Below are 56360 nucleotides of genomic sequence, written 5' to 3' on the forward strand. Positions count from 1 at the left end.
GCGCACATGACAGGCCGGTGACCACGACGGCCGCAGCGTGGCCGGTCTCGTAAACAAACACGGGTGCCGCACCGCCCGACCCGCGGTTGTGCGATCGCGTTCGCGCCTGCTGAGACCGGCGCTGGCTAGATTCCGCAGGGTTCGCCCTTGCCACGTCCCGGATCGGAGCCGCGCCATGTCTTGCCGTCGCATCCTGCTGCTCCCCTGGCCGCGCTGGCGCAGCCCGCTCAGCCCCGTGGCGATGCTCGCGTGCACCCTGGTCGGCGCCTGCGTGGCGCTGGCGATTGGCGCGGCAACGCCGTAGCGCACGCCGCGACTGGGTATCGTCGATCGCGGTCACGCCGTTGCGCCGGATGCGGCCACCGCGGTCGTGTCGCGCGCGGTGCGATCGCCGTGATGGGCCGACGTGCATGTGGAGTTGCATGCATGGCGTCGCTCGGGGGCGGCGCAGGGTGCCTTGCAGGCGCGGTGCGAGCAAGCGCTGGGAGCGAACTTCGCATCGGGACCGCGGTGTGGCGCTGGACGCGGCGTTAGCGCGGCAGCCGCGCGGCCAGTTTGCCCAGCCGCCGCATCGCATCTTCCAGCGTCTCGCTCCACGGCTGCCCGCAGCTCAGCCGCAGGTGGTCGGCATAGTCGCCGCGGCTGGAGAACAGGTGCCCGGGCGAGGTGCCGATGCCGGCGGCGAGAGCGGCCTCGAACAGCGCCTGGCCGCTGCCGGCGTCGGCCAGTTGCAGCCACAGCGACAGGCCGCCGGCCGGGTCGCCGATGCGGGTGCCGGCCGGCCAGTGCCGCAGCACCGCCTCGCGCAGGCGCTGGCCGTTGTCGGCCAGGGTGCGGCGCAGCTTGCGCAGGTGGCGTTCCAGGTCGTGCCGCTGCAGGTAGTCGGCCAGGGCCAGTTGCGGCAGGCTGGCGCCGCCGATGGTGGAGAAGTACTTGGCGCGCACCAGCGCGTCGGTCCAGGCGCCACCGAGCAGCCAGCCCACGCGCAGGCCGGGCGCCAGCACCTTGGAGAAGGCGCCGCAGGTGATCACGTTGCCGTGCGTGTCGAAATGGCGCAGCGGCCGCGGGCGCTGCCCCGACCAGTCGAGTTCGCCGTAGATGTCGTCCTCGATCACCACCGTGCCGTGGCGCGCGCAACTGTCCAGCAGGGCGCGCTTGGCGGCATCTGGGGTGAGGCTGCCCAGCGGGTTGTTGAAGTTCGGCACCAGCACCGCGGCGCGCGCCGGGGTGCGCTGCAGCAGCGCGTCCAGGCGTGCGGCGTCGATGCCCTGGCCGGGCCGGTTCGGGACCTCCAGCACCTTCAGGCGCAGCGCCGCCACCGCCTGCAGGATGCCGTGGTAGGTCGGCGTCTCGACCAGCACCACGTCGCCGGGTGCGGTGAGCGTGCGCAGCGCCAGGCTGATCGCCTCCATCGCGCCGGCGGTCACCACCACCTCGTCGGCGGCAACGACCGTGGCGCAGTGCGCGTAGCGCTGCGCGATCTGCCGGCGCAGCGCGGCGTGGCCCTGCGGCGGTGCGTAGTCGAGCGCGGCGCTGCGCTGGCGGCGCAACTGCCGCGCCAGCGCGCTGGCCAGGTGCGCGCCGGGCAGCAGCACCGCCGCCGGCGTGGCGGTGTGCAGCGGCACCAGATCCGAGCGCGCGAGCATGTCCAGCACGCCCTGCAGCGCCGGATTGGCGACCGCGCCCGGCGCGCGCCGCCGGGTAGCGGCGCCTGCGCCGGCCGGTTGCGGTGTGGCCGCGGCGCGCACGAAGTAGCCCGAGCGCGGGCGTGCCTGCACCCGGCCTTCGCGTTCCAGTTGCAGGCAGGCCTGCACCGCGGTGGCGGCGCTGATGCCGTGGCCGGCGGCCAGTTGCCGGATCGACGGCAGGCGCTCGCCGGCACGCAGCGTGCCCTGCGCGATCTGGTCGCGCAGCTGGCTGGCGAGGGCTTCGTACAGGCGCATGCGGCGGCCTCATCTGTATCGGTCGATTTGCAGCGTATCTGACTCTGTGCTGGTCGCCCAGCCCGGCGCACACTGGCCGTGTCCTTCCCCATTCCCGAGGCCGCGCGTGCAACTGCCGCTGTTCATCGTCGATGCCTTCACCACGGTGCGGTTCCGCGGCAACCCGGCCGCGGTGGTGCCGCTGCAGGCGTGGTTGCCGGACGCGCTGATGCAGGCCATCGCCAGCGAGAACAATCTGTCGGAGACCGCGTTCTTCGCGCGCGAGGCCGATGGCGCGTTCGCGATCCGTTGGTTCTCGCCGCTGCGCGAAGTGGGGTTCTGCGGCCATGCCACCTTGGCCAGCGCCTTCGTCGTCGCCACCCAGGGCCTGGCGCCGCTGCCGTTGCGGTTCCGCGCCGCGGCGGTCGGCGAACTGGGGGTGGACCGCGAGGCCGACGGGCGCTTCGTCCTGCGCTTTCCGAACCAGGCGCCGACCGCGCTGGCGCCGGTGCCGCAGGCGCTCGCGCAGGCGTTGTCGATCGCGCCGCAGGCGGCGTACCGCAACGACCAGGCCTACATTGCCGTGTACGCGGACGAAGACCAGGTGCGCGCGGTGGTGCCGGACCTGGCGCGGATGCTGGCGCTGGCGCCGCGCGATGTCGCGGTCACTGCGCCCGGGCGCGATCACGATTTCGTCTCGCGTTATTTCTGGCCGGCCAACGGCGGCGTCGAGGATCCGGTGACCGGCTCGATCCACGCCGCGCTGGCGCCGCTGTGGGCGCAGCGCCTGGGCAAGTGCGACCTGCGTGCGTGGCAGGCGTCTGCACGCGGCGGCGAACTGGACTGCCGGGTGCTGCCGGACCACGTGCAGGTGCGTGGCGCGGCGGTGCAGTACCTGCACGGGAGCATCGCGCTGTGAGCGCGGCCGTCGCCACATCCGCGGGCGCGTCGCGGCGGGCACTGTGGCAGCTGCTGCTGGCCGAGGTGCTGATCGGCTCGGTCGGCGTGTTCGTGCACGAGAGCGGCCAGGACCCGGTGACCGCGGTGTTCTACCGCTGCCTGTTCGGCGCGCTGTTCCTGACCGTGTGCGGCCTGCTCGGCGGGCAGTTGCGCGGCCTGTGGCGCGAGCGCGCGCTGTTGCGCGACGCGGCGCTCAGCGGGGTGTTGCTGGTGCTCAACTGGGTGGCGCTGTTCGCCGGCATGGCGCGTTCGTCGATCGGCGTGGCGACCATGGTCTACCACGTGTTCCCGTTCGTCATGCTGATCCTGGCGGCGGTGCTGCAGGGCGAGCGCAGCCGCCGCGCCGACCTGGGCTGGACCCTGCTGGCCTTCGTCGGCGTGGCCTGTTCGGCCGATCCGCTGCGGCTGTGGTCCAGCGCCGACCGCGGCTACCTGGGCGGGATCGCGCTGACCTTGCTTGGCGCGCTGCTGTGTGGCGCCTCGTTGCTGATGTCGCGGCGGATCAGCCGCGAGCGGCCGCTGGCGGTGGTGACGGTGCAGTGCTGGGTCGGTGCGGCGATGCTGGTCGGCTTCTCCAGCAGCGCCGCGCTGCATCCCGGCCGCCACTGGTTCTGGCTGATCGGCCTGGGGGTGATCCACAGCGGCGTGGTGTACGTGCTGTTCTACAGCGCCTACCGGCACCTGCACGTGGCGGCGATCGCGGTGGTCGCGTTCGTCTATCCGCTGGTGACGCTGCTGCTGGACTACCTGCTGTACGGCCACCGGCTGGTGCCGGTGCAGTGGCTGGGCCTGGCGCTGATCGTGCTGGGCACGCTGGCGGTCAATCTGCGCTGGTCCTGGCCACGCCGGGCGGTGGTGGCGTCCTAGCAGCGGCGCAGCAGACGCATCGGCCACCGCAGCGCGGCGGCCGTGCCGTTCGGCTCAGCGCACGTCGCGCAGTTCCCAGCCGCTGCCAGCCAGCAGGCGCAGGCGCTGCTTGAGGATGTCGCCGGGGATGCTGGTGGTGGCGGACAGATCGATGCGCAGATCGTCCTGGCGGCCGGTCACCCGTGCCGCCGGATCGGTCACGCCCAGGGCCGGATCGACCTCGTCCGGCTCCGGCTGCAGCGCGCGCCAGCGCTCGAACCAGGCCGGATCGCTGAGGGCGGCCTGCAGCTGTTCGGCGAAGGCGTCGGCGCCGTGCGCGGAGAAGCTCAGCGACGGGTTGCTGCCGCGGGCACGGGCGGGATCGGGCAGGCTGATCGAGTAGGTGACGGCCATGGGCATCTCTTGTAGGCGGTACGAAGCGGCGCAGCCTAGCAGAGCCGGCGGCGACCCGCCGTCGACGCGGCCAGCGGGCGATCAGCCGAAGCGCAGCGCCTCCCCGGCGAAGCCCAGCACCAGCGCACCCTTGCCGACATTGACCATGCCGGTCAGGCTCATCACGCTCTCCAGCAGCTCAACGCCGTGGCTGTCGCAGGCCTGACGCAGCGCCGCGTAGCCGGGCAGGGCGCGCAGTTCCGCCAGCTCGCCGCCATAGCTCAGGCACAGCGTGGGCGTCATCAGCCCGGCGGCCACGCGTTTGGCGGCCAGCCCGAACAGGGTCTGCACGGCGTGGTCGAAGCCCTTGAGCTTGGCCACCGGCGCGGTCTCGCCGCGGTGGCAGTGCAGCACCGGCTTGATGTCCAGGGCCGAGCCGAGCGCGGCGCTGAGCAGGCCGACGCTGCGGTCGCCCTTGCTGCGCGCGCGGCTGCGCAGGTAGTACAGGTCGCGCGCGATCATGTAGCCATGGGTGTGCTCGGCCAGCGTCTCCAGCCGCTCGCGGATGGCCTGCACGCCGGCAGCGTCGGCACGCAAGCGCACCGCCTCGACGGCGATCACCGCCTGCGCGGCGAACAGGTTCTGGGTGTCGATCACCCGCAGCGCGAACGGCGAGGCGTGGCCGGCAGCCTGACGGATCGGCTTGTAGTCGCTGAGGATGGCGAAGCCGGCCTGCTGCGCGTGGTCGTGGATCGGGCTGCGGGTCTTGGTGATGGTCAGGCAGAACACGTGGTCGTAGTCGATGACCAGCCGGCTCAGGAACAGCTCGCGGATCTGCGCCACGCTGTACGGCACGGTCTCGGCTTCGGCGCCGTGCGCGCTGACCTGTGCGTGCAGGAACTCCAGCGTCGCCGCTTCGTCGCGGCGATCGGCCAGGACGGTGCCGCCGAGGCGCACGCTGATCGGCAACACCACCAGGTCGTGCTGGGCGATGTAGTCCTGCGGCAGGTCGCAGGCGGAATCTACGACGATGCCGATGCGCATCCGCTGAAGCTCCAGTGATTGGGGAGATCGATGGACATGGCGACCGCTCAGGCGTTGCGCTGCACCGCGACCGGCAGCGCGCTCAGGCGCGCCATGTCGCCGCGCTGCAGCAGTTGCGGGTCGGCCAGCACCGCGCGCATCAGCGGGTGCGCGTCGTTGCCCCACAGAAGGGTGTCGTCGATCTGCAGGGTCGGCACGCCGAACACGCCGGCCGCCAGCGCCTGTTCGGTGTTGGCGCGCAGTTGCGCCTTGACCTGCGCATCGGCGGTGGCCGCGGCGACGTCGGCGATCCCTAATGCCTGGCCGACCGGCGCCAGGGCCGCGGCGTCGTCGCCCGCGTGGCCATCGCGCCACAGCCAGTCGAAGAGCGCATCGATGGCCTGCGGCGTGGTGCCGGCGGCGATGCACAGGCGCAGCGCCGTCAGCGGGTTGAACGGATGTGCCGGCGGGAAGCGCAGCGGCACGCCTTGCTGCTGCGCCTGCCACTGCACGAAGCGATAGGTGAACTCGCGCTTGTGCGGCACCTCGGCCGGCCCGCGCGTCTGCAGCTGCGCCAGCACCGCGCCGAACACGATCGGCACCGGCTGGATCCGCGAGAACTCCGGCAGCGCTTTCACCTGCTGCCAGTGCAGATAGGAAAACGGCGAGATGAAATCGAAATACCAGCGCAACGTCATCGTGCTTCTCCGTCATGACGCATCAGCTTATCGCGGCGTCGCTCGCGCTGCGACTGCGTACATCGCATGCTGCAGTGCGAGATGTCGTTGACGTCCGTTCGCCGGGGCGACCGCAATGCGTAGACGATGCCGTGGCGGAAATCTCGCTGGCACGCGATATCTGTGAAGCGCCGCGCGGCCGTGGCCTGGATCGCGGTAGCGCTATTGCGCTGGCGCATGGCATGCGCGGGTCTTGTCATAGCTCGCGGTACGCGCACCTTGCTAGCGTCCGCCGCGGCAGTAGATTCGCTGCCCCTGCACGCTCAGGAGAGACCGCCATGCACGCTTCCGCTTCCGTTTCCGCCGCTGCTTCGCCGCGCCTTCCCGCCACGGTCGTCAGGTCGCCGCGCGGCTGGGCGCGGACCCTGCGCGCGCTGTTCGCCACCGCCCTGCTCGCCATCGCGCCGATGGCGCTGGCCGGGCCGTACCAGGTGTATGGCAACCAGTACGCCTGGGTGAACAACTTCAACGACCCCAACAACGTCATCCAGGGCACGTTCCACAGCGGCAGCACGCCGAGCATGACCGTGACCTTCAATTTCCCCAACGCCAGCCTGTACGGCTATCCGGCGATCCTGCGCGGCTCGCACTACGGCTTCAATCCCACTGCCGACCGCACCTTCCCGCGGCAGGTCTCGGCGCTGCGGTCCCTGCCGGCGACCTTCGCGTACTCGTCCGGCGGCAGCAACCTGGCCGGCGACTTCGCCTACGACCTGTTCTTCCGCTGGGACAGCACGGTGTCCTCCAGCGCGATTCCGCAGGCCGAAGTGATGATCTGGGGCGGCCACAACTCGTATCCGATCGGAACGCTCACCGCCAGTAACGTCATCAGCGCCGGCGGCTACACCTTCGATCTGTGGGAAGGCATGAACAGCGCCGCCGGCTACTACGTCTACACCTTCATTCCGCACAACACCGCGGGCCAACCAACCCTGCCGAGCAACGGCAATCTCAACATCGACATCAAGCCGTTCCTGAGCTGGCTGCACACGCACCGCGCGCAGGACGGGCGCTTCAGCAACGCGATGTACCTGCACGTGGTCGAGGCCGGTTTCGAGGTGGTGCGCGGCAACGGCTGGGCCTGGATCCAGGCCAATATCGGCGCCAACTGACGGCGCCGCACGGGCGCCGCCGTTCCTACCTGGCTCAGCGCGGCGGCGCCTTGCACAGTGCCGCGTTGTGCCAGGCGGCGCGGGCGATCGGCAGGAACCCGTCGGCATCGCTGGGCGGTAGGCTGTTGCGCACGTCCTCGGCACCGCTGCCGGCGCGTTCCAGCACCGGTGCCAGCGTGCGCAGGCAACCGGCGCGGTCGCCCAGGTGATACTGGGTCAGCGCCAGATCGGTGCGGACCTGCGCGGCGTCCAGCCAGAACAGGGTCTTGTCGCAGCCGTCCAGCAGTGCGGCCAGGGTGCGTTCGGCGTTGGCGTAGTCCTTGGCTTGGTACTGGCGCAGGAAGCGCGCGCGCGTGGCCTCCGCCGCCTCGGGCACGCAGGCCGGCGCGGCGCGTCGGTAGTCGCCTTCGAACCAGGCGCGTGCGCCGCAGTAGTCGCGGCAGCTGTCGGGCGTGAGCGCCTCGACCCGGATGGCGTCGCCCTCGGCGTGCAGGCGGGTGCGGCACAGCGACGCGGGATCGTCGTCGTGCGCGCGGGTGAAGCCGAGTTCGCCCTGCAGCGTGCCGTCCAGCGCACAGGTATGGCCGTTGGCGCCGGTGACGTCGAGCGAGAAGCCCAGACCGTCGGCGTCGCGCGCGACGTCGAGGCGGTCGCCGCCATCGGCGAGATAGACGCCGGGTGTGGGCGGCGCGGCGCCGGCGCCGCAGGCGAGGGCCAGCAGCGCCAGCGGCAGCAGGCGCTGGAGGGACAGCGAACCGCGCATCGGGATGTCTCCGTCGGGCCAGGGGCGCAGCGTAGCGGCGTGGCGACGTCCTCGCCGGCGCGTGTGGCGCGTCTGCCCGCAGTGCCTCACGGCGCGAGCCATTGCACGCTGTCGAAGACGATGCCCGGGCCGAGGAAACCATTGTCCGGCGAGCCCGAGGCGACGTCGATGTCCAGCGTGTTGAGGCCGGCCTGCAGCGCGCTGGCCGGGATGTCGAACAGATAGACGGCGTTGTTGCCGCGGTAGGTGCCGCGGGTGATGCCGCGGCTGTCCGGCTGCTCCGGGCGCGGCGGCACCGGCCCGCTCCAGCGATCGTTCACCCGCAGCTGCGGACGGCCGCCGGCCTGGGTCAGGGTGACGAACAGACGCAGGCGGTAGGCGTGGACCTGCTCGGGCGAGAGCACGAAGGCGATGCGCGTGGGCGTGTTGACGCCGCGCCATTGCGCCGCCGGGAATACGTCGAGAGAGTCGTGGCCCACGCGATAGGTCAGCGGCCCCCATGGCGCCATGCGCCGGTCGGAGGGATGCGCGCTCGCCAGCAACACGGCGTTGCGGAAACCGGCCGGCGTGCCATCGGGATCGCCGATCTGCCAGATCACCTGGCCGGGCAGCGGGACCGCATGCAGGGCGGCCTGCGCGGTGGCTGCGGCTGCGATCTGCACGGTGTCGTGGGCCACCTCCAGCTCGTTCTGGTACAGCGCGATACGGTACGCGCCGGGGCGGATGCCGGCGATGCGGAAGCGGCCGTCGGCATCGGCCCTGGCCCAGTACTGCGCCTGCGCGTTGCGCAGGGCCACCACTGCCGGCTGCTCTGCGTCGATGCCGGAGACCTGGCCGGCCACCGCACCGCGCGCTTCCGCGCCCAGAAAGCCTTGCAAGCCCAGCGACGCGTCGACGAAGCGCAGGTCCGGCGGCACCTGCGCTTCTGCGCCGCCGCGGCTGAACTGCAGCACGTACACCCCGTGCAGGCCGCCGCGGTAGGGTTCGGTCTGGGTGTGGTTGGAGAACATGTAGTTGTACAGCTCGTGGGTGCGCGTGGTCCGCTGCGTGGCGATGTCCTTGAAGAACGGCCCGCCCGCGCTGTGTTCGCGATCGCCCATCCACATCCGCACGGCGAGGCCGGGGCCGCTGACGCCATGCACGCTGTCGTCGATCGCGCGCCGTGCCGAGTAGAACTTGGAGCTGGTGCGGCCGTCCGGCAGCAGGAATACGTCCTTGCCTTCGATCGCGGTGCCGATGTTGGAATCCGGTTCGCGCTCGGCGTCGGGCAGCTTGGTTGCGTCGAGGCGGGCGATGAAGCGCAGTTCGCCGACCGGCAGCAGGGTCGGCGCATAGGTGGCCAGGTAGAGCGCGTCGCGGCCCTTGCGCGCCATGTAGTACTGCACCAGGTCGCCAGCGCTGGCCGAGACCACGATGGTGTCGCCGACAGTGCGTGCGGCGACGCGGGCGCTGCCCAGGCCCGAGGCGATCTGCGAGTGCTTGGCTTCCGGACTCTCCAGTTCGACGCCGCGGTAGCGCATGGAGACCACGTCGCCGGTGCGGGCGTCCACGCTGAACTGCAAATCGGCGCCGCTGTCGACGACGAAGCGATCGCCGACCCGAGCGACGCCGAAATCGGCTGCGTTTGCCAGCACGGGTGCCGCGGAGTACAGGGCGAGGCAGCACAGCAGCAGGCGAAGCAAGCAGGGCATGGTGGCGCGGGCGACGGCAGCGAGGCGCACAGCCTACTGCGCGCGGACGTGGGCGCGATGCCGTTTCCGCGCGGCGGTGGGGCAGCGCTCAGGTGCGCATTGCGGGGCGTCGCCACCGGCGGGACGGCATCGTCAGTGCGATGCCGTCCCGGCGTGCTCGACGCGGTTTAGTGCGTGTACGGCTTCGGCAGCGCGCCGTTCTGCTGCATGTAGCGGTCGCGCAGTTCGGTCTGCCGCGAGCGCATCGGGATGGCGCGGCCGCCCAGCCAGACCTGTTCGGCATAGTGCGCCACGTCCAGCGGGTCGCCTTCCCACAGCACCAGGTCGGCGAGCTTGCCCGGGGCGATGCTGCCCAGTCGATCGCCCACGCCGAAGGCCTCGGCCGGGACCCGGGTCAGGCCGGCCAGGGCTGCGTCCCACGGCAGCCCGTGCGCGACCGCGTTGCCGGCCAGTTGCCGCTGCTTGCGCGCGTTGTGCGCGCCGTCGCCGCCCTGGGTGAAGCTCACCGCCACGCCGGCGGCGTCGAGGCGTGCGGCGTTCTCCAGGGTGGCGCCGATCTGGTCGAAGCTGGCCGGCAGGTCGTCCAGCGCGTTGACGAACACCGGCACCTGCGCCTTCGCCAGTTCCGGCGCCAGCTTCCAGGCCTCGTCGCCGCCGGCGATGGCGATGCGCACCTTCTCGCGCTGTGCCCAACGCAGCAACTGGCGGATGTCGGCCGCGCGGTTCACCGTCACCACGATGCGGCCCTGGCCGGCGAGGTAGCGCGCCAGCACCGCGCGTCCGGCCGGGGTCAGCAGCGCATGCGGCGAATCGGCGGGCATGCGCCCGCGCGCTTCGGCCACCAACTGGTCGAGCAGCATCCACTGCGCCGCGCGCGACTTGCCGCTCAGTTCCAGCGCATCGCTGCCCAGGTGCAGGTACAGCGCGCGCGGGCCGATCGGGTCGGCGCCGCCGTCCAGGCGCATCACCGCGCCCTGGCCGGCGACGAAGGCGCCGCCGGTGTTGGCGCCGAGCGCGGTGAAGCCGATGCCTTCCACCCGTGCGACCGGGATCAGCACCGATTCGGGGTTGTAGGCCAGGGTCACGTCGAACTCCGGGCGCATCGGCTGGTCGTGCGGCAGGGTCAGCGTGCTGTCGACGGTGGAGGCCTCGCCGGAGACCTCCTCGATGCCGATCTCGGTGATGCCGCCGAACAGTGCCGGGGTCAGCGGCCGGCCCTTGGCCTCCACCACGGCGACGCCGGCCGGCGCGCTCAGGCCGGGGCCGACCGCGCGGATCACGCCGCCCTGGACCAGCACGTCGGCATTGGCGAGGGTGCCGCGGGCGCTGGCGGTGTGCACGGTGGCGCCGCGGATCAGCACGTCCTGGGCGAACCCGGGCGCGCTGCCGAGCAGCAGGCAGGCGGCCAGGGCCAGGCGCTGCGCCAGGCGAGGGGACGAGAGTCGGGCGCGGCTCATCGGGCAGCCTCCTGGCCGAGCATGAAGTCGGAGGTCGGTTGCAGGCGGCGGTCGGCGCGGTCGTAGACCTGCGCGCCGTCGATGTAGACCTTGTCGGCCAGGGCGTAGGAGCTGAAGGGATTGCCGTTCCACAGCACCACGTCGGCCATCTTGCCCGGCTCCAGCGAACCGGTCTGCTTGTCGATGCCCAGCGCCTTGGCCGGGTTGCTGGTCAGCCAGCGGATGGCGCGTTCGGGCGGGATGTCCATGCCGGCACGGCGGCCGGCGGCCATCGCCTTGGCCGCTTCCTGGTTGAGCCGCTGGATGCCTTCCTCCGAGTCCGAGTGCACGATCGCGCAGCCGTTGGCGGGGCGGTCGACCAGGGCGATGTTCTCCTGGATGCCGTCGAAGGCCTCCATCTTGAAGCCCCACCAGTCCGCCCACAGCGCGCCGCAGACGTTCTCCTGGGCCAGGCGGTCGGCGATCTTGTAGGCCTCCACGCCATGGTGGAAGGCGGCGATCTTGAAGCCGAACTCCTTGGCCAGGTCGAGCATGGTGGTCATCTCGTCGGCGCGGTAGCAGTGGATGTGCACGCGGATGTCACCGTTGATCGCGCCGGCCAGCGTGTCCAGCTTGAGGTCGCGCTTGCCGCCGCTGTCGCCGCTGCTGTCGTTGTCACCGTTGCCGCGGCTCCACCAGTGGCGCTTGGGCGGGCTCTTCTGCTTGGGCGCGTTCTTGCGCAGGTATTCGCTGGCGTCGATGAAGGCGGCGCGGTAGCCGGCGACGTTGCCCATGCGCGTGGACGGGCCGCCCTTCTCGCCGTAGACCCGCTTGGGGTTCTCGCCGCAGGCCATCTTCAGGCCCCACGGCGCGCCCGGGAACTTCATCGCCTGGTAGGTGGTGGCCGGCACGTTCTTGAGGGTGACGCCGCGGCCGCCGACCAGGTTGGCCGAGCCGGGCAGCACCTGCAGCGCGGTGACGCCACCGGCCAGCGCGGTGCCGAAGCCGGGATCCTGCGGCCAGATCGAATGCTCGGCCCACACGTTCGGGGTCACCGGTGCGGTCGCTTCGTTGCCGTCGCTGTGCGCGCTGACGCCCGGGCTGGGATACACGCCCAGGTGCGAGTGCACGTCGATGACGCCGGGCGTGACCCACTTGCCGTGGCCGTCGATGCGGGTGGCATTGGCCGGCGCGGCCAGCGCGCGGCCGACCGCCTGCACGCGGCCGTCCTGCAGCAGCACGTCGGCATCGTCCAGGCGCTCGCCGGTGCCGGTGAGCACGGTAGCGTGTTCGATCAGCACCGGCACCGACGCCAGCGCGCGATAGGTGCTGGGATAGGGATCGTCGACGAAACGCGAGGCCGCGGCGGCCGGGCCGCACAACGCCACGCCCAGGCAGGCGAGCAACAGATGACGCATCGAACTTTCCCCGGAAGATGAACCCGGCCCTTGCGGCCGTGCCCGCACGCTAGCCCGAGCCGGCGCGCTTGCCAAGTGCGGGTGCGGCATCGGCGCGCCCGGCTGCACCGGATCGCGACGCGGAACCTGTTATGCAGCGCGATTCTCCCCATGGACACCGCAATGACCGACACCCCTGCGCGCACCGTCGTGGACTTCTGGCGCAGTGCCGGCCGCGAACGCTGGTTCGCCGCCAACGACTCCTTCGACGCCAATGTCCGCCAACACCTGCTGGAGGCGCATCACGCCGCCGCGCGCGGCGAACGCAGCGACTGGCTGACCGACGCCGAAGGCGCGCTGGCGCTGCTGCTGTTGCTCGACCAGGTGCCGCGCAACGTGTTCCGCGGCAGCGCGCACGCCTTCGCCACCGACGGCCTGGCCTGCCGCTATGCCGACCAGGCGCTGGCGGCAGGGTTCGACCAGGAAACCGACGCGGAACTGCGGATGTTCTTCTACCTGCCCTACACGCATGCCGAGGACGCGGCGCGGCAGCGCCAGGCGGTGGAGCTGTTCAGCGCGCTCGGCGATGCGGAGTCGCTGCAGTGGGCGGTGGTGCACGAAGACGTGATCCAGCGCTTCGGTCGCTTCCCGCACCGCAATGCGGCGCTGGGGCGCACGACCACGCCGGAGGAGCAGGCGTTCCTGGATGCGGGTGGGTTTGCCGGGTGAGGGAGGGGGGGCTGCGCGTTCGCTGCGTCATGGCAGCGAAGCCAGTGGCGCATCGGATGTCATTGCAGTCGGGACTGAAGTCCCTCCCACAGGGCGACATCAGGCTGCTGGCGCGGCCGCCAACATTCGCCTGGTACACGCACCCAAGATAAGGAATGCGCTTCTTGTGGGAGCGGCTTCAGCCGCGACGAGCGAAGCCATCGGCGCATTCGACCTCATTGCAGTCGGGACTGAAGTCCCTTCCACAGGGCGACATCAAGCTGCTGGCGCGGCCGCCAGCATTCGCCTGGTACGCGCACCGGAGACAAGGAATGCGCTTCTTGTGGGAGCGGCTTCAGCCGCGACGAGCGAAGCCATCGGCGCATTCGACCTCATTGCAGTCGGGACTGAAGTCCCTCCCACAGGAGATCGCCGGAGTTCATGTTGCCGCCAGCACGCCAAGCTCATACGTGTTTGCGCCCCTGTGCCGATCGCGGCGCGCGGGCACAAAAAAGGGCGATCGTTCGATCGCCCTTTCGGCGCGTCCGCACGGGACGCAAGCCACGAGGTACCTGACTCAGTACTTCGGCACGCTTCCGTCCACCTGGTCGGTCCAGGCGTCGATGCCGCCGACCACGTTGTGCACCTTCGTGAAGCCCAGCGAACGGAAGTGCTCGGCCGCCTGCGCGCTGCGGCCGCCGCGGTGGCACAGGAAGGCCAGGGCGGTGTCCTTGGGCAGCGCTTCCAGTTGCGCGCGCTGCTCGCCGTCGAGGGTGCGGAACGGCACGTTGACCGCTGCCACCGCGCGCTCTTCCGGCGGACGCACGTCCACCAGGAGCAGGCCACCGGCGCGTACCTGGTCGTCGGCGTCGCGCGGGCTGAGGTCCTGCACCGGCTTGGGCGCATTGGGATTGTCGATGGCCAGGCCGCGGCCGCGGATGTCGTCCACCCAGTCGATGGTGATGCCGTCGGCGCGGCGCGCGCTGCCCAGGTCGAACTGCACGCGCAGGCCGTTGGACTCGGCAGCGATGGCGTTGGGATCGGTCGGCGCCAGCTGGAAGTTCGGCTGGAACTGCGCGTCGATCGCCAGCGCCAGGCTCGCGCCCGGGGCGTCGGCCAGCGCGCCGCGCAGCATCTCGGCGGCGGCGTCGGTGATGGTGATCGACGGCGGGGTGCGGTCCGGCGCGGCCACGCCGAGCAGTTCGCTCAGCTCGCCGCTGCCGGCCATCTGCAGGATGATGTCGCTGCCGCCGATCAGCTCGCCGTCCACGTACAGCTGCGGGATGGTCGGCCAGTCGCCGTAGACCTTGATGCCCTCGCGGATGTCCTGGTCGGCCAGCACGTTGACGTGGGCGAAGTCGACGCCGAGCTCGTTCAGCGCGCCCACCGCCTTGGCGGAGAACCCGCACTGCGGCATGCTCGGCTGGCCTTTCATGAACAGCACGACGCGGTTGGAGCTGAGCAGCGTTTCGATACGGGAGCGCAGGGCGGGGTCGAGGGACATGGCAGGCAGTCGTCGCAGAGTCGGACCGGTCATTCTACGCCGCATGGCATCATGGGGCATGACAGTTCCGGAAACGCTGCATCGCATCCCGCGCCACCCGTACCGCTGGCTGCCCTGGGCGCTGGCCTCGCAGGCGCTGGTGGCGGCGCTGTGGTGGGCGTATGGCTGGCCAGTCGGCCTGCCGGCGCTACTGCTGTCGCACGCGGCGCTGGTGTTGCCGGTGTTCCTGCCGCGGGCGCGGCTGTACGCGCCGGTGCTGGATCGTCTGCCCGGCAGCGCGCCGCGGGTGTGGCTGACCATCGACGACGGCCCCTCCGACGACACCGTGGCGATCCTGGACCTGCTCGACCGCCACCAGGCCAAGGCCACGTTCTTCCTGGTCGGTGCCCGCGCCGCCGCGCGCCCGCAACTGGTACGCGAGATCCTGCGCCGCGGCCACGGCATCGGCAACCACAGCCAGCATCACCCGCAGGCGTGGTTCTGGGCGCTGGGGCCGCGGCGCATGGCGCAGGAAATCGGCCAGGCGCAGCAGACCCTGGCCGCGATCGCCGGCACTGCGCCGCGCTGGTACCGCTCGGTGGTGGGCATGACCAATCCCTTCGTCGCCGCACCGCTGCGCCGGCATGGCCTGACCCGGGTGGCCTGGAGTGCGCGCGGCTTCGACGGCGTGCGCTGCGACCCCGCGATCACCGTCGCGCGCATCGCCCGCGACCTGCAGCCCGGCGCCATCGTGCTGCTGCACGAGGGCGCGGCGCACGGGCACAACCCGGCGATCGTGGAGGGGGTGTTGCAGGCTGTGCAGGCGCGTGGGCTGGAGACGATCTGCCCGACCTGAGGCTGGACGCGCTTCCCCCGCTTGCGCTGTGGCGTGGTGCCGATGCGCATACGCTGCGGCGGCCGTGTCCATGCACGGCGCGGCATGCCGACAGGCTCCCGAGGGGCATCTGTCGCTCGCTGCACGGAGTAGTCGGCGCATGCGGCGAAGGCATGACCATCCGGCGTGTGCAGATGTAGTGCAGGCAGCATGGCGCAAGGCCTGGCTGCGCTTTCATCTGGTGCGCTTGTAACTGCGCACCTCCCAGCCGTCTCGCAGGCGAGTGACGAAGCAGTCATAGCCTGCCGCGTGCTGCGCGTCGAAGTACTGGTGCATCTCGGTGCGGTCCGCGAAGATGCGTCGCACGTCCGCAGTCTGGCGCCGCGACGGTGAGCGAATAGCCGCAGCGATCCCTCGCAATGTTGCCAGTAGTGGCGCAACATCCATGTGTCCCTCTGCCGAGTCCGTGGCTGGTCGGGCGGACTATCGCACACCTGAAAACCGTCCGCCAGGAACCGCCAGAGGCCGTCTTTCGCGCACTGCAGCCTTCAGTGCATGGAGGCCATCTCCATGCCGCTGTGCGGCGGCATGGCAGCTTGCAGAGGGGAACGCGCCGACGCGGAGGGCGCTCGCTGTCGCGCGCGCTGGGCCACGATCGGCGAGAAGGTCGTGCAGACCGGGAGTTCGCGCGACAGCTGCGACGTCAACGCGGTTCCGCCACGATCAGCCAGTTGTTGAACGGCGTGTTGCCGTACAGCGGCGCGAAGCTGGCGCGCAGGCCGGCGGCGTCGAGCTGGGCCTGCAGGCTGTCGCGGGTGGGGTAGGCCTTGGGCAACTCCTGCATCCAGCCGGCCAGGTGCGCGAGCACGTCGGTGATGCGGCTGGTGCGGCCGCGGCCGCTGGCATCGCCCAGGCCGCTGCGGATCACCAGCTTGGCGCCGGGGGTGAGCATCCGCGCCACGCTGCGGATCAGGTTGGACTGCATGTCGCGATGCAGGTACTGCAGCACGTCCAGGATCGCGACGCTGCCGTGGTGCTCGGGCCAGGACTGGCCCAGGTCGACCACGGCGAAATGCGTGTCCTGCAGCCCGTTGCGCGCGGCAATGGACGCGGCGCGGCGGATCTTGGCCGCATCGATGTCCACGCCGTGGTAGCGCTGGCGCTGGCCGTCGGCGCGCAGCGCGTGCGCGAGCAGGCCCAGCCCGCAGCCCAGGTCCAGCACCGGCGCGTCGGTGCCGCGCAGCGCGGCGAGCACGCCGGGGTAGAGCGGATCGGTGCGCAGCTTGGTGCGCGTGTAGTAGTAGTCGTAGCGGTTGCCCAGCGGATGCGTGGGCAGGAAGGCGCGGGCGATGGCCAGGGCCTGCGGGCGGGTCATGGGCTGGGTGGTGCTGGCGTCGCGCAATGTCGGTCCTTGGCAGCGGGCGTACGCCAGCTAGGCTAACGCATCGCGTGCCGCCGGCAACAGCCGCGCGGTCCAGCGCGCATACATCGCCGCCGACGGATGCAGCCCGTCCGCGGCCAGCATCGCCGGGTCGCCGCCGCCATCGCGGCTGCAGCCGGTGATATCGACGAAGCGCACCGCGCGCGCGGCGCAGCAGGCCTGCGCGGCGGCGTTGAAGGCGTCGATCTGCGCGGCGATGCGCGCCGGATCGTGGGCGGGCGGCTGTGCGAACGCGGTCACGCCCCAATCCGGGATCGACACCGCCAGAACCCGCTGCGGCCGCGCGTCGGCGAAACCGATCGCACGCTGCAGCAGCGCGTCGAACTGCGCGCGATAGTCGTCGAGCGGATAGCCGCGGTACTGGTTGTTGACGCCGATCAGCAGCGTCACCAGGTCGAACGGCCCCTGCGGCGCGGCCGCGTCGATGCCGGCGTCCAGTTCGTCGGTGGTCCAGCCGGTGGTGGCGACGATCTGCGGATCGGCCAGGGCGATGCCGTCGCGGCGCAGCGCCGCGGCCAGTTGCATCGGCCAGCGTCCGTCGGCGTCCACGCCTTCGCCGATGCTGTAGGAATCGCCCAGCGCCAGGTAGCGCAGCGGTGTGTGCTCGGGCGTGGCGAAACTACCTTTGCTCATCTAAGCGGAACCGGCAGCTGCCATATCACCGGGATACGCGATCCAGGAACGGCGCACGCTTAGCCATTCCCCACTCACCGCCCCACAGCCGCCCGCGGCTTCAGCGGCACCACCTTGGTGGCATCCTCGGCGCGGCGCGCCAGGACACGATCGATGCGCGCGAACACCTCGCGCATCGTCGCCGCCTCCGGCAGCAGGGTGACGCGGAAATGGTGCCGGTAGGGCACGTTGAAGCTGGAGCCGGGCACCACCAGCACGCCTTCCTGTTCCATCAGCTCCAGCGCGAAGGCGTGATCGTCGAAGCCGCGCGCGGCGGCGCCGACCACGGCCGGGAACGCGTACAGCGCGCCGGCCGGCTGCACCAGCGACAGGTGCTCGCTGGCCGCGCACGCCTCGAGCACCGCGCGGCGCGTTTCGTACAGGCGTCCACCCGGGGCGCACAGCGGCGAGATCGTGTCCGGGCCGTTGACCGCGGCATCGATGGCGAACTGGCCGGGGACGTTGGCGCACAGGCGCAGCGCGCCGAGCAGGTCCATGGCGTTGCGGAAATCGCCGACGCGCTCGGCGTCGCCCGACAGCAGCGCCCAGCCCACGCGCCAGCCGCAGGCGCGGTGCACCTTGCTCAGGCCGCCGAAGCTGATGCACGGATGCGCGCCGGCCAGCGGTGCCACCGACACGAACTCCGCCTCGTCGTACAGCACCTGGTCGTAGATCTCGTCGACCATCAGCAGCAGGTTGTGCTTGATCGCGATGGCGACGATCTTCTCCAGCAGCGCCCGCGAGTAGCTGGCGCCGCTGGGGTTGTTCGGGTTGATCAGCACGATGGCGCGGGTGCGTGAAGACACCAGCGTCTCGATCTCCACCGGGTCGGGCTGGAAGCCGTTCTCCGGCGCGCAGCGGTAGTACACCGGGCGGCCGTCGTTGAGGATGGTGGCGGCCGACCACAGCGGGTAATCCGGCGACGGTACAAGCACCTCGTCGCCCGGGTTGAGCAGCGCGCGCAGCGACAGGTCGATCAGCTCGCTGACGCCGTTGCCGACGAAGATGCGGTCCGGGTGCGCGTCCGGATGCTGGCGCCGGGCGTAGGCCGCGGCGATCGCCTCGCGCGCCTCCGGCAGGCCCTGCTGGTGGGTATAGGGATCGGTGCGGCCCATGTCGTCGGCGATCGCGCGCTGCAGGTGCTCGGGCGCACGGAAGCCGAACGCGCCGGGATTGCCGATGTTGAGCTTGATCAGTTTGCGCCCCTGGGCCTCCAGCTCGCGGGCTCGCCGTGCCAGTTCGCCGCGGATCTCGTAGCGGACTTCGGACAGGCGTTCGCGGATCGCGAGCGGCTTGATCGGCAGGGTGGGCATCGCATTGGCCGGTGGGGCGTGGGACCTGCATGGTAGCGGAAATGTGACACCGCGGCGGGGCGGTAGGGCGCGCGGTGACGGGTCGTCTACGGCGCCCGGCCGCCACGCTCGGCGCTGCATTGGACGAGGCGCCGTGGCTGGCCCGTGTGGCGGCCACACACGCGTCGCGCGGGTCATGCGCCGCTGCTGGCGACTCCCGGGACGCCGCCTGCGGCGCGGGCCAACCACGCAAGGCGCCGCCCCGCGCGTGTCCCAGTGGCCGCCCTGCGCTCACCTTTGGGCGCGGCGCACCCTCTAGAATTCGCCCATGACCACCTCCCCGATCGACTTCGACGCGTTGCGCCCCATCGGCTGGCCCTGGCCCGGAATGCCCGAGGAGCCGGCCTGGCGCGCGCTGTTCGAGACGCATCCGCAGGCGCGGCCGGCGCGGGTGGTGGAGCAGCACCGCACCGGCTATGTGGTCGCCGATGCGGTGGACACCGGATTCAAGGTCGAATCGCTGCCGGACTGGCAGCGGCCGCGCTTTCCCAGCCACGAGCGCGCCGCGGTCGGCGACTGGGTGTTGCTGGAGGACACGCGCATCGTCGCCTTGCTGCCGCGGCGCACCGCGATCAAGCGCGGCGCCGCCGGCGAGCACTACCACCAGCAGGTGATCGCGGCCAACATCGATACGGTGTTCATCGTCTGCGGCCTGGATGCGGACTTCAATCCGCGCCGGATCGAGCGCTATCTGCTGCTGGTGGGCGGCGGTGGTGCCGCGCCGGTGGTGGTGCTGACCAAGGCCGACCTCACCGAGTACGCCGACGACGCGCTGGCGGTGCTGGAGGAACTGGCGGCGCAGGCGATTCCGCTGCTCACGGTCAACGCCCGCCAGGCCGACAGTGTCGACGCGCTGCGGCCGTGGCTGGGGCCGGGGCAGACCGCGGTGCTGGTCGGCTCGTCCGGTGCCGGCAAGTCCACCCTCACCAACACCTTGCTCGGCGTGCAGAAGATGCGCACCGCGGCGGTGCGCGCCACCGACTCGCGCGGCCGCCACACCACCACCCATCGCGCGCTGCTGCCGCTGCCATCCGGCGCCTGCCTGATCGACACCCCGGGCATGCGCGAACTCAAGCCCACCGGCGAGGAAGACCTGGCCGAGGGCGGCTTCGCCGACATCGAGGCGCTGGCCGCGCAGTGCCGCTTCAACGACTGCGCGCACCAGGCCGAACCGGGCTGTGCGGTGCAGGCGGCGATCGAGCGCGGCGAGATCGAGGAGGCGCGCTTGGCCAATTACCTGAAGCTGCGCGACGAGGTCGCCGGCGCCGCCGGCAAGCTGGCGCAGCGCCAGGCGCAGAACGCGGCCGCCGGCCGCGGCGGCAAGCCCAGCGGTGGCAAACCGGGCGGCAAGCGTCCGCCACCGCGCACCCTGCGCCGCTGACGTCGGCCGTGGCCAAGCGCGTGCTGCCGGTCGAGATCCGCCACCATGCCGCGCTCGACGCGCGGCTGGTCAAGGCGGTGCGCGGCATCCGCCTGCTGGCCCTGGCCAGTTGGCCGGTGGCGCTGCAGGCGCCGTTCCTGGAGAGCGTGGCGCGCGGCCAGCCGCAACTGCCGCAGGTGGACTACCCCAGGCTGGATTTCGCCGACACCCGCCGCGAGCTCGGGGCGATCGCCGAGGCCGCCGATCCGGCACATCCGCTCGGCGCCTACCTGCAGGCCTCGGTGCACAGCTGGGATCTGGCCGCCGCCCTGCTGGAAGCGCTGGGCACGCCGGCGGTGGGCACGTATTCGGCGCAGTTGTTCGGCGTGCCGGACGACCCGATGCCTGGCCACGGTCCCACCACCCGCGAGGCCGCCGGCCATTTCATCCACATCGCCCACGAGCTGGACCGCGAGCTGTTCTCGGCCGAGGAGCAGGTGCCGGTGTCGGCCACCGCCTTGCGCCTGCTGCTGCAGCGCGACCTGGACGAATTCTTCGGCGCGCGGGTGATCACGGTGGAACTGGATCCGGACCTGCTGGCCAAGGCCGCCGCCGGCGCGCAGCGCATCCGCCTGCGCTCCGGCGCGCACTTCAGCGACTACGACCGCGCGCAACTGTTCCACCACGAGGCGCTGGTGCATTCGCTGACCGCGCTCAACGGCCGGCAACAGGCGCAGTTGCCGAGCCTGGCGCTGTCCTCGCCGCGCACCACCGCCACCCAGGAAGGCCTGGCGACCTTCGCCGAGCAGATCACCGGCAGCATCGACATCGAGCGGATGAAGCGGATCAGCCTGCGCATCGAGGCGATCGCGCTGGCCCGCGACGGCGCCGACTTCATCGAGGTGTTCCGCTACTTCGATGCGGCCGGGCAATCGCCGGCGGAAAGCTTCTCCTCGGCGCAGCGCGTGTTCCGCGGCGTGCCGACCACCGGCGGCGCCGCGTTCACCAAGGACACCGTGTACCTGCGCGGCCTGGTGTCGGTGCACACCTTCTTCCGCCAGGCGCTGCAGCGCGACCGGCTGCCGCTGTGCCGCTGGCTGTTCGCCGGCAAGATGGCGCTGGAGGACGTGGCCGCGTTCGCGCCGCTGTTCGAGTCCGGCGTGCTGGCGCCGCCGCGCTGGTTGCCGACGTGGGTCGCGCGCGCCAGCGGCCTGGCCGGGATGCTGGCGTTCTCGCTGTTCGCCAACCGCATCCGCATGGACCAGGTGGACTGAACGGCGCCACGCGGCGCTCACCCGCCGCGAATGTGCGGCTGCCGATACTGCGGCGCCCGGCCTGCCTCCGCATGGCCGCTTCCCCTCACAAGGAGATCCGCATGAAGATCCTGATGGTGCTGACGTCGCACGACCAGCTTGGCGACACCGGCCACAAGACCGGCTTCTGGCTGGAAGAATTCGCCGCGCCTTACTACACGTTCAAGGATGCCGGCGCCGAACTGACCCTGGCGTCGCCCAAGGGCGGGCAACCGCCGCTTGACCCGAAGAGCGATGCGCCGGACGCGCAGACCGAAGCCACCCGCCGCTTCAAGGACGACTCGGCGGCGCAGCAGCAATTGGCGAGCACGCATCCGCTGGCATCGGTACGCGTGGACGACTACGACGCGCTGTTCTACCCGGGCGGCCACGGCCCGCTGTGGGACTTGGCCGAGGACCGCGATTCCATCGCCCTGATCGAAGCGTTCGCGCACGCCGACAAGCCGGTCGGCTTCGTCTGCCACGCGCCGGGCGTGCTGCGCCGGGTGAGCGCGGCCGATGGCACGCCGCTGGTGAAGGGCCGTCGCGTCACCGGCTTCACCAACGGCGAGGAAGCCGCGGTGGGCCTGACCGACGTGGTGCCGTTCCTGGTCGAGGACGAACTGCAGCGCCTGGGCGGCCAGTACAGCAAGGTCGCCGATTGGGGCGTGCACGTGGTCGAGGACGGCCGCCTGGTCACCGGGCAGAACCCGGCCTCGTCCGAGGCGGCGGCCGAAGCGTTGCTGGGAATGCTGCGCGGGAAGTGAGCACTCATCGAGCGCGATGATGGCAAGGCTAACTTGCCATTTTCGGTACGCGAGGTGCTTTGGTTTGCGCTGGGGTGATGACGTAGCGGTTGAAGCGCAACCTCGTGCCGCTTTTGTAGCCTTCGCCGTTTGTCCTCTATAGGAGCGGCTTCAGCCGCGACGGGCGTTCGCACTGATGCCGGTCGCGGCTGAAGCCGCCCCTACGAGGCCTAGTAGATGTGCCGCCGCGTGCCAGCCAGGGTGCGCGCCTGTGGGAGGGACTTCAGTCCCGACTGCACCGACTGCACGCACTCGAAAGCGCAGATGCAACGCAGCGGCGCTGATCGGCGCCGCTGCTGTTTTCGGCTCAGCCGCGCAGCCACCAACGCAGGCTGTACGCGGGCAGCGCGCCGTTCCAATGCGCCAGCGCTGCGGGATCGCTGCCGCCATCGGCGATCGCCTGCCAGTTGCCGTCGCCCAAGGTTGCGGCGACATCCACCGCAACCGGCTCCGCACTGAAGTTGTACATCGCCACGAACGCCTCGCCGCGCGCCAAACCGAGCAGGGCGGGATCGCCCAGCGGCACGGCACGCAACGGCTGGTCGGCGGCCAGTGCCGCAGTGGCGGCACGCGCGGCGATCAACCCGCGCAGGCGGGTGTAGACCTGGCCGGGCAGGCTGTCGGTGTCGTGGCGTTGCGCCGCGCGTGCCCAGTCCATCGCCGGGCGATGCAGCCAACGGCCTTCGTGCTGGCGCAGCGGGTCGTCGCGGTAGGCCTCGTCGTTGCCCAGGGCCAGTTCGTCGCCCATGTACAACAGCGGGATACCCGGCATCGCCAGCGCCACCGCGTACAGCAACAGCAGACGGCGCACGCCCAGTTCCAGCGCATCGGCATCATCGGTGGCCAGCGCTGCCGTGATGCCGGTCAGGGCCGCGCTCATGCCGTTGCTGCCGTGCACGCCCTCGCCGCTGCTCTGGAAGGCTTCGCCGCGCGCGTAGCTGTCCGCTGTGTCGCCGGCGTAGAACTGGGCGATGCGCGCCAGCGCGAACGGCGCCACGCCATCGCCACCGGCGGCTTCGCGCTGCAGCACGTTCCAGCCGATGTCGTCGTGGCAGCGCACATAGCTGAGCCATCCGCAGGCCGGCGGCAGCGCCGGTGTCTGCGCGATCGCCGCCTGCACGATGTCGCCGCGCTGCTCGGCCAGGGCCACCCAGCCGGCCGCCATCAGCGTGCTGTGGTAGGCGAGGTGGCATTCGTGGCCGCGCGCGGCGCCTTCGCCGAAATACGGCGGCAACTGTGCCATCGGCACGATCGCCTCGGCCTTCAGCAGCACCGCTGGGGCCAGGATGTCGGTGAGTGCGCGCAGCGCCTGCAGGATGGTGTGCGCCTCCGGCTGGTTCATGCAGTCGGTGCCCGGGCGCTTCCACAGGTAGGCGGTGGAATCCAGGCGGAACACCTCCACGCCCAGGTTGGCCAGGTGCAGCAGCGCCAGCGCCATTTCGCCGAACACCGCCGGGTTGCTCCAGTCCAGATCCCATTGGTAGGGGTAGAACGTGGTCCACAGCCAGGCGTCGGCGTCCTCCACCCAGGTGAAGTTGCCCGGGGCGGTGTGCGGGAACACCTGGCCCAGGGTGCGCTCGTAGGCATCCGGCGCGTCGCGGTCGCGGAAGTGGTGGTAGTAGTCCAGATGCCGCGCATCGCCGCGCTTGGCCGCCAGCGCCCAGGGATGGTCGTCGGCGGTGTGGTTGAGCACGAAGTCGGCGCACAGGCTGATTCCGGCCGCACGCAGCCGCGCGGTCAGCGCCGCCAGATCGTCGGTGTCGCCGAGCCGCGGTTCGACCTGGCCGTAGTCGCTGACCGCGAAGCCGCCATCGTTGTCGCCGGCGCGCGCGCGCAGGAACGGCAGCAGGTGCAGGTAGCGCACGCCCAGTTCCTGCAGGTAGGGCACGCGTTCGCCGACGCCATGCAAGGTCCCGGCGAAGCGGTCGACATAGGCGCTGTAGCCGAGCATCGCCGGGGTGGCGAACCAGTCAGGGGCGCGCTCGGCATCGAGCTGGCGCAGCGCCGACGGCCGCGCGTTGGCGGTGGCCGCCAATTGCGTCAGCCACTGCGGCAGCCATTGCGCGAACGCCGGATGCGCGCCGTACAGCGCATGCAATGGGGCGAGCAAGCGTTCGCCGTGACGCTGCAGGCGTGCCAGCACTGCGTCGGCGGCGTCCGGTTGCAGATGCGCCTGCCACAGGGTGTGGGCGAGCGCGGACAGTGCGGAAGGGGCGGGTGCGGTCATGGGGGGCTTGGCCGCGCCCCCGGTGGGGCGCGGATGTGCGGTCCTCGTCAGAAGTCGTAGCGCAGGCTGATGCTGGAAGTGCGGCCCGGGATCGAGCGCGCACGGATCACGCCGGAAGCCGCGTCGGCGATCGACGCTTCCTCCGCTTCGGTCAGGCCGAAGGTGTTGAGCAGGTTGTTGACGTTGAGCGAGACGGTCAGCGCATCGGTGATGCGGTAGTCGCCGAACAGGTTGACCTGGGTGTAGCCGGGCATCTTCAGCTGGTTGCTGTCCTGGGTGTAGGCCGAACTGGTGCCGATCGCGTTGACCCCGACCTGGTAGCGCTCGCCGCGGTAGCTCGGCGTCAGCTGCCAGACGAAGCGCGCCTGCCGACGCGGGGTGTTGCCGGCGTTGGCCGGGGTGATCTGGTCCTTGTCGATGGTGGCGTCGGTCCAGGTCAGGCCACCGTTGAGGGTGAAGCCGCCGGTGCGGTACGCGGCTTCCAGTTCCACGCCGTGCGCCTTGTAGGTGCGGTCGAAGAAGCGCTGGGTGGTTGCTTCGTAATTCTGCTCCTGGGTGCGCGCGGCGAAGGCGGTGGCGAACAGGCTCAGCCCGCCGCTGCGCCACTTCAGGCCGCCCTCGAGCTGCTTGACCACGTTCACCGCTTCGTTGGAGGACACCGAGCCGTCGTCGCGGACCACGCCGAACAGCAGGCGGTCAGCGTTGGCGCGGGCGCCGCGGCTGTAGCGCGCGAATGCGGCCAGGTCGTCGTTGAGCATGTAGTTGCCGCCGAACGAATACGACAGGTAGTTCCAGTCGTAGCGCACCGGCTTGGGGTTGGCGTAGTCGATGGTCGCCACGCGTTGCTCCGGCGCCTCGATCACGCCGTCGCCGTTCACGTCGACATTGCTGGCCAGCACGCCGCCGGCGGTGTTGCCGCGCGCGCGGCCCATGTCGTAGCGCAGGCTGCCGTCCACGCTCAGCGGGCCCTGGTCCCAGCTCAGCGCCAGGTACGGCGCGTTGATGTCGTAACGCACGTCGTAGTGGCGGGTGTTGTCCAGTCCCCAATACGGCACGCCGTAGGCGTACAGGCCGTCCTGCGAGCGCAGGCTGCCGTCGGCGGCGACCACGTCCAGCAGCCGCGGGCGGTGGCCCAGCGACTGCACGTAGGAGTTCCAGGTCCAGTCCACGTCGATGGTCTGCCGCGAGGTGTACCAGCCGGCCTTGAGGTTGAGGTTGCCGCCGTCGCCGCTGCCGAAGTCGCGCGCCAGGCTGAGGTCGTTGACCGCGTTGCCCAGGTCGTTGAGGTGCACGTTGAACAGATGCGTGCGCAGCGCCAGCCCGGTGTAGGCCTGGCCTGCGTTCTGGCCGTCGACGTAGCGCAGGCCGGCACCGGTGCCGCCGATGCTCGCCGCCAGCGCGCCGGCATCGGCGACTTGCGCCGGGAATGGCGAAACGAAGCGGCCGGAGGTATCGGCGATGCGGAACTTGTCGGTCAGGGTCCAGCCACCGCCGATGTCGAACTGCGCCTCGGCGCCGAACGCACGCGACAGCGGATGCATGCCGTCGCCCAGTTCCACCCGCGAGGGCTTGTTGCCGCCATCGAGGGTGGCGCTGCTGCGGAAGTACGGGCTGTACAGCGTGTCGGTGCCGGGATCGAAACCGTCGATGCTGCCGAAGTGCGGCGACCCGTCGCGGCCGCTGACCCGGGTCGGCACCGGCAGGTAGCCGGCGGCGCGGTCGTTGAGGTACTTGGCGTAGACGCGCACGTAGCCGTTGTCGAACAGCCGGGTCAGGTTGGCCTTGAGCTGGCCGCCCTTGTCGGTGGTGTAGCCGGCGTCGCGGATGCCGTCGCCGCGGCGGTAGAAGCCGCCGACGTTGAACTGCCAGTGCTCGGCGAACGGTGCGCCGTAGTCGAAGTCCAGGCGGGTGTTGTCGTAGCCGCCCAGGCCGCGGGTGAGGCCGACGCTGCCGCCGGCGGTGTCGCCGGTCTTGCTGATGAAGTTGATGATGCCGCCGGGCGAGTTGCTGGCGAAGGTGGAGGCCGAGCCGCCGCGAATCGCCTCGATGCGCTCCAGGCTGTAGTCGGCGCGCAGGAAGATGTCGGCGTTGCCGAAGGCGATGTCGCCGAACTCCAGCACCGGCAGCCCGTCTTCCTGCAACTGCAGGAACTTGGCCCCGCCGGAGGCGACCGGCAGGCCGCGCACGGCGATGTTGGCATTGCCTTCGCCGCCGCTGGATTCGGAGCGGATGCCGGGGATGTTGCGGAAGATCTCGGCGGTGCTGCGCGGCGCCGACTGTTCGATCGCCTCGGCGCCGACCGTGCTCACCGAGACGCTGGACTTGAGCTTGCTCTTGGGCGTGGCGGTGCCGGTGACGAAGACCGAGTCCAGGCTGACCACGTCGCCCTGCGCCGCCGGGCCGTCGGCAGCGGCGGGTGTGGCCTGTTGCGCGAGCGCAGCCGGTGCGGACAGCGCCGCGGCGACGGCCAGGGCCAGGGTCTGCAGGCGGATCGAAGGGTGATGCATCGCTGTCTCTCCCGAAGCGAGTGGTGCAGTGGGTGGCGGCGCGCCGCTGCCGGAACGGGCAGGGCGCGGCGCGGTCGGTGGGTGCGGCGGCGTACAGATACGGCCGTCCGCAATCGATTGCAATTTGCAGTGCAGCAAATCCACCAATGGCGCTTACGCCAATCTTATCGCTGAGAGATCGAGGCATTCTGCATGGTGCGGCGCAGCGTTACAAACGATTGCAGGCGCGGCGACACTCCGCTCCGCCGCTGCGGCACACCTCCCGCGTGCCCGACCCGCCCAGGCCGATGCCGATGCTCATGCGTTCCGATCGTCCCCTGCTTCCGCTCTCGCGCGTGCTGGCGCTCAACGCCGGTTTCTTCGGCGTGCAGTACAGCTTCGGGCTGCAGCAGAGCAACATGAGCCCGATCTACAACTACCTGGGCGCCGACCACGCCAACCTGCCGTACCTGTGGCTGGCCGGCCCGATCACCGGGCTGGTGCTGCAACCGGTGGTCGGCGTGCTCAGCGACCGTACCGTGACCCGCTGGGGCCGGCGCATGCCGTACATGGTGGTGGGCGCGCTGGTGTGCAGCCTGTGCCTGCTGACCATGCCCTTCAGCGTGGCGCTGTGGATGGCGGTGGCGCTGCTGTGGATGCTGGATGCGGCCAACAACGTGGCGATGGAGCCGTACCGCGCGCTGGTCAGCGACGTGCTGGCGCCGCCGCAGCGGCCGCTGGGCTACCTGACCCAGAGCGCGTTCACCGGCCTCGGCCAGACCCTGGCCTATGTCACCCCGCCGTTGCTGGTGTGGCTGGGCATGAACCAGGACGCGGCCAACGCCCACCACATTCCCTACGTCACCATCGCCGCGTTCGCGATCGGTGCGGGCTTCTCCGCCGCCTCGATCCTGCTCACCGCGCGCAGCGTGCGCGAGCCGATGCTGCCGGCGGCGGAGCTGCAGCGCTTGCGCAGCGCCGCGGTCGGGCCGCTGGCGACGCTGCGCGAGATCGTCGACGCGGTGCGACAGATGCCGCCGACGATGCGGCAGATGGCGCCGGTGATGCTGTTCCAGTGGTATGCGATGTTCTGCTACTGGCAGTACATCGTGCTGTCGCTGTCGACCACGCTGTTCGGCACCACCGCGGCCGATTCGCATGGCTTCCGCGAGGCCGGCCTGGTCAACGGGCAGATCGGCGGCTTCTACAACTTCGTCGCCTTCCTGGCCGCGTTCGCGATGGTGCCGGTGGCGCGGCGGTTCGGCCCCAAGGCCACCCACGCCGCCTGCCTGGTCGCCGCCGGCATCGGCATGTGCGTGCTGCCGTCGATCCACGATCGCTGGCTGCTGCTGCTGCCGATGCTCGGCATCGGCCTGGCCTGGGCCAGCATGATGGGCAATCCCTACCTGATGCTGGCCAACAGCATCCCGCCCGAGCGCACCGGCGTGTACATGGGCTTGTTCAACCTGTTCATCGTGCTGCCGATGCTGATCCAGATCGTGACCCTGCCGCTGTACTACGACCGCCTGCTGCAGGGCGACCCGCGCAACGTCATTCGCCTGGCCGGCGCGCTGATGCTGGCGGCGGCGGTGGCGATGGTGTTGGTGAAGCGTCGGGAATGGGGAACCGGGAATGGGGAATCGGAAAAGCGCGGCATCGTGCGCTGAAACTCCGCGTGCTGACCGATCTCCCCAACTCCCTAATTCGAATGTAGAGCCCTAGGCCAGCTGACTCAGCGTCAGCGCGCGACCAACGCTTTTCCGATTCCCTATTCCCGACTCCCCATTCCCAGCCCTCAGGCCGACTCCCGCACGACCAGACTCACCGGCAGCTCCACCGATTCCACCGGCGTGCCGGCGATCAGGTTCAGCACGCCGTCCACCAGCAGGGTGGCGGCCTGGGCCAGGTCCTGGCGCACGGTGGTCAGCGGTGGCTGGCTGTAGGCGGCCAGGGGGATGTCGTCGAAGCCGACCAGGGCGATGTCCTGCGGCACGCGGTGGCCGGCTTCGATGAGGGCGCGGATCGCGCCCAGGGCGATCACGTCGGAGGCGGCAAACACCGCATCCGGCGGATCGGTCTTCTTCAGCATCGCGCGGGTCAGGCGGTAGGCGTCCTCGCTGAGGAAGTGGCTGCGCGCGTGCAGCCGCGGGTCGAACGTCAGGCCGTGCGCGTCGAGCATGCGCCGGTAGCCGGCGAAGCGCGGCGCCACTTCCGGCAACTGCTCGTCGCCGAGGAAGGCGATGCGCCGGCGGCCATGTTCGATCAGGTGTGCGGTGGCCAGTTCGCCGCCGCGCAGGTTGTCGCTGCCCACGCTGGCATAGGCCTGGCCGTCGATGCGGCTGCCCCACACCAGCATCGGCAGGCCGCCGCGCGCGGCGGCGTCGAGCGAGGCGTGCTCGTGGCTCTGGCCGAGCATGATGACGCCGTCGGCGCGGCTGTTGCGTGCCAGGTCCTCGACCCAGTGGTCCTGGTGCTGGTCCAGCTTGGACAGCAGCATGCTGTAGCCGCGCGCGGTCAGCGCGTCGGCCAGCAGCGCCAGCATGGTCATCATGAACGGGTCCGACAGCGGCTGCTCGTGCGCGTGCATCAGCGGCACCGCCACGCAGACGATGTTGGAGCGGCGCGAGCGCAGGCTGCGCGCGACCGGATCGACCCGGTAGCCGGCGTCGCGGGCGAGTTGCTTGATATAGGCGCGGGTGCGTTCGGCGACCACCGGGTTGTCGGCCAGCGCACGCGACACCGTGGATTCGGAGACGCCGGCCATGCGCGCGATGTCGGCCATCTGCAGGCGCGCGGCGGGCGCGCCGGGTTCGGGTTTGTCGGACATGCGGAGCGGGCGCGACGGACGAAGCGGAACCGGCAGTGTATGCCAGGCGGGCGTCGCGGCGCTTTGCACGCCGCGGCTGCAGTGCCGCGGCGTGCCTGCCTGCCGAATCCGGCGGCTGCGCGCGGGCGCATCCGCCGCGGTCGAGCGCAGGTCCACGTCCCGCGTCTCCGCTGCATGCACGCGCAACCGTGGCGCCATGCGGGGCAGGCGAGGCGCTAGGCCATGTGCAGGCCGCCGTTGACCGCGTAGTCGGCGCCGGTGACGTAGGCGGCCTCGTCCGAGGCCAGCCAGGCGCACAGCGCCGCCACTTCCTCGGGCTTGCCGAGCCGGCGCAGCGGCACCGAACTGGCGAGACGATCGAGCACGTCCGGCGGGAAGCCGCTGATCGCCGCGCTGGCGATGTAGCCGGGTGACACCGTGTTGACGGTGACGCCGCGCGAGGCCACTTCCTGCGCCAGCGCGCGGCTGAAGCCCTGCATCGCCGCCTTGGCGGTGGCGTAGTTGATCTGCCCGATCTGACCCTTCTGCGCGCTGACCGCGCCGATGTTGACGATACGGCCCCAGCCGCGCGCGGTCATGCCGTCCACCACCTGCTTGGTGATGTTGAACAGCGCATGCAGGTTGCTGGCGATCACCGCCTGCCAGTCCTCGCGGCCCATCTGCCGGAACAGCATGTCGCGGCTGCCGCCGGCGTTGTTGACCAGCACGTCGATCTCGCCGACCTCGGCCTTGACCTTGGCGAACGCCGCCACCGTCGAATCCCAGTCGGTGGCGTTGCCCTCGGAGGCGATGAAGTCGAAGCCGAGCTCGCGCTGCTCGCGCAGCCACGCCGACTTGCGCGGCGAGTCCGGCCCGCAGCCGGCGACCACGGTATGGCCGTTGCGCGCCAGCTTCTGGCAGATCGCGGTGCCGATGCTGCCCATGCCGCTGGTGACGTAGGCGATGCGGAGGGTCATGGCTTAACTCCTTCGGAGTTGGGAATGGGGAGTGGGGAATCGGGAATGGTGGGAAGCGGGGCCGCTCTTGCGATTCCCGATTCTCGATTCCCCATTCCCGGCAGCGCTCAAGCGGCCAACGGATACAGTGCGAACAACAAGCTGCCACCCATCAACACCAACGACACCAGTACCGCCCACTTCAGGGTGAAGCGCTGGTGGTCGGCGAAGTCGACCTTGGCCAGGCCGACCAGCAGGTAGGTGGAGGGCACCAGTGGGCTGAGCAGGTGCACCGGCTGCCCGGCCAGCGAGGCGCGGGCCATTTCCACCGGGGTGATGCCGTAGTGGCTGGCGGCGTCGGACAGGATCGGCAGCACGCCGAAGTAGAAGGCGTCGTTGGACATGAAGAAGGTGAAGGGCATGCTCGCCAGTGCGGTGATCACCGCCAGGTACGGCCCCCATGCGTCGGGGATCACCGCCAGGAAGCTGCGCGACATCGCCTCGACCATGCCGGTGTTGGAGAGGATGCCGGTGAACACGCCCGCGGCGAAGATCAGCGACACCACCGACAGCACGTTGCCGGCATGGTTGACCAGGCGCCGGCGCTGCTCGGCCAGGTTCGGGTAGTTGATCAGCAGCGCCAGGGCGAAGCCGATCATGAACAGCACCGGCATCGGCAGCACGCCGATCACCAGCGCCGCCATCAGCGCCAGGGTCAGCGCCAGGTTCACCCACAGCAGCCGCGGCCGCTTGATGTCCTCGGCATCCTCCACGGTGGGCAGCGCCTCGCCGTCGTCGGCCACGCTGCCGTCCATCCAGGCATCGCCGGGCAGCGTCACCACGCCGAGGCGGCGGCGTTCCTTCATACCCAGGTACCAGGCCAGCAGCAGGATGCCGACGATCGCCAGCGCCATCGCCGGCACCAGCGGCACGAACACGTCGGCCGGGTCCACGTGCAGCGCGGTGGCCGCGCGTGCGGTCGGGCCGCCCCACGGCGTCAGGTTCATCACCCCGCCGGCGAGGATGGTCACGCAGGTCATGTTCAGCGCGTTCATGCCCAGCCGCCGGTACAGCGGCAGCATCGCCGAGACGGTGATCATGTAGGTGGTGGAGCCGTCGCCGTCGAGCGAGATCAGCAGCGCCAGCACCGCGGTGCCGACCACGATCTTCATCGGGTCGCCCTTGACCAGGCGCAGGATGCGCCGCACCAGCGGATCGAACAGGCCGGCGTCGATCATCACCCCGAAGTACAGGATCGCGAACATCAGCATGACGCCGGTGGGCGCGATCTTCTTGATCCCCTCCAGCATCATCTCGTTGATGCCGGTGCCGAAGCCGCCGGCCAGCGCGAACGCGATCGGGACGATGATCAGCGCGACCAGCGGCGACAGCCGCTTGCTCATGATCAGGTACATGAAGGTAATGACCATTCCGAAACCGAGCGCGGTCAGCATGGAAGTTCCTCAGGGCAGTGCATGAAAGAAGATGGACCCCGCATCAAGGATCCGAAAAGAGGCCGACCAGACGTCACATCGCACGATCCCGCCGTTGCGAATCCCGAATCCCCATTCCCCAATCCCGGCACTCAGAAGTCATACTGAAAGCGCCCGGTGATCGCCCTGGTGTGATCCAGCGTCACGCCGGCCAGGTGATCGCGGTTGCGGCTGTCGATCAGGTTGAGCATCAGCCGCAGGTTCGGCTTGAGGTACCAGTTGCCGGCGAGCGTCCACGAGGCGGTGGAGGCGTCGAGCAGATCGGGTTGCCCGTCGCGGTGCTGCGCGCCCCACATGCGGTCGTAGCGCAGCGCCAGCTCGAAGGCGCCGTAGTTGTGATTGACCTGCCTGATGCGGGTGAAACGCCCGGTCTTGCTGTCGTAGCGGCGCGATTCGCCGGTGGCGAACCAACTGACGAAGCCGTAGGCCGCCATCACGTCGGCGCGCTGCGCGCCGTCGTCGAACAGCCCGCCGCTGAATTCGCCCTGCCACGACAGCGGCCCGCGCACCTGCGCGTATTCCAGCGACCACTTGTCCACGTCGGTGTCGCGGCCGTCGGCGAAGCGCGCCAGGGTGACGCGGCTGTCGTCGGACAGGTGCCCGGCCGGGCGCGGGCGGATGCTCAGCGCCGGCGCGCCGCCGGCACCGGGATGGTCGTAGTGCTCGTGCGCCAGCGACAGGCCCAGGTGCAGCACGTCGCCGTCGCGCGCGCCCGGCGCCCAGGTGCCGCGGCCGCCGAACGCTTGGCCGCGGACGTTGGAGACGTCGATGCTCTGCAGGCTGTAGACGCTGGCCGCCCAGGTGTAGTCGGTGCCCGCGGCCTGCCACGACACCGCCTTGCGGTACAGCGGCGCCAGCGTACTGGCTGCGCCGCTGCGCTCCAGGAACTGGCCGAAGTTGGAGCCGGTGCGGTCGTCGAGCGTGAAGTACTGCTTGAACTGGCCCACAGTGAGCGTGCCGGCATCGAATTTGCGGGTGAGGTAGACGTCCTTGGCCTCGATGCCCTTGCCGTTGAAGTCGTCCTGCAGCCCGGCGAAATCGCCTTCGACCTTGTAGCCGAAGCCGAAGACCTTGCCGGACACGTCCAGCCACAAGCGGCGGATCTCGGTGTCGTCGGGATTGGGCGTGCCGCGCCGGTCGTTGTCGAAGTGGGCGAAATCCCAGTGCAGGCGCCCGCCGAGTTCGGCGGTCACCGGGCCGTTGTCGTCGCTGGCGGCGTGCGCCGATCCGGCCAGGCACAGCAACGCGCAGGCGCTGCCCCATGTCAGAGTCTTCAGTTCCACGTCCCCTCCCAGGTGCGTGTCGCAGCGATTGGATCGGTCCGCCCGCAACGGCCGCGGACCGGCATGGACGCAGCCTAGTCGGAGGTAGCTGTCAACGACCTGTCGGCGGTGGGGAATCGGGAATCGAGAATGGGGAATCGAAAAAGCACGTTCCTGGATGCGCTAGGCTTCTGCCGTTGCTGTTTCCATTCCCCATTCCCGATTCACCATTCCCGGCCTCCAATGCGCCTGCTCCTGGTAGAAGACAACGCCGATCTCGCCGATGCGATCGTGCGGCGCATGCGCCGCAGCGGGCATGCGGTGGATTGGCAGCGCGATGGGCTGAGTGCGGCCGGGGTGCTGCGCTACCAGCGCTTCGATCTGGTGGTGCTGGACATCGGCCTGCCCGGGCTGGATGGGCTGCGGGTGCTGGCCGGTCTGCGCGAGCGCGGCGATACCACGCCGGTGCTGATGCTGACCGCACGCGACGGCATCGAGGATCGGGTGCAGGCGCTGGACGTGGGTGCCGACGATTACCTGGGCAAGCCGTTCGACTTTCGCGAGTTCGAGGCGCGCTGCCGGGTGTTGCTGCGGCGCAATCGCGGCCAGGCCAGCGAGGTGGTGCAGCTCGGCGGTTTCGCCTTCGACAACGCCGCGCACAGCGTCAGCCTGGACGGCACGCCGATCGAACTGCCCAACCGCGAGTATCGGCTGCTGGAGATCCTGATCGGCCGGCTCGGCCAGGTGGTGGGCAAGGACGAGATCGGCAACGGCCTGTTCGGCTTCGACGACGAGGCCGGGCCGAACGCGATCGAACTGTACGTCGGGCGCTTGCGCAAGAAGCTGGCCGCCGCGCCGCTGCGCATCGTCACCGTGCGCGGCGTCGGCTACAAGCTGGAGGCGGCCGCGTCGCCGCCGGACCAGGCGGCAGCGGACGCCGATGGCTGAGGCCGCGCCGCCGGCGCCATCGATCCGGCGCACGCTGCTGCGTTCCCTGGGCGCGCTGTCGCTGCTCGGCGCGGTGGCGCTGTTCTTCGTCGCCCGCGATTACGGCCAGCGTGCCGCCAACCGTTCCTACGACCACCTGCTGGTGTCCTCGGCGCTGTCCATCGTCGATTCGGTGGCGCTGGCCGGCGGCCAGTGGCAGGTGGACCTGCCGTATGCGGCGCTGGACCTGCTGGCGATGGCGCCGGAGGACCGGGTGTTCTACCGCGTGTTCGATGCGCGCGGGCGCACCATCACCGGCTACGACGACCTGCCGGCGGCGCCGTCGCTGCCGCGCGCGAGCGCGCCGCCGCGCTTGTTCGATGCGGTCTACAGCGGCGAGCCGGTGCGCTTCGCGGTGGTGTCGCGGCGGGTGTCCTCGGCGGCGGCGCAGGACCAGGTGTGGGTGCAGGTGGGGCAGACCCGGCGCGCCCGCGAGGCGCTGGCGCAGGACGTGGTGCTGCATGCGCTGGTGGCGATCGCGCTGTTGTCGCTGCTGGCCTTGGCGCTGGTGTGGCTGGGCGTATCGCGTGCGCTGCGGCCGCTGCGCACGCTGGAGCGCGAACTGTCGCGGCGCGAACCGTCCGAACTGAAGCCGGTGGCCGCGACGGCGCCGCAGGAGATGCAGCAGATGGTGGCGGCGCTGAACCGCTTCATGGCGCGCCTGGCCGGCAGCAACGAGACCCTGCGTGCGTTCATGGCCGAGGCCGCGCACCAGATGCGCACGCCGCTGGCGGCGCTGCGTGCGCAGGCGCAACTGGCGCTGGACGAGGACGACCCGCACGAGATGCGTCGCAGCCTGGAGGCGATCGAGCGCAATGCCACGCACATGAGCCGCCTGCTCAACCAGTTGCTCAGCGACGCCAGCGTGATCCACCGTTCGAACCTGCAGCGCTACGCCAGCGTCGACCTGGCCGAGGTGTTGCACCAGGCGCTGCACGAGGCCGTGCCGCAGGCCGCGCCGCGGCCACGCGTGCAACTGGCCGTCGCCAGCGAACCGGCGCTGGTGCGCGGCGATGCGCTGCTGTTGCGCGAGGCGATCAAGAATCTGATCGACAATGCCTGCAAGTACGGCGGCGATGGCCCGCTGCAGGTGGCGCTGACCTGCAGCGCGCGCGATTGCGTGGTGACCGTGGCCGACCATGGCCCGGGCATCGCCGCCGCCGAAGCCGAACGCGTGTTCGAACGTTTCGTGCGCGGCGAGGGTGCGGCCGCCGGCGGCGCCGGGCTGGGCCTGGCGATCGTCAAGCGCGTGGTCGAGGCCCATGGCGGGCGCATCGACCTGTCCAATCGCGTGGGCGGCGGTCTGATCGCCAGCCTGCACCTGCCGAGGTTGCATCCATGATCCTGCCCGCACTGCTGCGCGGTCTGCCGCTGCTGCTGACCGCGCTGCTTGCCAATGCCGCGCTGGCCGCGCCCGGCGACGTGCGCCGCTTCCCGGCGCAGGGCACGGCCACCGCGCAACTGTGCATCCAAGGTTCGACCGACATCGAGGTGTTCGCCGCGGTGATCGGCGACTACCAGCGCCTGCATCCGCACACCGAGGTGGTGTACCAGGACGTGATCGCCGGCGATATCTACCGGCGCTACCTGCATCCAGTCCCTGGCCCGCGCTGCGCCGATCTGCTGATCAGCGCCAGCATGGATCTGCAGACCAAGCTGGTGAACGACGGTCACGCACTGGCGCACCGCTCGCCGCAGACCGAGGCGCTGCCGGCGTGGGCGCAGTGGCGGCACGAGGTCTTCGGCATCAGCTACGAGCCGGTGGCGATCGTCTACAACACCGCGCGGCTGCCGGCCGCGCAGGTGCCGGGCACCCGCCGCCGGCTGCTGGAACTGCTGCGCGCGCCGGGCTCGCCGCTGCGTGGGCGTATCGGCACCTACGACGTGGAGCGCAGCGGCGTGGGCTACCTGTTCGCGACCCAGGACAGCCAGCTCGGCAGCATGGCCGGCGCGTTGCTGGCGGCGATGGGCGACAACCAGGTGGTGCTGGAAGAACGCACCGGCGTGTTGCTGGACAAGGTCGCGCGCGGCGACCTGCTGCTGGCCTACAACGTGCTGGGTTCGTACGCGCAGGCGCGCATCGATGCCGGCGCGCCGCTGGCGATCGTGCAGCCGGAGGACTACACCCTGGTCGCGCTGCGCACCGCGGTGATCCCACGCGACAGCCCGCACGCGGCCGAGGCGCGTCGTTTCCTGGATTACCTGCTGTCGCCGCGCGGGCAGCAGGGGCTGTCGCGCGAGGCGCGGCTGCAGCCGATTCTGCCGCAGCCGGGCGTGGCGGCGCAGGGCGGGCCGGCCGCTGCGTCGGCGTTCCGCCCGATCGCGCTCGGGCCCGGGTTGCTGGTGTACCTGGATGCGCTGAAGCGACGTCAGTTCCTGGACGCCTGGCGCAGCAGCATGCAGCAGGCGCCGCCGCGCTGAGCCGCCGCGCCGGCGTCGCTCAGCGCGCGAAGCGCGGCTGGCGCCCGGGCGAACACAGCACGCGTACGCTGTCGCCCAGTTCTTCCGGTGCGCCGCCGGCCAGCAGCGCGTGCAGGCGCGGCCGGTCCGGCGCCGCGCCCGGCGCCAGTCCCACCCAGGCGTCCTTGCCGGCGCCCTTGGCGGCGTAGAGGCAACGGTCGGCCAGGCCCACGCTCTGTTCCCAGTCGCCCAGCGCCGGCCACGCGGCGACGAACGGCCACGGCGCGAAGCCGATGGAGCAGGTCAGGGTCAGTTCGCGCTCGGTCAGCGCGAAGCGCTGCGTCGCCACCGCCGCACGCAGGCGTTCGGCCAGGTCGCTGGCGACGTCTTCGCGCGGCAGGCGGGTGACCAGCAGGAACTCCTCGCCGCCCCAGCGCACCAGCAGGTCGCGTTCGCCGCACAGTCCGCGCAGGCGATCGGCGCAGTGCACCAGCGCGGCGTCGCCGGCCTGGTGGCCGTAGTCGTCGTTGATGCGCTTGAAGTTGTCCACGTCGATCATGAAGAAGTACAGCGCATCGGCACTGCCGCCTTCGTCCAGCGCCGCCAGCAGGGCCGGGCATTCGCGCGCCAGCCAGTCCTGCAGCTCGCGGCGGTTGGCGACCTGGGTCAGCGGATCCAGGCGTGTGGCCGCCTGCAGGCGCGCATTGCTCTGCAGCAACTGCTGGTTGGCGCGTTCGAGCTGGCGGGTGCGCTCGGCCACGGTCAGGTTGAGCAGTTCCACCATGTCGCGCTCGCGGTTGACCGTGTGCCGCACCCGCTGCAGCGCCAGGCCGAGCAGCGCCAGGCCCAGCACGACGTAGCCGGCGTAGGCCAGCGGATGCCGCCACGGCGGCGGCAGCACCTCGATCTGCAGCCGCCGCGCGCCACCGAACTGGCCGTCGCGCCCGGCCGCTTCCACCACCAGCGTGTAGCGGTCCGGTGGCAGGTGGCTGACCGAGAAGTCGCTGTGCGCGGTCTGCGGGTATACCCAGCCCTTCTGCAACCCGTCGACGCGGTAGCGCAGGCGCGCGGTGCCCGGGGCGGCGAAGTCGATCGCGGTCATGCCGATGGTGAACACGTTGTCGCGATGGTCCAGGGCAATGCGCTGCGCGTAGACCACGTCGCTCTCGGTCTGGTTCTCGCTGCCGTCGCGGTCCTCGCCGGCATTGAGGATGCGCAGGTCGGTGAGTACTGCGCGCGCCTGCGGGCTACGCAGCGGCAGGCGCGTGGGATCGATCACGTCCACGCCCTGGGTGCCGCCGAAATACAGCAGGCCGTGCGCGTCGCGGTAGCCGCGGCCGCTGTTGTACTCCTGGTTCTGCAGGCCGTCGCGGCGGCCCAGGCTCTGCACGATGCGCGTGCGCGGATCCAGCACGCTCAGGCCGTTGTTGGTGCTGAGCCACAGCCGCCCCTGCGGATCCGGCAGGATCGTGTAGATGACGTTGCTGCTGAGCCCCTCGCGGTCGCTGTAGCGCAGCGCCACGTCGCGCTTGAGGTCGATGCCGTACAGCCCGCCGGAGAAGGTGCCCACCCACAGCACGCCGTCGTGTTCGTACAGCGACCACACCGACGGGTACAGGGTGCTGCCGCGCGGGCGGTAGGGCTCGGCGGGACGGCCGCTGCGCATGCGCCACACGCCGCAGTCGTTGCAGCCGATCCACAGCGTGTCTTCGCTGTCGCGGTAGACCCGGGTCAGGGTGTGCCCGCTCAGGGGTGCCCAGCGCGGATCGTTGCGCACGCGCCCATCGACCACGCGGGTCAGGCCGCGGCGGGTGGCCACCCATAGCGTGTCGCCTTCCAGCAGCAGATCGTTGACGTGCTCGTCGGCCAGCCCGCCCAGGCGCCGCACTGTGCCGTTGCGGTCCAGGCGCCACAGCCCCTGGCGCGTGCCCAGCCACCAGCCGTCGCGGTCGGCGGCGATGCTGCGGATCGCTTGGCTGGCCAGCCCGGGCACCAGCTGCCAGGCGGCACGGCTGCTGTCGCGCAGCAGCAGGCCCTGGTCGGTGCCGATCAGCATGCGCTCGCCGTCGCGCCAGATGCTGCGCACGCTGCTGCTGGGCCACGCATGGGTGTCGCTGACGCGCTCCTCGTCGTTGCGGATCACCGCCGACAACGGACGCACCCGGTACAGCCCGCCGGTGTAGGTGCCGATCCACCAAGTGCCGTCGGGCGCCTGGTAGAAACGGATGATGGCGCTGTTGGGCGGCATGTCGAAGCTCAGCCGCTGCGGCGCATGCTGCGCGCTGTCCAGTTGCGTCACCGTGGCATTGGTGGTGCCGACCAGTACGCGGCCGTCGTGCAGCCGGATCAGCGCGCTGAGGTCGCTGCCGCCGGTGGCCAACTGCGCTGGCGTCCAGTGCGCCAGCACCGCGCCCTGCGCATCGAGCTGGAACAGGCCGCCGCTCGCCGACGCCAGCCACAGCCCTTCCGGGCCGGACTGCAGGCCTACGCATTCGTCGATGCCGCGCGGTGCCGGCAGTTCCTCGCGCGCGTCGCGGCCCAGCCGCCACAGCCGGCATTGCCGGTCCAGTGCCACTGGTTGCTTGCCGTCCGGCATCCAGGTCAGGCCCACCACCGGCGCATCGCCGCCCAGCGGGCGCGCCCGCTGCAGGTCGGCCTCGACCCGGTCCATGCCGCGTTCGGTGCCCAGCCATGCGCCGCCCTGCGGATCGATCAGGATCTGGGTGACGCGGTTGTGCGACAGGCCCTGCTTCGCGTCGAGACGGTGGTGTTGCCAGGTGGCCAGCTCGATCACTTCCAGGCCGGCGTCGTTGGTGCCCAGCCACAGGCGGGTGCCGCGCGGCTCGAAGCCGATGCTGTCGATGCTGCTGCTGAGCAGGCTCTGCCGGCTGTCGCTGCCGAGTTCGCGCCGGTAGGCGCGGAACAGATGCCCGTCGAAGCGGTTCAGGCCTTCCTGCGTGCCGACCCACAGGAAGCCCTGGTCGTCGCTCTGCAGGGCGTTGATCGACAGCTGCGACAGGCCCTCGTCCAGGCCGAAGTGCTCCAGGCTGCTGGGCAGGTCGTCGTCGCTTGCGGTGGCGGCCGCGGACACGTCCGGCGCGAGCGCCAGGCACACGATGAGGCAGGACGCGGCCAGCGGCAGGCGGCCCAGCAGATTGGAGAACGAGACGATCACGCCGTGTTATCGGCCATGGTGGGGCCGGCCTTGAATGCGCGGCCGAGGACGCCTTGCTGCGCGCTGCGGAGCGCCAATGCGCGGCGTGGCGGTGTTGTGCGCGGCGTCCTGCACGAGTTTCTCCGCAGGCACCCGGCACGCCGGTCTCGGGCAACCCGCCGCCGCCCGATCGGGTCTCGCGCACTCGGCATCCAGCGGCCACGCACGTACACTGCGGGTCCTGCGCGTTGTCCGCGCCCACCCGACGCCGCGTTGCAGCGTCATGCCAGCCGCCTTCACGCCCATGGATGCCCCGACGATCCTGGTCGCCGACGACCACCCGCTGTTCCGCGCCGCCGTGCTGCACGCGTTGCGCCAGGCCTTGCCGCGCGCCCTGGTGGTGGAGGCGGCCAGCGCTGGCACCCTGGACGCCGCGCTGGCCGCGCAGGCCGACGCCGACCTGATCCTGCTGGATCTGGCCATGCCCGGCGCGCGCGGCTTCTCGGCCCTGCTGCACGTGCGCGGCGAGCGCCCGGACGTGCCGGTGGTGGTGATTTCCTCCAACGACCATCCGCGGGTGATCCGCCGCGCGCAGCAGTTCGGCGCGGCCGGCTTCATTCCCAAGTCCTCGCCGGCCGAGACCATCGGCATTGCGGTGGCGGCGGTGCTCGACGGCGGCACCTGGTTCCCACCGCTGACCGCGGCGCGGTCGGAGGCCGACGCGCAGTTGGCGGCGCGCCTGGCGCAACTGACCCCGCAGCAGTTCCGGGTGCTGCTGTGCCTGGCCGATGGTCTGCTCAACAAGCAGATCGCCTACGAACTGGGCCTGGCCGAGAACACCGTCAAGGTCCACGTGACCGCGATCCTGAAGAAGCTCGAATGCCACAGCCGCACCCAGGCCGCGGTGCTGGTGAAGGCGCTGGAGCCGGAAGGCGAGGCCTGAACCGGGCGCCGGCGGGGGGCGTTTTCTGCGGCGCCCGGATACGCGATGCTATGCGCCGATGCCCGCGCCCCCCGCGGGCGGAGACCACCGGACCATGCCCACCACGACCCTCCGCAACGAGCAGACCGCCCACTATCCGTTCCTGCAGGAGATGCTGGACGACGACTACTTCCCCCCGTCGCTGGTCGGCAAGGGACAGAAGATCCTGCTGCGGTTGTGCGAGGCGATCGAGGCGCAGGCACCGGCGGACCTGCCGGCGCTGTACCGGCTCACCCATGCCGCCACCGAAGAGTTCAACAAGCTGGCGTTGGAGTTCGAGGCCCACGACAGCGAGATCGAGACCGCCGCAAGCGAGAACATCGGCGTGGATTTCCTGCACATCGCCAAGGCCTATGGTTTCGAAGACGCCGACGTCGAGGAACTGATCGCGCCGCGCGAGTGGTAGAGGCATCGCTGCGCGCCCGTACCCTCACCCCAACCCCTCTCCCGGCGGGAGAGGGGCTAAGCGCTTTCCTTCTCCCTTCGGGAGAAGGTGCCCCGCAGGGGCGGATGAGGGTACGGCGGCCAAAGATCCACATTCCCCAAGCCTGATAAACCGCTCACACGCCTCACCCACGTCGCAGCAACATCTGCGTCATCAGTGCGCGCAGGGCTGGCGCGCGGACCGGTTTGGCCAGGAAGCCCCAGCCGCGTTCCTGCGCCAGGGTGCGCAGCGCCGGATCGGCTTCGGCGGTGACCAGGATCACCCGCGGCTCGGCCTGCCAGCCTGCGCACAGCTGCGCGAACAGGGTCGGGCCGTGGCAGTCGCCCATGCGCACGTCCAGCAATACCAGTTCCGGCGCCTGTGCCGGCTGCGCTGCGGCCAGCGCCTGGTCCGGGCCGGCGGCCAGTTCCACCTGGCAGGCCCAGCGCGTCAGCAGGGTCCGGCTGGCCTCGCAGACGCGCGGGTCGTCGTCGATGCACCAGACCCGGCAGCCATGCAGGATCGGGTCGTCGCCGGTGTCGCTGGCCATCGCCGCCGGCATCTGGCGTTGCGCCGCGGCGGCATCGCCCAGCGGCACGGTCACCGAGAACACGCTGCCGCGGCCCAACTGCGAGCGCAGGCCGATACGATGGCCGAGCAGGCGGCCGATGCGCTCCACGATCGCCAGGCCGAGGCCGGCGCCGCGGTCGTTGGCGACGCCGTCGCCAAGTCGGCGGAATTCCTCGAAGATCTCCTGCTGCAGGGCGTCGGGAATACCCGGTCCCTGATCGTGCACTTCGATGCGCAACTGCGCACCGTCGCGCCGGCAACCCAGCAGCACCCGTCCGCGCGGGGTGTAGCGCACCGCGTTGGAGAGGAAGTTCTGCAGGATGCGCCGCAGCAGGGTCGCGTCGCTGCGCACGGTGGCGCGGGTCGGTACGTAGTCCAGGCGCAGCCCACGGCCTTCGGCGACGATGCCGAACTCGCGTGCCAGGGTCTGCAGCAGCGGGTCCAGCGCCAGGTCCTGCACCTGGGTCTTCAACGTGCCCGCTTCCAGTCGCGAGATGTCCAGCAGGCTGTTGAGGATCGCGTCCTGCGCCGCCAGCGCGTTGTCGACATGGTCGGCGATCTGCCGCGCATCGGCCTCGTGCAACTTGCCGCGCAGCGCCGAGACGAACATGCGCGCGGCGTTGAGCGGCTGCAGCAGGTCGTGCACCGCCGAGGCCACGAAGCGGGTCTTGTAGCGGTTGGCGTTCTCGGCCTCGCGCTTGGCCTCGGCCAGGTCGTGGGTGCGTTCGGCGACGCGATGCTCCAGCGCGTCGGCCAGCGAGCGCAGTTCGCGCGCGGCGTTCTTGTAGCTGGTGATGTCGGCGTAGCTGGTGACGAAACCGCCGTCGGGCAGCGGATTGCCGCGGATCTCCAGCACCGTGCCGTCGTCCTTCTCGCTCTCGCGCATGTGCGGACGGCCGCTGCGCAGGTGGTCCAGGCGGCGCTGGATCGCCGCTTCCACCGGGCCGGGGCCGAGCAGGCCGCGGCGTGCGTTGTAGCGGAACACATCCTCGATCGGGCGCCCGACCCGGATCAGTTCCGGCGGGAAGCGGAAGATCTCCAGATAGCGTGAATTCCACGCCACCAGGCGCAGTTGCGCATCGATGATCACCACGCCCTGCGGCAGGTGCTCCAGGCTGCGGCTGAGGCCGGTGTCGGCCTGCTGCGCGGCCTGCACGATACCGTCCTGGGCGGTGCGCAGCTCCTGCGCATGCTGCTGCAGCAACGCCTCCAGTTCGCGCCGGCTGCGCTGGCGCAGCCGCGCCAGGCGCTGGCGCTGCTGGAACAGCAGGCCCAGGAACGACAGCGCCAGCCAGATGCCGGCCGCGGCCAGCGCGGCGGCGCGGCCGGCCGCGCGGCTGCCGCCGACGTCGTGCAGCAGGTGCAGGCGCCAGCCGCCTTCCGGCAGCGCCATGCTCTGCCACAGCAGTGGAGTGGGTTGTGCGGGCATGTCGATGCGCATCACCTGGCCGCCGTCGTCCAGCGTCTCCAGCACCCGCCGTCGCGCCGGCAGCAGCGTCTGCTGCGCGTACTGGCGGGTGGCCAGCAATTCGTCGCGCTCGTGCGCGCTGAGCGGTTGCAACTGGCGATAGCGCCAGACGTCGCGGCTGGACAGGAACACCACGCCATGGCCGTCGCTGACCAGCACTACGTCGGGCACGCGCAGCCATTCGTGCTCCAGTGCAGCCAGTTCGATCTTGATCACGATCACCCCGAGCGGGCGCCCGCGTGCGTCGAGGATCGCCTGCGAGAGGAAGTAGCCGGGCACGCCGGTGGTCATGCCGATGCCGTAGAAGCGGCCCTTGCCCTGCGCCAATGCCTGCTTCACATACGGGCGGAAGCTGTAGTCGGCGCCGACGTTGCTGCTGGCCAGGCGCCAGTTGCTGGCGGCCAGGGCCACGCCGTTGGCGTCGATCAGGGTCAGGGTCGAGGAGCGGGTGACGTCGTTGGCGCGCTCCAGCTTCAGGTTCAACTGCTGCTGGGTGGCTGCGTCCAGCGGATGGGTCAGGGCGTCGCGCAGTTCCGGATCCAGCGCCAGCACCTGCGGCAGGGTACGGTAGCGGTCGATGCGCTGCTGCAGCGTCTGCGCATACAGCTCCAGCTGTTGCCGCAGTTGCACGCTCTCTGCGCGCAATGCGCGCTGTTCGGCGACGTGCTGCGCCGACAGCATCGCCAGCACCATGCCGCCGACGATGACGACCAGCAGCAGGATCAGGCGACGATGGCGCAGGAGCGAGGGCATGCGGAAGAACGCGGCGACCGGGACCGCATCAGCTTAGAGGGTGCGCTGCCGTTTGCGGCATGCGGCGGAGATGGCGGGCGTCGCGGACCGCCAACGAACCGAAACCGCCGGCAGGTGCAACGGCGATCGCATCAGGGAACGTCGCCGGTGTCGTCTTGCGGATGTGCCGCAAACACGCTGTGGGCGCCGAGGCCGCATCACCCAAGGGGCCTTGGCATCGCCGACGCCCCTCCTGCGGCTCGCTGCGCAGCCTTTGCGGCTGGCGCAGCGGGGTGCACGCCGGCCGATCGCCTCGGATCGGCCGGCGTGCGCTGGCTCAGAACTGGACCTGGGCGCGGACGTCCAGCGAGTTCGGCTTGACGTGCACGCCGGCGCGTTCGGCATCGGCGCGCACGTAGTTGACCTGGAACTTGAAGTGGCTGGTCAGGTACCAGTTGGCGCCGAAGGTCCAGTCGTGCTGGCGGCCGCCGAGCACCGTGCCGTCGTCCAGGTCCAGGCGGCTGTAGCGCGCCAGCAGCTCGACCGCGCCGTAGGCGTTGGCCGGCTTGATGTTGCCGACGTTGCCGGCGCTGTACGGCCGCGATTCGCCGGTCAGCACGTAGCTGGCGAACACGTACTGGCCGTCGGCGGTGTAGTCGGGGCGGCCGTTGTCGCGGGTCACGTCGGCGCGCAGCGCCTCGCCCTGCATCGAGAACGGTCCCTTGATCCAGATCGCTTCCAGGCCGGTGCGGCGCACCTGGTCGACGTCGACCAGCGTGCCCGAATCGATCAGACGCACGTCGGTCAGGCCGGCTTCCGGACGCGCACGGAAGCGCGCGCGCGGGCTGAAGCTCACGTCCAGGCCGTTGTGGTAGCCGCGCGGATTCTCCTGCGAGTACGCCAGGCCCAGGTGCAGCACGTCGCCGTCGGCCTTGAACGGGGTCCACACGCCGCGCACCGCCTGGGTGGTGCCGGGGTTGTCGCCCTGCAGGTCCTTGCCGCCGTAGGCGCCGGCCTGCAGCAGGTATTGCGGACGCTCGAAGGTCCACTCCACGCCGGTACGGCGGCCCTGGTAGATGGCCTGCACCGGCAGCGCCACTTCCATGAAGCTGTCCGCGCGCGAGCTGGTCACGCCTTCCAGGCCCACCGGCACCTTGATGTAGCCCAGGCGCACCTTGCCGTAGTCGGCGCCGAACAGGGCCTTGGTCTCGAAGCGGAAGAACACGTCCAGCCACAGCTTGGACTGGAAGTCGAAGTACACCATCGCGTCGTACACGCCCTTCTTCTTCAGCGTCGCGCCGAACTCCTTGCGCCGGAACGCATTGTCGTCCTCCAGGCGACCGTCGTCGTTGGAGAAGTTGTTCCAGTCGTAGGCGTAGTTGCCGGTCACGGCCAGTTCGGTGCCGTCGTTGAAGGCGACCTTGGTCGGCCAGTCGTCGAAACCGTTGGCGGCGACGGCGGGAGCGGCGGCGGTCAGGCCCAGCGCAGCGAAGAGGAGAGTGTGGCGCATGATGGAGTCGTCTCGGTAAGGAATGAAGGCGCGGCAGTCCCCGGCCGGGCTGGTGGTGCCATGGATGGCGCGGGCAGTGCGGCGGTGGACCGCACGCGAACGGCGAGGCCGCTGCGATGCGGACGCGGTGCCGGACGTGATGCCCCCTGCATGCAATAGCGGACGCGCCCGGCCGTTCTTTACGGCGATGTTGCAGTCCTGCGGCGCCGTCTCCCCCTGAAGACGTGCGCTGCGATGGCGGCCACGCCGCCATCGGCCGCGAGGGGCGGCGTCTGCGTGCGGCGTTGCGTTAGCCCTTCCGTGAGCCTGCCGCGCCACTGTAACCGCGTCGACACGGCGCGGCGCCGGGCCTAGTACCAATAGGTTATCTGCTTAGACGCTGGCGACGCGTACAAAGGCAGCATTCCGCGACCCGCGTCGGGTGGGCGGACCGTCCCGGAGCGCCTTCGATGCATATCTCAACTTCCCCGGCCAGCCCTGCGCCGCGGCCGGTGCCGTTCTACCGGCATACCTACGTCCAGGTGCTGGTGGCCATCGTCATCGGTGCCGTGCTCGGCCATCTGGAGCCGCAGTTCGCCACGCAGCTCAAGCCGCTGGCCGATGCCTTCATCAAGCTGGTGAAGATGATCATCGCGCCGGTGATCTTCCTGACCATCGTCACCGGCATCGCCGGCATGACGCACCTGAAGACGGTGGGCCGGGTGTTCGGCAAGGCGATGGTGTACTTCCTGTTCTTCTCCACCCTGGCGCTGGTGGTGGGGATGATCGTCGCGCACGTGGTGCAGCCCGGCGCGGGCATGGACGTCAACCTGGCCACGCTGGACCAGAGCAAGGTCGCCAGCTACGTGCAGAAGTCGCACGACCTGACCCTGGTCGGCTTCCTGATGGACATCATCCCCAATTCGCTGATCGGTGCGTTCACCGGCGACCAGGTGGTCAACGGCAAGCTGGTCGGGACCAACGTGCTGCAGGTGCTGTTCGTCGCCGTGCTGTTCGGCGTGTCGCTGGCCATGGTCGGCGAGCGCGGCAAGCCGGTCCTGAACGTCCTGGAGGCGTTGATCGCGCCGGTGTTCAAGCTGGTGCACATCCTGATGAAGGCCGCGCCGATCGGCGCGCTGGGCGCGATCGCCTACACCATCGGCGAGCACGGCCTGCACTCGCTGGTGCAGTTGGCCTGGCTGGTCGGTTCGTTTTACGTCACCTCGCTGCTGTTCGTGGTGGTGATCCTCGGCGCCGTCGCCTATCTGTGCGGCTTCTCGATCTTCAAGCTGATCCGCTACCTCAAGACGGAACTGTTGCTGGTGCTGGGCACGTCCTCGTCCGAATCGGCGCTGCCGTCGCTGATGGAGAAGATGGAGCGCGCCGGGTGCGAGAAGTCGGTGGTCGGCCTGGTGGTGCCCACCGGTTACTCGTTCAACCTCGACGGCACCAACATCTACATGACGCTCGCGGCGCTGTTCATTGCGCAGGCCACCAACACCGAACTCACTCTGGGCCATCAGATCACGCTGCTGCTGGTGGCGATGCTCAGCTCCAAGGGCGCGGCCGGTGTGACCGGCGCCGGCTTCATCACCCTGGCGGCGACGCTGGCGGTGGTGCCGGAAGTGCCGGTCGCCGGCATGGCGTTGATCCTGGGCGTGGACCGCTTCATGAGCGAGTGCCGCTCGCTGACCAACTTCATGGGCAATGCGGTGGCCACCGTGGTGGTCTCGCGCTGGGAGAATGCGCTGGATCGCGACCGCCTGCGCCTGGCGCTGGATGGCGAGGCCGTGCCGCTGCCGGCGGTGGCGGCCGAACCGCTCGCCACGCGCTGATCCCTTGCATCACACGACGCGCCGGCCTTGCCGGCGCGTTGCTTTTTTCCTGCCCCCAAGGCCGTGGCGACAGCCGCCAGACAGGACCGCTCCTGCGGCTGGGGGTAGAATTCCGGGCCTCCGCGCCTTTCGACAAAAGAAGCCCTCGATGTCAAACGACGATTTCAAACAGGCCGCCCTCGACTATCACCGCCAGCAGCCGCCGGGCAAGATCAAGGTCTCCGCGACCAAGCCCATGCTGACCCAGCGCGATCTCTCCCTGGCCTATTCGCCGGGCGTCGCCTTCGCCTGCGAGGCCATCGTCGCCGATCCGAAACAGGCCAGCGAACTGACCGCGCGCGGCAACCTGGTGGCGGTGATCAGCAACGGCACCGCGGTGCTGGGCCTGGGCAACATCGGCCCGCTGGCATCCAAGCCGGTGATGGAAGGCAAGGGCGTGCTGTTCCAGAAGTTCGCCGGCATCGACGTGTTCGACATCGAGATCAACGAGAACGATCCGGACAAGCTGGTCGACATCATCGCCAGCCTCGAGCCGACCTTCGGTGGCATCAACCTGGAAGACATCAAGGCACCGGAGTGCTTCATCGTCGAGCGCAAGCTGCGCGAGCGCATGAACATCCCGGTGTTCCACGACGACCAGCACGGTACCGCGATCATCGTCGGCGCGGCCGTGCTCAATGCGCTGGTGGTCACCGGCAAGAAGATCGAAGAGGTCAAGCTGGCCACCACCGGCATGGGCGCGGCCGGCATTTCCTGCGTCAACATGCTGGTCTCGCTGGGCCTGAAGCCGGAGAACATCCTGGCCCTGGACCGCGACGGCGTGATCCACACCGGCCGCACCGACCTGGACCCGGACAAGGCGCGCTACGCCCGCGATACCGACAAGCGCACCCTGGCCGAGATCGTCGAGGGCGCGGACATCTTCCTCGGCCTGTCGGCCGCCGGCATCCTCAAGCCGGAGATGGTGGCGACGATGGCGCCGCAGCCGGTGATCTTCGCCCTGGCCAATCCGAATCCGGAGATCACGCCGGAGGCAGCCAAGGCGGTGCGTCCGGACGCGATCATCGGCACCGGCCGTTCGGACTATCCGAACCAGATCAACAACGTGCTGTGCTTCCCCTACCTGTTCCGTGGCGCCATCGACGTCGGCGCCACCGGCATCAACGAGGAAATGAAGATCGCCTGCGTCAAGGCGATCGCGGCGATGGCGCGGCGCGAGGCCTCCGACCTCGGCGCGGCCTACGGCGGCGAGACGCCGAGCTTCGGCCCCGACTACCTGATTCCGCGGCCGCTGGATCCGCGCCTGCTGGTCGAGCTGTCCTCGGCGGTGGCGCAGGCGGCGATGGATTCGGGCGTGGCCACGCGGCCGATCGCCGACATGGCCGCCTACCGCGACAAGCTCAGCCAGTTCGTCTACCGCACCAGCCTGATGATGAAGCCGGTGTACGACCGTGCCCGCGCCGACAAGCAGCGCGTGGTCTATGCCGAGGGCGAAGAGGAAGTGGTGCTGCGCGCGGTGCAGAGCGTGATCGACGAGGGCCTGGCGTTCCCGATCCTGATCGGCCGCCCGGACGTGATCGAGGCGCGCATCCAGCGCCTGGGCCTGCGCATCACTGCCGGCGTGGATTTCGAGATCACCAACATCCACGACGATCCGCGCTTCAACGACTACTGGCAGTACTACCACGCGCTCACCGAGCGCCGCGGCGTCACCGTCACCGCGGCCAAGGAACTGATGCGCTCGCGGCCGACCCTGATCGCCGCGGTGATGGTCGCGCGCGGCGAAGCCGATGCGCTGCTCACCGGCGTGGTCGGCCGCTTCCACAAGAAGCTCGGCTATGCGCGCAGCGTGATTCCGCTGGAGCCGCGGGTCAGTTCGACCTCGGCGATGACCGGTGTGATCAACCAGCAGGGCGCGTTCTTCTTCGTCGACACCCACGTGCAGGAAGACCCGAGCGTGGAGCAGATCGTCGAAGCCACGCTGCAGGCCGCCTATCGCCTGAAGCTGTTCGGCATCGAGCCGAACATCGCATTGCTGTCGCACTCCAATTTCGGCAGCCACGATTCGCGCGACGCGCTGAAGATGCGCCAGGTGCGCGAGGCGCTGCTCAAGCGCAAGCCCGAGCTCAACATCGACGGCGAGATGCAGGGCGATACCGCGTGGGACGAGGCGCTGCGCAAGCAGATCATGCCCAACAGCACGCTGAAGGGCCGCGCCAACCTGTTCGTGCTGCCGAACCTGGAAGCGGCCAACATCGCCTACAACCTGGTGCGCGTGTTCACCGACGGTGTGGCGATCGGCCCGATCCTGATGGGCATTTCCAAGGCGGTGCACATCCTCACCACCAGCGCCACCTCGCGCCGGGTGATGAACATGACCGCGATCGCCGCGGTCGACGCGCAGATCCGCAAGCAGCTCGAAGCGGAAAAATAAGCCGCCACGCGGCTTCCAGCCCGCACCGGCCCGCATGACTGCGGTGCCGGTGCGGCTGCATGTGCTCAAGCGGCGCTTCGGGCGTGCGCACACGGCACGGCTGGCAGCACGGCTGCCACCCTCATGTCTTCAGGAGATCCGCTCGCGCGCTGCGCGCGCCTCACGTGCGAGTCGTGCGCGAGGCCGTGCCTGAGCGCGCGATGTCGCCGCAGACGGAGTGACTGGCAGGGAAGGCAACCGCGATTGCGTCAGGGGCAGTGAGGGAGTGGCGCTGCAGCGGCACGCGTGCCGCAACCGCTGCGTCGGATCGCGGCGAGATCAGCGAAAGGGCGGGGCTGGAAGCGGTTTCATATCGGGGCGACAGCAGGTGTCGCGGTGCGAGTCGCGTCTTCACGCGCAGCCGGCACCTGGGCTGCGCGGGGTCGAGCCGGGCGCGGGGACGGCGCCAGTGGCGCCGCGCCGCGCTCAGGCCATGCGCTTGCCCACCGGCAACGGCAGGCTGTCGCTGTCGGTCTGGTTCAGCTTGGACGGCTTGCCGGTCAGCAGCACATACGCATCGACGCCGGTAAGTTCGGCGATCTTCAGCAAATGCCGGGCATTGGGGACCGAACGGTTGTTCTCCCAATGACCCAGGGTGCTATGCGCCACGCCCAGCAAGGCGGCAAGCTCGCGCAGTGTGAAACCGGCATTTCGCCGCGCCTGCATCAAACGCACACCTATATCCACGAGACACCTCAAAGCGGCATGTCGGCGCCGCGTGATGCCAGCATAGTGGTGCGTTGGTTCCGTATCAAGCGAACCGGAAAGGCGCGTGAAAGGACCGCCTGGGGCCGCCGCCGCGCACCGCGCCCGTGGCGGGACGGGCTGCTAGAATCGCCTGTCCCTTTTTGCCGTGTCCCCACCGCCATGAGCCATACCGCCACCGCGCCCGCCAATGCCCAGACGCGCTACGAGGTGCGCCGCGCCGACCTGCCGCTGAGCTGCCCGACCCCGGAAATGGCGCTGTGGAACTCGCATCCGCGGGTCTACCTGCCGATCGAGGACGAGCCGGGCCTGGAAGCCAAGTGCCCGTACTGCGGCGCGGTCTTCGTGCTGGTCGACTGATCCGGGTTCGATGCACCGCCTGACCGTGGTGCAGCTGCTGCCGGCGCTGGAGTCCGGCGGCGTCGAGCGGTCCACCCTGGAAATCGCCCAGGCCCTGGTCGAGGCCGGGCATCGCGCCGTGGTCGTGTCGGCCGGCGGCCGGCTGCTGCCGGCGCTGGCCGCCACCGGCGCCGAACACATCGCCCTGGACATCGGCCGCAAGTCCTTGCTGACCCTGCGCCACGTGCCGGCGCTGCGGCGCCTGTTCGCGCGCGAGCGCGCCGACATCGTGCACGCGCGCTCGCGGCTGCCGGCCTGGCTGGGCTGGCGCGCGCTGCAGGGCATGCCGGCGGCGCAGCGTCCGCGCCTGGTCACCACCGTGCACGGGCTCAACTCGCCGAGCCGCTACAGCGCGGTGATGACCCGCGGCGAGCGGGTCATCTGCGTGTCCGAGACCGTGCGCGACTACGTGCTGCAGCACTATCCGCAGACCGATCCGGCGCGCCTGCGGGTGTTGCCGCGCGGCATCGATCCGGCGCAGTTCCCGCGCCGTCCCTGGCCCGATGCGCAGGCGCGGGCCTGGGCCGTCAGCCAGGCGCCGGCGTTGGCCGGGGATGGGCCGCTGCTGTTGCTGCCGGGGCGCGGCACCCGCCTGAAGGGCCACGCCGACGCGCTGCGCCTGCTGGCGGCGCTGCGCGGCGAGGGACGCGACGCGCGGCTGTGGCTGCCGGGCGCGCGCGAGGCCGGGCGCGAGGCCTACATCCGCGAACTGGAAACCGAGGCGGCGACCCTCGGCGTGGCCGACGCGGTGGCGTTCACGCCGCCGACCGCGCGCATCGCCGACGCCTACGCCGCCAGCGACCTGGTGCTGCAGCTGTCGCGCAAGCCGGAGGCCTTCGGTCGCACCGTGGTCGAGGCGCTGTCGGTCGGGCGGCCGGTGCTGGGCTGGGCGCATGGCGGGGTCGGCGAATTGCTGGCGCAGCTGCAGCCCGCCGGCGCCGTGGCGACCTTCGACGCCGTGGCCCTGCTGGCGGCCGCGCGCGCACTGCTGGCACAACCGCCGGCGCCGCCGGCCACGCTTCCCTATACGCTGCAGGCGATGCAGCGCAGCACCCTGGCGATCTATGACGAACTCCGGCCCTGACGGTTCCCTGTCCGCTTCTGCGTTGCCCGAAGTCCGCGAACGCTGGGCGCCGGTCTGGGTGCTGGTGTTCGTCGCGCTGTGGCCGGCGCCCGGCCTGGCCGCCGGGGTGCTGGCGCTGGGCGCCCTGGTCACCCTGGCGCGCCTGCTGCACAGCCGCTTCCGCGGCGGCGCGCGCCTGCTCAGCGGCCCGGCCTGGGCGCTGACCACGCTGCTGTTCCTCACCTACTGGCTGCCGCAGCCGTTGTCGGCGCTGGGCGCGGTGGACGTGCCGCTGGCGCTGCGCGAATCGGCGGTGGACCTGCGCTTCCTGCCGTTCCTGTGGCTGGTGGCGATGGCGGTGGCGACGCCGCGCGGTCGCCGCACCACCTTCAACGGCCTGGCGGTGATCGCCGCGCTCTGGACCGTGGATGCGCTGGCGCAGGCGTTGTGCGGCACCAGCCCGCTGTTCTGGTCGCTGGACCAGCTGAAGTGGGCGATCAGCCACCACGGCCTGTGCACGCCGCAGGAGATCGCCTTGGCCGATCGCCTCAGCGGCGTGTTCGGCCCGTGCAACCTGAAGTTCGGCCAGGTGCTGGCCAGCGTGTCGCCGTTCCTGCTGTGGCTGGCCGCGCGCCGCGGCGGTGCCTGGGGCTGGCTGATCGCGGCAGGGGCGGTCGGCGTGGTGCTGGTGCTGGCGGGATCGCGCGCGTCGTGGATCACCTTCGCGGTGCTGCTGGTGCTGTCGGGCTGGCGCCTGCTCGGCGCGCGCAAGCTGCTGGCGCTGGGCGTGGCCGCGCTGCTGGGCGCCGGGGTGCTCGGCGTGGTGTCGCCGCAGGTGCACGACCGCTTCGAGCGCACCGCGCGCGCGCTCAGCGGGCATCCGGCCGACCTCAACGCGGCGCTGACCGGGCGTGCGCAGATCTGGAGCGCGGCCTGGTGCATGATCCGCCAGCACCCGATCAACGGCGTCGGCGTGCGCGGCTTCCGCGAGGCCTACGTCGGGTGCGACCCGGATCCGAGCCATGCGGGGGAATGGGGGCGCGAGCCGGCGTTTCATGCCCACCAGATCGTGCTCGAGGTGCTCGCCGAGACCGGCGTGATCGGCCTGCTGCTGTGGCTGGCCGGTGCCGCGCAGGCGTGGCGCGCCTGGCGCTACGCCTCGGCGCAGGCGCGCGAGCGGGCGCGCCCGGCGATGCAGGCGCTGCTGATCACGGTGTTCCCGTTCAATACCCACCTGGCGTTCTATTCGTCGTTCTGGGGCGGGCTGACCATGCTGCTGATCGGCCTGTACGCCGGCGCCCTGCTGGCGAACGACCCCGAACCGGGCGAGCGCGCCGACGCCGCGGTGAGCGCTCAGCCGCGCTCGTAGAAGTCGCTGCGGCCGCCGGGCTGGCGCTTGAAGCGGCGGTGGATCCACAGATACTGCGCCGGCGCTTCGCGCACCATCGCCTCGATGGCGGCGTTGACCCGCGCGGTGTCGGCGACCATGTCCTCCGACGGGAAGTCCTGCAGCGGCGGCGCGATGCGCAGCACGTAGTCGGCGCCTTCGCGGCGGTGGAAGTACGGCACCACCGCGCAGCCGGTCAGCCGCGCCAGCTGGTGGGTGGCGGTGATGGTGGCCGCGGGCATGCCGAAGAACGGCACGAACACCGTGTCCTTGCCGCGCATGTCCTGGTCCGGCGCGTACCACAGGAAACCGCCGCGCTTGAGATGGCGCACGCTGCCGCGCAGGTCCTCGTTGGCGAACATGGCGGTGGCGTAGCGCAGACGGCCGCGCTTGACCGCCCATTCGAACACCGGGTTGCGGTGGCGCCGGTACATGCCGGCCAGCGGCACGTACTGGCACAGCAGCCGGCCGCAGATCTCCAGGGTCATGAAGTGGCCCGACACCAGCAGCACGCCGCGGCCCTGCGCCTGCAAGGCCTGCAGATGTTCCAGCCCCTCGATGCGGGTGCGCCGGCGGATCGCGCCGATGCCGCCCCACCAGGCGCGGGCGAACTCGAACACGCCCACGCCCAGCGCATCGAAGCTGTCGCGCAGCAGGCGCGCGCGCCACGCCTCGCTCTGCTCCGGGAAGCACAGTGTCAGGTTCACCTCGGCGGCATGGCGGCGGGTGCCGGCCAGGCGCAGCGCCAGCCAGCCGATGCCGCGACCCAGGGCGCGCTGCAACAGCCAGGGCAGGCGCGCGGCGATCACCGCCAGGCCGAGCAGCAGCCAGGTGGGCCAGTGGCGGGGCGAGCGTGGCGGCGGTGCGGCCTGGGTGGCGGACGCGGGCGGAGTGGGGGCGGCAGACATGCGCCAAGTTTAGCCGGGCGCGCGCATGACCGCGTCGGCGTGCGCTGCGGCGCGCGTGGCGATCGTCTGCCGCCGCCTGCTTGCAACCGGCTATGCTGTCCGGATGCGCAACGATTTCATCGAGCGGCTGCTGCGCGGCCTGTACTCGGCCGTGCTCTATCTGCTGCTGCCGGTCACCGTCTATCACCTGGTCTGGCGCGGTTTCCGCGTGCGCCAGTACTTCCAGCGCTGGGACGAGCGCTACGCCTCGTATTCGCAGGCGCGCGGGCGGCCGCGGGTGTGGCTGCATGCGGTCTCGGTGGGCGAGGTCAACGTCGCCGCGCCGGTGGTCAATGCGCTGCGCGCGCAGCGCCCGGACATCCGCTGGGTGATCACCACCATCACCCCGACCGGTTCGGAGCGGGTGCGCGCGCTGTGGGGAGATGCGCTCGATCATGTGTATCTGCCCTACGACGTGCCCGGCAGCGTCGGCCGTTTCCTGCAGCACTTCCGCCCCAGCCTGGCGCTGATCCTGGAAACCGAACTGTGGCCGAACATGCTGTTCGGCTGCCGCGACCGCGGCATTCCCGTGTACGTGCTCAATGCGCGGCTGTCGGCGCGTTCGTTGCGCGGCTACCGGCTGCTGCGGCCGTTGATCGGGCGTGCGCTGCGCACCGTCACCTGCGTGGCGGCGCAGTCGCAGGAGGATGCCGAGCGCTTCGTCGCGCTCGGCGCGCGTGCCGAGCAGGTGCGCGCGTTGGGCAACCTGAAGTTCGACATCGCCGCGCCTGCGCACTTGCCGGAGGTCGTCGCGGCGTTCCGCGAGCGCGTGCCGGCGGCGCGTCCGGTGTGGATCGCCGCCAGCACCCACGACGGCGAGGAGGCGGCGGTGATCGAGATGCACCGGCAGCTGCGCCGGCAGTGGCCGGACCTGCTGCTGCTGTGGGCGCCGCGGCATCCGGAGCGCTTCGCCAAGGTCGAGGCGCTGGCGCGCGACCAGGGCTGGCGTGTGGCCACGCGCCGCCAGCAGCAGTGGCCGGGCACCGAGGATGCGGTGTTCGTGATCGATACGCTGGGCGAGCTGATGGGGTTCTATGCGTGTGCCCAGGTGGCCTTCGTCGGCGGCAGCTTGCAACCGATCGGCGGGCACAACCTGCTGGAGCCGGCGGCGGTCGGCACGCCGTCGGTGACCGGCCCGCACCTGCATAATTTTTCCGAGATTTCGCGGCGCATGCGCGAAGCCGGCGCGGTGGCCATCTGCGAGGATGCCGGCGCCGTGTGCGCGGCGCTGCAGTCCCTGCTGGGCGACGCGGAGGCGCGCAAGCAGATGGCCGAGGCCGGCTGCGCGCTGGTCGCCAACGGCCGCGGCGCGCTGCAGCGGACCCTGCAACTGATCGCGCCGCACCTGCCGCCGCTGGCGGGCGATGCGGGCGTGGAGGACTGACGCGTCGTAGAGGCGCGCGGGCATATCCGTCGCAGCGGGTATCGCCATGACGGGCTGTTCATGGGAAGTCCCGTCGCGGCTGAAGCCGTTCCTGCGGCTCCTGCGCATGACATGCGTCGTTACTCGAGGTGCCCTGCAAGTCGCGACGCATGGCACTCGCCATCCCTCTCATCCCATCGCGCAGCGCGTCGGGACTGAAGTCCCTCCCACAGGAGGCTGCCGCAATTCGCCCCACGCCTCCATAAACAAAAACGGCGGACCCGAAGGCCCGCCGTTTCGGCGGCAAGCGCGTGTGCGTGCGCTTATTGCGTGCTGTTGGCGGAGTTGAGCTTGGATTCGGCGCTCTGGGTCAGCAGCGCGTTGATCGACTGCACCTCGGCCACGTCCAGCGAGCCGAGCGCCTGGCTCAGCAGCAGACGGTTCTGCAGGAAGTTGTAGCGCGCCTGCGCGTAGGCCAGCTGCGCCTGGTACAGGGTGCGCTGGTTCTGCACCACGTCCAGCA

45 protein-coding genes (1 of these 45 cut by a window edge) are annotated in these 56360 nt (G+C 70.6%); 21 read left to right on the top strand and 24 right to left on the bottom strand.

The features are described 5' to 3' along the window. Positions 1-175 precede the first annotated feature (175 nt). Positions 176-304, top strand: a complete 129-nt coding sequence (locus tag ACHWVH_RS16310; protein ID WP_017908007.1) for a hypothetical protein — start codon at positions 176-178, stop codon at positions 302-304. 226 nt (positions 305-530) lie between these two features. On the opposite strand, the gene ACHWVH_RS16315 is transcribed toward ACHWVH_RS16310, so the two are convergent. Continuing rightward, positions 531-1943 carry a PLP-dependent aminotransferase family protein gene (locus ACHWVH_RS16315; protein WP_394687559.1) on the bottom strand — a complete coding sequence of 471 codons (1413 nt, stop codon included), beginning with the start codon at positions 1941-1943 and terminating at the stop codon, positions 531-533. A 106-nt stretch (positions 1944-2049) separates the two neighbouring features. Here ACHWVH_RS16315 and ACHWVH_RS16320 point away from each other — a divergent pair, with 106 nt between their 5' ends. After that, on the top strand, positions 2050-2841 hold the full coding sequence (locus ACHWVH_RS16320; RefSeq protein ID WP_267117572.1) for a PhzF family phenazine biosynthesis protein: 792 nt from the start codon (positions 2050-2052) through the stop codon (positions 2839-2841). Further along, the gene (locus tag ACHWVH_RS16325; protein WP_394687560.1) at positions 2838-3749 is read left to right on the top strand and encodes a DMT family transporter; all 912 of its coding nucleotides are present in this window, start codon (positions 2838-2840) and stop codon (positions 3747-3749) included. Before ACHWVH_RS16320 ends, ACHWVH_RS16325 begins: the two co-directional genes overlap by 4 nt. 54 nt (positions 3750-3803) lie before the next feature. Here ACHWVH_RS16325 and ACHWVH_RS16330 read toward each other — a convergent pair whose 3' ends face one another. From ACHWVH_RS16330 to ACHWVH_RS16340, 3 genes are all read right to left on the bottom strand, one after another. Further along, complete coding sequence (locus tag ACHWVH_RS16330) at positions 3804-4142, bottom strand: hypothetical protein (protein WP_267101859.1); 339 nt, start codon at positions 4140-4142, stop codon at positions 3804-3806. 81 nt (positions 4143-4223) lie between these two features. After that, the gene (locus ACHWVH_RS16335; RefSeq protein ID WP_394687561.1) at positions 4224-5165 is read right to left on the bottom strand and encodes a DegV family protein; all 942 of its coding nucleotides are present in this window, start codon (positions 5163-5165) and stop codon (positions 4224-4226) included. 47 nt (positions 5166-5212) lie between these two features. Next, positions 5213-5842 carry a 2-hydroxychromene-2-carboxylate isomerase gene (locus ACHWVH_RS16340; RefSeq protein ID WP_152244542.1) on the bottom strand — a complete coding sequence of 210 codons (630 nt, stop codon included), beginning with the start codon at positions 5840-5842 and terminating at the stop codon, positions 5213-5215. Between the two features lie 317 nt (positions 5843-6159). On the opposite strand from ACHWVH_RS16340, the gene ACHWVH_RS16345 reads away from it, so the two are divergent. After that, positions 6160-6993 (top strand): cellulase, encoded by an 834-nt coding sequence (locus tag ACHWVH_RS16345; protein ID WP_026144748.1) that lies wholly within the window; start codon positions 6160-6162, stop codon positions 6991-6993. A gap of 34 nt (positions 6994-7027) precedes the next feature. Here ACHWVH_RS16345 and ACHWVH_RS16350 read toward each other — a convergent pair whose 3' ends face one another. The 4 genes from ACHWVH_RS16350 to ACHWVH_RS16365 form a co-directional block, all read right to left on the bottom strand. Next, positions 7028-7756 (bottom strand): hypothetical protein, encoded by a 729-nt coding sequence (locus tag ACHWVH_RS16350; RefSeq protein WP_295928344.1) that lies wholly within the window; start codon positions 7754-7756, stop codon positions 7028-7030. 86 nt (positions 7757-7842) lie between these two features. Continuing rightward, positions 7843-9447 carry a rhamnogalacturonan lyase B N-terminal domain-containing protein gene (locus ACHWVH_RS16355; RefSeq protein ID WP_394687562.1) on the bottom strand — a complete coding sequence of 535 codons (1605 nt, stop codon included), beginning with the start codon at positions 9445-9447 and terminating at the stop codon, positions 7843-7845. 167 nt (positions 9448-9614) lie between these two features. Beyond that, a complete protein-coding gene (locus ACHWVH_RS16360) occupies positions 9615-10904 on the bottom strand; it encodes an amidohydrolase family protein (RefSeq protein ID WP_295928340.1) in 1290 nt (429 codons plus the stop codon). Next, positions 10901-12301 (bottom strand): amidohydrolase, encoded by a 1401-nt coding sequence (locus tag ACHWVH_RS16365; protein ID WP_295938469.1) that lies wholly within the window; start codon positions 12299-12301, stop codon positions 10901-10903. Before ACHWVH_RS16365 ends, ACHWVH_RS16360 begins: the two co-directional genes overlap by 4 nt. A 162-nt stretch (positions 12302-12463) precedes the next feature. On the opposite strand from ACHWVH_RS16365, the gene ACHWVH_RS16370 reads away from it, so the two are divergent. Then, a complete protein-coding gene (locus tag ACHWVH_RS16370; RefSeq protein WP_267117447.1) occupies positions 12464-13009 on the top strand; it encodes a DUF924 family protein in 546 nt (181 codons plus the stop codon). Positions 13010-13565: 556 nt separating this feature from the next. On the opposite strand, the gene grxD is transcribed toward ACHWVH_RS16370, so the two are convergent. After that, a complete protein-coding gene (gene grxD, locus ACHWVH_RS16375; RefSeq protein ID WP_043094779.1) occupies positions 13566-14492 on the bottom strand; it encodes a Grx4 family monothiol glutaredoxin in 927 nt (308 codons plus the stop codon). A 43-nt stretch (positions 14493-14535) separates the two neighbouring features. Here grxD and ACHWVH_RS16380 point away from each other — a divergent pair, with 43 nt between their 5' ends. After that, a complete protein-coding gene (locus tag ACHWVH_RS16380; RefSeq protein WP_295938464.1) occupies positions 14536-15327 on the top strand; it encodes a polysaccharide deacetylase family protein in 792 nt (263 codons plus the stop codon). Positions 15328-16009: 682 nt separating this feature from the next. Here the strand turns inward: ACHWVH_RS16380 and ACHWVH_RS16385 are convergent. From ACHWVH_RS16385 to ACHWVH_RS16395, 3 genes are all read right to left on the bottom strand, one after another. Next, positions 16010-16681, bottom strand: a complete 672-nt coding sequence (locus ACHWVH_RS16385) for a methyltransferase domain-containing protein (RefSeq protein WP_394687699.1) — start codon at positions 16679-16681, stop codon at positions 16010-16012. Between the two features lie 57 nt (positions 16682-16738). Next, positions 16739-17380 carry an SGNH/GDSL hydrolase family protein gene (locus ACHWVH_RS16390; RefSeq protein ID WP_152237753.1) on the bottom strand — a complete coding sequence of 214 codons (642 nt, stop codon included), beginning with the start codon at positions 17378-17380 and terminating at the stop codon, positions 16739-16741. A 74-nt stretch (positions 17381-17454) separates the two neighbouring features. Continuing rightward, positions 17455-18732, bottom strand: coding sequence for a pyridoxal phosphate-dependent aminotransferase (locus tag ACHWVH_RS16395; protein ID WP_043094783.1), 1278 nt, complete (start codon positions 18730-18732; stop codon positions 17455-17457). A 307-nt stretch (positions 18733-19039) separates the two neighbouring features. Between ACHWVH_RS16395 and rsgA the strand changes: the two genes are divergently transcribed. The 3 genes from rsgA (at position 19040) to ACHWVH_RS16410 (ending at position 22190) form a co-directional block, all read left to right on the top strand. After that, complete coding sequence (gene rsgA / locus ACHWVH_RS16400; RefSeq protein ID WP_295928328.1) at positions 19040-20152, top strand: ribosome small subunit-dependent GTPase A; 1113 nt, start codon at positions 19040-19042, stop codon at positions 20150-20152. An 8-nt stretch (positions 20153-20160) separates the two neighbouring features. Further along, positions 20161-21405: a flavohemoglobin expression-modulating QEGLA motif protein gene (locus ACHWVH_RS16405; RefSeq protein WP_394687563.1), complete on the top strand. Its 1245-nt coding sequence runs from the start codon at positions 20161-20163 to the stop codon at positions 21403-21405. Positions 21406-21506: 101 nt separating this feature from the next. Then, positions 21507-22190 carry a type 1 glutamine amidotransferase domain-containing protein gene (locus ACHWVH_RS16410; RefSeq protein ID WP_295938016.1) on the top strand — a complete coding sequence of 228 codons (684 nt, stop codon included), beginning with the start codon at positions 21507-21509 and terminating at the stop codon, positions 22188-22190. Positions 22191-22536: 346 nt separating this feature from the next. Here the strand turns inward: ACHWVH_RS16410 and ACHWVH_RS16415 are convergent, their stop codons facing one another. Together ACHWVH_RS16415 and ACHWVH_RS16420 are read right to left on the bottom strand one after the other, a co-directional pair. After that, the gene (locus ACHWVH_RS16415) at positions 22537-24456 is read right to left on the bottom strand and encodes an alpha-amylase family glycosyl hydrolase (RefSeq protein WP_394687564.1); all 1920 of its coding nucleotides are present in this window, start codon (positions 24454-24456) and stop codon (positions 22537-22539) included. A gap of 47 nt (positions 24457-24503) precedes the next feature. Then, positions 24504-26963 carry a TonB-dependent receptor domain-containing protein gene (locus ACHWVH_RS16420; protein WP_394687565.1) on the bottom strand — a complete coding sequence of 820 codons (2460 nt, stop codon included), beginning with the start codon at positions 26961-26963 and terminating at the stop codon, positions 24504-24506. 299 nt (positions 26964-27262) lie between these two features. On the opposite strand from ACHWVH_RS16420, the gene ACHWVH_RS16425 reads away from it, so the two are divergent. Beyond that, positions 27263-28609, top strand: a complete 1347-nt coding sequence (locus ACHWVH_RS16425) for an MFS transporter (protein WP_394687700.1) — start codon at positions 27263-27265, stop codon at positions 28607-28609. Between the two features lie 128 nt (positions 28610-28737). Here the strand turns inward: ACHWVH_RS16425 and ACHWVH_RS16430 are convergent, their stop codons facing one another. The 4 genes from ACHWVH_RS16430 to ACHWVH_RS16445 all read right to left on the bottom strand — a co-directional run bounded on the left by ACHWVH_RS16430 (position 28738) and on the right by ACHWVH_RS16445 (position 33480). Then, positions 28738-29769, bottom strand: coding sequence for a LacI family DNA-binding transcriptional regulator (locus ACHWVH_RS16430; protein ID WP_152235867.1), 1032 nt, complete (start codon positions 29767-29769; stop codon positions 28738-28740). Positions 29770-29984: 215 nt separating this feature from the next. Further along, a complete protein-coding gene (phbB, locus tag ACHWVH_RS16435; RefSeq protein WP_010344527.1) occupies positions 29985-30725 on the bottom strand; it encodes an acetoacetyl-CoA reductase in 741 nt (246 codons plus the stop codon). A gap of 107 nt (positions 30726-30832) precedes the next feature. Next, on the bottom strand, positions 30833-32158 hold the full coding sequence (locus ACHWVH_RS16440) for a CitMHS family transporter (RefSeq protein ID WP_152239646.1): 1326 nt from the start codon (positions 32156-32158) through the stop codon (positions 30833-30835). Between the two features lie 131 nt (positions 32159-32289). Further along, entirely contained in the window at positions 32290-33480 is a 1191-nt protein-coding gene (locus ACHWVH_RS16445) for an OprO/OprP family phosphate-selective porin (protein ID WP_394687566.1), read from the bottom strand. A gap of 222 nt (positions 33481-33702) precedes the next feature. Here ACHWVH_RS16445 and ACHWVH_RS16450 point away from each other — a divergent pair, with 222 nt between their 5' ends. The 3 genes from ACHWVH_RS16450 to ACHWVH_RS16460 are packed head-to-tail and all read left to right on the top strand — an operon-like array spanning position 33703 to position 36867. Beyond that, complete coding sequence (locus tag ACHWVH_RS16450) at positions 33703-34407, top strand: response regulator (RefSeq protein ID WP_394687567.1); 705 nt, start codon at positions 33703-33705, stop codon at positions 34405-34407. After that, positions 34400-35788 (top strand): sensor histidine kinase N-terminal domain-containing protein, encoded by a 1389-nt coding sequence (locus ACHWVH_RS16455; protein WP_394687568.1) that lies wholly within the window; start codon positions 34400-34402, stop codon positions 35786-35788. The genes ACHWVH_RS16450 and ACHWVH_RS16455 overlap by 8 nt, the downstream gene beginning before the upstream one ends. Continuing rightward, the gene (locus ACHWVH_RS16460; protein WP_394687569.1) at positions 35785-36867 is read left to right on the top strand and encodes an ABC transporter substrate-binding protein; all 1083 of its coding nucleotides are present in this window, start codon (positions 35785-35787) and stop codon (positions 36865-36867) included. The genes ACHWVH_RS16455 and ACHWVH_RS16460 overlap by 4 nt, the downstream gene beginning before the upstream one ends. A gap of 19 nt (positions 36868-36886) precedes the next feature. Here the strand turns inward: ACHWVH_RS16460 and ACHWVH_RS16465 are convergent, their stop codons facing one another. Continuing rightward, positions 36887-40021, bottom strand: a complete 3135-nt coding sequence (locus ACHWVH_RS16465) for a two-component regulator propeller domain-containing protein (protein WP_394687570.1) — start codon at positions 40019-40021, stop codon at positions 36887-36889. A gap of 283 nt (positions 40022-40304) precedes the next feature. On the opposite strand from ACHWVH_RS16465, the gene ACHWVH_RS16470 reads away from it, so the two are divergent. Further along, positions 40305-40943 carry a response regulator transcription factor gene (locus tag ACHWVH_RS16470; protein WP_017910914.1) on the top strand — a complete coding sequence of 213 codons (639 nt, stop codon included), beginning with the start codon at positions 40305-40307 and terminating at the stop codon, positions 40941-40943. A 94-nt stretch (positions 40944-41037) separates the two neighbouring features. Further along, a complete protein-coding gene (locus ACHWVH_RS16475) occupies positions 41038-41388 on the top strand; it encodes a DUF5713 family protein (protein ID WP_010344517.1) in 351 nt (116 codons plus the stop codon). A 163-nt stretch (positions 41389-41551) separates the two neighbouring features. Here ACHWVH_RS16475 and ACHWVH_RS16480 read toward each other — a convergent pair whose 3' ends face one another. Both ACHWVH_RS16480 and ACHWVH_RS16485 read right to left on the bottom strand, forming a co-directional pair. Further along, the gene (locus ACHWVH_RS16480) at positions 41552-44197 is read right to left on the bottom strand and encodes a PAS-domain containing protein (RefSeq protein WP_394687571.1); all 2646 of its coding nucleotides are present in this window, start codon (positions 44195-44197) and stop codon (positions 41552-41554) included. Between the two features lie 316 nt (positions 44198-44513). Further along, positions 44514-45686 carry an OprO/OprP family phosphate-selective porin gene (locus tag ACHWVH_RS16485; protein ID WP_017917402.1) on the bottom strand — a complete coding sequence of 391 codons (1173 nt, stop codon included), beginning with the start codon at positions 45684-45686 and terminating at the stop codon, positions 44514-44516. 449 nt (positions 45687-46135) lie between these two features. Here ACHWVH_RS16485 and ACHWVH_RS16490 point away from each other — a divergent pair, with 449 nt between their 5' ends. Together ACHWVH_RS16490 and ACHWVH_RS16495 are read left to right on the top strand one after the other, a co-directional pair. Continuing rightward, complete coding sequence (locus tag ACHWVH_RS16490; protein WP_267103575.1) at positions 46136-47500, top strand: dicarboxylate/amino acid:cation symporter; 1365 nt, start codon at positions 46136-46138, stop codon at positions 47498-47500. A gap of 148 nt (positions 47501-47648) precedes the next feature. Then, positions 47649-49934, top strand: coding sequence for an NADP-dependent malic enzyme (locus tag ACHWVH_RS16495; RefSeq protein ID WP_017910606.1), 2286 nt, complete (start codon positions 47649-47651; stop codon positions 49932-49934). A gap of 465 nt (positions 49935-50399) precedes the next feature. Here the strand turns inward: ACHWVH_RS16495 and ACHWVH_RS16500 are convergent, their stop codons facing one another. Then, a complete protein-coding gene (locus ACHWVH_RS16500; protein WP_225851569.1) occupies positions 50400-50660 on the bottom strand; it encodes a helix-turn-helix domain-containing protein in 261 nt (86 codons plus the stop codon). 180 nt (positions 50661-50840) lie between these two features. Between ACHWVH_RS16500 and ACHWVH_RS16505 the strand changes: the two genes are divergently transcribed. The 3 genes from ACHWVH_RS16505 to ACHWVH_RS16515 are packed head-to-tail and all read left to right on the top strand — an operon-like array spanning position 50841 to position 53509. Next, positions 50841-51038 (top strand): zinc-finger domain-containing protein, encoded by a 198-nt coding sequence (locus ACHWVH_RS16505; RefSeq protein ID WP_010344507.1) that lies wholly within the window; start codon positions 50841-50843, stop codon positions 51036-51038. Positions 51039-51048: 10 nt separating this feature from the next. Next, positions 51049-52161 carry a glycosyltransferase gene (locus ACHWVH_RS16510; protein WP_394687572.1) on the top strand — a complete coding sequence of 371 codons (1113 nt, stop codon included), beginning with the start codon at positions 51049-51051 and terminating at the stop codon, positions 52159-52161. Continuing rightward, positions 52142-53509: an O-antigen ligase family protein gene (locus ACHWVH_RS16515; RefSeq protein ID WP_394687573.1), complete on the top strand. Its 1368-nt coding sequence runs from the start codon at positions 52142-52144 to the stop codon at positions 53507-53509. Before ACHWVH_RS16510 ends, ACHWVH_RS16515 begins: the two co-directional genes overlap by 20 nt. On the opposite strand, the gene ACHWVH_RS16520 is transcribed toward ACHWVH_RS16515, so the two are convergent. Then, positions 53494-54435 (bottom strand): LpxL/LpxP family Kdo(2)-lipid IV(A) lauroyl/palmitoleoyl acyltransferase, encoded by a 942-nt coding sequence (locus ACHWVH_RS16520; RefSeq protein ID WP_394687574.1) that lies wholly within the window; start codon positions 54433-54435, stop codon positions 53494-53496. The genes ACHWVH_RS16515 and ACHWVH_RS16520 overlap by 16 nt on opposite strands. A gap of 103 nt (positions 54436-54538) precedes the next feature. On the opposite strand from ACHWVH_RS16520, the gene waaA reads away from it, so the two are divergent. Beyond that, positions 54539-55858, top strand: a complete 1320-nt coding sequence (waaA, locus tag ACHWVH_RS16525) for a lipid IV(A) 3-deoxy-D-manno-octulosonic acid transferase (RefSeq protein ID WP_295928467.1) — start codon at positions 54539-54541, stop codon at positions 55856-55858. A gap of 302 nt (positions 55859-56160) precedes the next feature. On the opposite strand, the gene ACHWVH_RS16530 is transcribed toward waaA, so the two are convergent. Next, positions 56161-56360 carry the 3' end of a TolC family outer membrane protein gene (locus ACHWVH_RS16530; protein ID WP_017911135.1) on the bottom strand. It continues 1168 nt past the right edge of the window, so 200 of the gene's 1368 nt are visible here — the last part of the coding sequence; the start codon falls outside the window, past its right edge — the gene reads right to left on this strand; its stop codon occupies positions 56161-56163.

This window comes from uncultured Xanthomonas sp. (assembly GCF_964278005.1).
GTDB lineage: Bacteria > Pseudomonadota > Gammaproteobacteria > Xanthomonadales > Xanthomonadaceae > Xanthomonas_A > Xanthomonas_A sontii.

Excerpts from the sequence above, each read along its gene's own strand:
- ACHWVH_RS16310 (WP_017908007.1), top strand. The coding sequence starts at position 176 with ATGTCTTGCCGTCGCATCCTGCTGCTCCCCTGGCCGCGCTGGCGCAGC.
- ACHWVH_RS16315 (WP_394687559.1), bottom strand. The coding sequence starts at position 1,943 with ATGCGCCTGTACGAAGCCCTCGCCAGCCAGCTGCGCGACCAGATCGCG.
- ACHWVH_RS16330 (WP_267101859.1), bottom strand. The coding sequence starts at position 4,142 with ATGGCCGTCACCTACTCGATCAGCCTGCCCGATCCCGCCCGTGCCCGC.
- ACHWVH_RS16335 (WP_394687561.1), bottom strand. The coding sequence starts at position 5,165 with ATGCGCATCGGCATCGTCGTAGATTCCGCCTGCGACCTGCCGCAGGAC.
- ACHWVH_RS16340 (WP_152244542.1), bottom strand. The coding sequence starts at position 5,842 with ATGACGTTGCGCTGGTATTTCGATTTCATCTCGCCGTTTTCCTATCTG.
- ACHWVH_RS16345 (WP_026144748.1), top strand. The coding sequence starts at position 6,160 with ATGCACGCTTCCGCTTCCGTTTCCGCCGCTGCTTCGCCGCGCCTTCCC.
- ACHWVH_RS16350 (WP_295928344.1), bottom strand. The coding sequence starts at position 7,756 with ATGCGCGGTTCGCTGTCCCTCCAGCGCCTGCTGCCGCTGGCGCTGCTG.
- ACHWVH_RS16355 (WP_394687562.1), bottom strand. The coding sequence starts at position 9,447 with ATGCCCTGCTTGCTTCGCCTGCTGCTGTGCTGCCTCGCCCTGTACTCC.
- ACHWVH_RS16360 (WP_295928340.1), bottom strand. The coding sequence starts at position 10,904 with ATGAGCCGCGCCCGACTCTCGTCCCCTCGCCTGGCGCAGCGCCTGGCC.
- ACHWVH_RS16365 (WP_295938469.1), bottom strand. The coding sequence starts at position 12,301 with ATGCGTCATCTGTTGCTCGCCTGCCTGGGCGTGGCGTTGTGCGGCCCG.
- ACHWVH_RS16370 (WP_267117447.1), top strand. The coding sequence starts at position 12,464 with ATGACCGACACCCCTGCGCGCACCGTCGTGGACTTCTGGCGCAGTGCC.
- grxD (WP_043094779.1), bottom strand. The coding sequence starts at position 14,492 with ATGTCCCTCGACCCCGCCCTGCGCTCCCGTATCGAAACGCTGCTCAGC.
- ACHWVH_RS16380 (WP_295938464.1), top strand. The coding sequence starts at position 14,536 with ATGGCATCATGGGGCATGACAGTTCCGGAAACGCTGCATCGCATCCCG.
- ACHWVH_RS16385 (WP_394687699.1), bottom strand. The coding sequence starts at position 16,681 with ATGACCCGCCCGCAGGCCCTGGCCATCGCCCGCGCCTTCCTGCCCACG.
- ACHWVH_RS16390 (WP_152237753.1), bottom strand. The coding sequence starts at position 17,380 with ATGAGCAAAGGTAGTTTCGCCACGCCCGAGCACACACCGCTGCGCTAC.
- ACHWVH_RS16395 (WP_043094783.1), bottom strand. The coding sequence starts at position 18,732 with ATGCCCACCCTGCCGATCAAGCCGCTCGCGATCCGCGAACGCCTGTCC.
- rsgA (WP_295928328.1), top strand. The coding sequence starts at position 19,040 with ATGACCACCTCCCCGATCGACTTCGACGCGTTGCGCCCCATCGGCTGG.
- ACHWVH_RS16410 (WP_295938016.1), top strand. The coding sequence starts at position 21,507 with ATGAAGATCCTGATGGTGCTGACGTCGCACGACCAGCTTGGCGACACC.
- ACHWVH_RS16415 (WP_394687564.1), bottom strand. The coding sequence starts at position 24,456 with ATGACCGCACCCGCCCCTTCCGCACTGTCCGCGCTCGCCCACACCCTG.
- ACHWVH_RS16420 (WP_394687565.1), bottom strand. The coding sequence starts at position 26,963 with ATGCATCACCCTTCGATCCGCCTGCAGACCCTGGCCCTGGCCGTCGCC.
- ACHWVH_RS16425 (WP_394687700.1), top strand. The coding sequence starts at position 27,263 with ATGCGTTCCGATCGTCCCCTGCTTCCGCTCTCGCGCGTGCTGGCGCTC.
- ACHWVH_RS16430 (WP_152235867.1), bottom strand. The coding sequence starts at position 29,769 with ATGTCCGACAAACCCGAACCCGGCGCGCCCGCCGCGCGCCTGCAGATG.
- phbB (WP_010344527.1), bottom strand. The coding sequence starts at position 30,725 with ATGACCCTCCGCATCGCCTACGTCACCAGCGGCATGGGCAGCATCGGC.
- ACHWVH_RS16440 (WP_152239646.1), bottom strand. The coding sequence starts at position 32,158 with ATGCTGACCGCGCTCGGTTTCGGAATGGTCATTACCTTCATGTACCTG.
- ACHWVH_RS16450 (WP_394687567.1), top strand. The coding sequence starts at position 33,703 with ATGCGCCTGCTCCTGGTAGAAGACAACGCCGATCTCGCCGATGCGATC.
- ACHWVH_RS16455 (WP_394687568.1), top strand. The coding sequence starts at position 34,400 with ATGGCTGAGGCCGCGCCGCCGGCGCCATCGATCCGGCGCACGCTGCTG.
- ACHWVH_RS16460 (WP_394687569.1), top strand. The coding sequence starts at position 35,785 with ATGATCCTGCCCGCACTGCTGCGCGGTCTGCCGCTGCTGCTGACCGCG.
- ACHWVH_RS16470 (WP_017910914.1), top strand. The coding sequence starts at position 40,305 with ATGGATGCCCCGACGATCCTGGTCGCCGACGACCACCCGCTGTTCCGC.
- ACHWVH_RS16475 (WP_010344517.1), top strand. The coding sequence starts at position 41,038 with ATGCCCACCACGACCCTCCGCAACGAGCAGACCGCCCACTATCCGTTC.
- ACHWVH_RS16480 (WP_394687571.1), bottom strand. The coding sequence starts at position 44,197 with ATGCCCTCGCTCCTGCGCCATCGTCGCCTGATCCTGCTGCTGGTCGTC.
- ACHWVH_RS16485 (WP_017917402.1), bottom strand. The coding sequence starts at position 45,686 with ATGCGCCACACTCTCCTCTTCGCTGCGCTGGGCCTGACCGCCGCCGCT.
- ACHWVH_RS16490 (WP_267103575.1), top strand. The coding sequence starts at position 46,136 with ATGCATATCTCAACTTCCCCGGCCAGCCCTGCGCCGCGGCCGGTGCCG.
- ACHWVH_RS16495 (WP_017910606.1), top strand. The coding sequence starts at position 47,649 with ATGTCAAACGACGATTTCAAACAGGCCGCCCTCGACTATCACCGCCAG.
- ACHWVH_RS16505 (WP_010344507.1), top strand. The coding sequence starts at position 50,841 with ATGAGCCATACCGCCACCGCGCCCGCCAATGCCCAGACGCGCTACGAG.
- ACHWVH_RS16510 (WP_394687572.1), top strand. The coding sequence starts at position 51,049 with ATGCACCGCCTGACCGTGGTGCAGCTGCTGCCGGCGCTGGAGTCCGGC.
- ACHWVH_RS16515 (WP_394687573.1), top strand. The coding sequence starts at position 52,142 with ATGACGAACTCCGGCCCTGACGGTTCCCTGTCCGCTTCTGCGTTGCCC.
- ACHWVH_RS16520 (WP_394687574.1), bottom strand. The coding sequence starts at position 54,435 with ATGTCTGCCGCCCCCACTCCGCCCGCGTCCGCCACCCAGGCCGCACCG.
- waaA (WP_295928467.1), top strand. The coding sequence starts at position 54,539 with ATGCGCAACGATTTCATCGAGCGGCTGCTGCGCGGCCTGTACTCGGCC.